This is a genomic window from Streptomyces sp. NPDC017993, assembly GCF_044328065.1.
Classification (GTDB): Bacteria; Actinomycetota; Actinomycetes; order Streptomycetales; family Streptomycetaceae; genus Streptomyces.
In genome coordinates, this window is sequence record NZ_JBIRGO010000012.1 from 114890 (window position 1) to 171092 (window position 56203).

Consider the following 56203-nt stretch of genomic DNA (forward strand, 5'->3'; position numbering starts at 1 on the left):
GATTTCGACGATGTCAATAGTCAGGACGGCCGTGCCTATCGCGTATTTATTACTCCGCAATTTGATGGATGGCGCCTAATTTACGGCGACGAGTACATCAATGATCACTGGTCGGAAGCTGTTCGTAAGTTGAGTGCGCGATGTGGAGAAGCGCACTTCTACATGGTGGACGATTTTGACGGTGCGAACGTGTGGTGGGTCGCACAGCAGGGCGAGGATCGGCGAGGTTTTCGAACGTATGGTGAACCTGAGTGGGTCGGTGCGCCGATGCCTTTTGAGCGCACGTTGATGGTGGATGAGGAAGACCCGCTCTACGACCCTGATGAGCACGGTGACTATGCCGAGGGCGTTACTGATCCTGAAAACGTTGCCTCCTGGATCTCCATTCCACCCACAACGATCAGTATCGCCGAAAAAGTTGGCCACGGCTGGATTGCAGTTTCGCATCGCGAGGTTCCGCATGAACGCTTCAAGGGTGCAATTCGAATTTGATCGACCGGAAACTTGATTAGCCGCCCCTCTGGAGTAGCAACGAAACACGGCTTAGTTCACTTCGAGAGGGGCAGAGTGCTAACTGACCAGCTGTGGATAGACCTTTTGCCAAGTCCCTTCCAAGGCTTCGACATGCCGGTCCATCTCGCGCACGATGGCTCGCTCCTTCTCTGTACGCTCTTCTTCTTTCAGCTTCTTGTAGTCACTGTCGATCACCTTTTTGAGCTTTTCGCGGGCTCCACTCTTATCCGACTCGGCCAGCTCCGTCAGGTGCTTTTTGGTCCAACCTGAATCAGGCCCGTATCGCTCGGTAACACGTCGAGTTACCTCCGCCCTCACCTGTTCGTCCGAGAGTGTGGAAATCTCCTTGATTTCTCCTCGCTTGAGGACGTCGAGGGCCTTGCGGGCATTCACTCCCTCGGGATCGGTCCGGTAAGTGGTGCTGTAGAAGATAGGGATACCCGAAAGATGCTTCCTGAGTTGGTCTGAACATTTGGCGTGGCCTTGGCCCTTGCCGCACGGTTCGCGCTCCGTGTACAGACCCTTAGCGGTGTATGGCTTGCCGCCTTCGGGGAGCCCTTCGTTGCTTCGCTTGAGCCATTCGATCAGGTGCTTTTCGGAGTGGCGGCCGGATACATATTTCTCCCCTGTGGGAACCGATGAATCGACCACATACGTCATTTCCCCGTTGGGCCCTTCGACTTCCAATACGGCATAGTTTCTATCCGTGAAGTCTGGGCTGTGCTTCCAGATGTCGTTCGTCTGGGCATCGTCGGCTTCCGGGATGTCAGACAGGTACTTTTCCCCGGACGCCTGGTGTCCCTTTACGCCAAGTGACCCATCCGCGTTCTTTGCGGCACTATCCCTGGTGCCCGGAGTTGGGGCCGGCTTACCTTCTCCAAGGTAGGGCTTCGGCACCTTCCTTGGATTGTTTCCGACTCCGTGCTGTTCGTGAAAGGCGAGGCTCAGTCGTGCCAGCGAGGAAATTACTGCCATCTGTTCCCCGTGCTCCATGCTACTAAAGCCGGGTAGGTGACGGATCAGATCTTGCTTTTCGAATCTGAGCGGGCCTCGGTCGGCATCGCTCTCGGGCGGCCTGGCGTCACCTGCTGCAGTACGAAGTGCACGCCCCAGACTTCCATCGTCGGCCCAACTGTTGAGGTGGTCGTGGACGTTGTCCAGGCGCACCCGGTGTACGGCCTGCTGTGCGCGAAGCGCCTGTTGCAGGGCGTCTGGTTCTAGTCCGTACTCCTTTGACGTGTCACCTTCACGCGCGAAGACGGACTTTTCGCCCGCCTCTTGCGAAGAGGTATCGCTTTCGCCGCGATCGTGAGGGTGGCTGTACTGCGGTGTGGCGCCACTTTCGGAGTTTGACGGTGGATTTGTGCCCGTGGAATCTAGCTTCGGGTGTTTGCTGTCGGGCTCGCTGTCGGGGTTCTCGTCCGGATGTTCGTGCTTCTTCCCCGCGCCGGCAGGTTCGGCGGCCGCGCGGCGATCGTCGCGAGCCTGTTGATCGTGGGGTGGTGCTCCCTCGCCCAGGGGGCGGCGGTCGGAGTCGAGGGGGATGGCGTGGACGCCGTTGTCGCCGTTGTGGAGGGGCTGGTCGCTGCGTTGGCCGGTCTGGGAGTCGACGTAGGTGATTTTGCCGTTGTGGTTGACGGCGTTCCAGGCGTGGGCGCGGCCGTTGTTGTCCTGGGTGATGATGACGGCCTGTGAGCCGTGGCCGGAGTCGCGGAGGGTGTTTTCGAGGCGGTTGAAGGCGTCGGGGCCGTTGCCGTAGTCGTTGAAGCGGGCGCCGAGGGTGTTTTCGATGCGGTCGCGGCCGTTGTTCTCGCCGCGGTCGGAGGGGGTGCCGTCGGGGTTGGTGTCGGGGGTGCGTTGGGCGGCGGCGGTGGGGTTGCCGGAGTAGGTGTCGGCGGTGGCGAGGGCGGCGTCGACGCAGTTGTTGTTGCGGCCGGGGGCGTCGGGGCCGGGGTCGTTGATGGCGTTGAGCCAGTTGCCGTCGTCGGGGTCCGGGTGACGCTGCGGTTCGCCGTTCTCGTCCTTGGGGATCGAGTCCGCGACCTGCTGCTGGTGCTCGTCGGTGGGGCCGTCCAGACCGCCCGGGCGTTCCCGGTTGCGGGTTTCGGAGGCGGGGGTGGCGTCGGACGAGCCGGTGTTCTGGTTGTTCCTGTCGTCTGCGTCGGTGGGGGTGGTTTCGCTCGTGCTGTCGGACTCGTCCTTGCGCTGCGCCGGGTTGTCGGTACCCGGCTGAGAGGTCTGGTCGGTGTTGTCCGGGCGTCCGGGGGCGTTGCTTTCGCGGTGATCGGCGGAAGCGTTCGGATCGTTGGGTGCCTGGGAATGCGACGGTTCCTGGGCAGGCTGACGTGAATCCGTGGCGGTGCCCGGTGTCGTGTTGCGTGCGTTGGACTCAGGGCGGGCGGCCGGGCGTTGGGCGTTGGGGCGCTGGGCGTCCGGGGTTGGCGAGCTGCCGGCGGCTGTGGTGGGTGCGGCTGCCGGGTGTTGGGGGTTTTGCGAGAGGTTCGGGTAGTGCGGGGCCTGGGGGTGAGGCTGCTGCTGCGGCGCAGGCTGGGGTTGTTGCTGGTACGGGTTGTAGGCCTGGGGCTGCTGCTGTTGGGGCTGGGCGTACGGGCCCGGCTGCTGTTGGTGAGGCTGTTGGTACGGCCCAGGCTGCTGCGGTTGTGACTGCTGCTGGGCGTAGGGGCTTTGCTGTTGCTGTTGCGGCTGGGTGTACGGGTTCGGCTGCTGTTGGTAGGGGCCGGGCTGCTGCGGCTGGTTGTACGGGCCCGGCTGTTGGGGCTGCGCGTACGGGTTGGGCTGTTGCTGCTGCGGCGCCGGCTGTTGGTGTGGCTGCTGGGTGTACGGGCCCGGCTGCTGCTGGGGGTGTTGCGTGTACGGGTTCTGCTGGTGTTGCTGGTAGGGCCCGGGCTGTTGCTGCGGCTGCTGGGTGTACGGGTTCTGCTGCTCCGGGTTTTGTGCCTGCGCTTGTTGTGCCTGCTGTTGTGCCTGGGCTTGCGCCTGGGCCTGCGCCTGTTGCTGCGCTTGGGCGTGCTGCTGGGCCTGGGCCTGCGCCTGTTGCTGTGCCTGTGCCTGTGCCTGAGCTTGTTGCTGGGCTTGCGCCTGCTGGTTCTGTTGCTGGTTGTTCTGGGCCTGCTGGTTGTTCTGGGTCTGTTGCTGTGGGTTTTGGTTCTGGGCTGCGGCGGGGTCGAACGGCTGGCGGTTGGCGTCCAGGACGAGGTGCCAGACGTTCTTGGCGCTGGTGTTGATGGGCTGGTCGCTGACCTTGCCGGTCTGGCTGTCTACCCAGACGATCTTGCCGTTGTGGTTGACGGCGTTGAAGACGTGGGCGCCGCCGGAGCTGCCGTCGGGCTTGTCGGGCCAGGTGACCAGTACCGCGGCCGCTGCGCCGGGGCCTGCCTTGCGGAGGTCGTCGGCTATGCGGTCGTAGCCGTCCTTGGAGTTCGGCCCGGAGTTACGGAAGTTGGTGCCCGCCCACTGCTCGATGTTGGCGGTGCCGTGCTGTTCGCCGGACGCACGGTCGATGCCGCCCTTGCCGTCCGGGTCGTAGGTGCGTGGCGAGGACACCTGCGGGTTGCCGTACCAGGACTCGATGAAGGAGCGGGTGCAGTCGGCGCAGTTGTTGGAACGGCCGAGGACGGTGTGGCCGCCGTCGTTCTGGAGCTGGGCCCAGGGCTGGAACGGGTCGTTGAACGCCCGCGGGGTGCCGTCCGGGTTCCGCGGGAAGGTGTTCAGCAGCGCCTGCTGGTCGTGCGGGAACGGCGAGTAGAGGCCACCCGGCTGGACGTTGAGGCCGATCCGCACGTTGGTGTGGCTGCGGAGATTCGAGGGCTGCGGGACCGGTGCCTGGTGCTGCGTTTGCTGCTGCTGGTGCGGGACGGGCTGGGTCTGGTTGGGGTCCTGGTGATGCGGAGCCGGCTGCTGGTGGGGTGCCGGCTGTTGGTGCGGTGCAGGTTGCTGCTGGGGCTGTTGCTGTGGCTGCTGTTGCTGGGGGGTCTGCTGCTGGGTGGGGGTGTGGCTCTGGGGCGTGGTTTGCGACTGGTTTTGGGGCTGCGGGTGTTGCGGTGTCGGCTGCTGGTGCTGCGGCTGCTGGTTCTGGTGCGGGATGTTCGGGTTCGGTGCGCTCGGGGTTTGAGCGCCCGGGCGTGCGGGGGCCTGGGCACCGGGCTGCGACGGGGCCTGGTCAGGGGCGGCGTCGGGCTGTGTCCGGTCCGGGCGGGCGGGGGACGGCTGAGCGGGCGGACGCTCTCCGTCGGGACGAGTCGGATCAGGGCGGGTCCCGTCCGGGCGGGTGGCGTCGGGGCGGACCGCATCCGGGTGGGTGGTGTCCGGACGGGCCGCATCCGGGCGGGTTCCGTCAGGTCGGGCAGCGTCCGGGCGGTCCGCATCCGGGCGGGTGCCGTCGGGGCGGGTGGGATCCGGCTGGGTGTTGTCCGGACGGGTGTTATCTGGAGCTGTGTTGTCGGGGCGCGGTGTTGGGGCGTCCTGACGGGGCTGTTGCTGGTTGTCCGGGCGAGAGGCGTCCGGGCGGGTGCCGTCGGGGTGGGAATCGGTGTCGCGGGCGGGGCCGTCGAGACGCGGGTTGTGCGGGGGGCGTTCGGGGCTCGGCTGCTGGGTGTGGTCCTGGACGGTCTGGGTGCCGTCGGGGCGGCGGTTGTTGCCGGGGGGTGTGGTGGGGGTGTCGCGGCGCGGGCCGTCCAGGCGCGGGTTGTAGGGGCGGGACGTTTCTTCCTGGCGGGGGCCGTCGAGGCGACGGTTGTAGGCGGGGGCCTCGGGGCGGGGCTGCTGGGTGGCGTCGTGGATGGCCTGGGAGCCGTCGGGGCGGCGGTTGGTGCCCGCAGAAGCGTTTCCGTTGCCGTTGGCCGGGGCCCCGCCGCGGGGCGGGGTGCCGGCGCGAGGGGCGCTGGTGCCGGCGCCGCCCTGGTGCGGGATGCCGCCCATCATCGGGCCGGTGGCCTGGGGGTTGTTGGACTGCTGCGCCTGCTGGGGGGTGGGGCCGGAAGGCGCGCTCGTGCTGGGGTCGGTGGTGTGCTGGGTGGGTGGGGGGAGGGTTGCGGTGCCTGCGGACTGGGTGGTGACGGTGTCGTCTTCGGGGGTGTCCACCGTGGGCATGGGGTCGCCGGGGGCCGGGTCGCGCTGCTGGATGGGCGGGCCGGACGGCGGGGAGTGCTGGGCGGGGGCGCCCTGAGGTGGCGTGCCGGCGTGTGGCATCGAGGCGCGCCCGCTGCCGCTGGTGGAGTTGTCGCCGTTGTTGTTGGCGTTGCCGCTGCTGTCGTGGGAACTGTCGCCGTTGGAGGGCGGTTTGCCGGCTACGGGGCCCGGGTCCGAGTCCGGGGTCGGCGTGGGTGCCGGTGCCGGCTGGGGCGCGTCGGGGCGTGAAGAACCACCCTCGTGGGGTGTGGAGTCCGGCGTGGGCTGGGTGCCGACGGGGTCCGGCGCGGGGGCGGGGCGGGCGGCGTCGGGGGTGTTGTCGGGGGCGGGCTGGGTGGTGACCGCGTCCGTGTCCGGGCGATCCGGGCGCACGAAGTCAGGGGTGTTGTCCCGGGCGGGCTGTGTGCTGACCGGGTCGGGGTCCGGGCGGGCCGAGTCAGGGGTGTTGTCCGGCGCCGGCTGGGTGCTGATGGCGTCCGCGTCGGGGCGGGTGGCGTCCGCGGTGTTGTCCGGGGTGGGCCGGGTGCTGACCGAGTCCGCGTCCGAGCGGGAGGCGTCGGGGGTGGTGCCCGTGTCGGGAGTGGGACCGGAGTCGGGGGTGGGGGAGGTCCCGTAGGGACTGTCGTTGCCGCCTCGGAAGCCCTCGTCGAAGGGGGAGCGCTGCTCCGGGGGCGGTAGGGGCTGGGCGTCGGGGACGCTGCGGGCGGGGTCGGCGCCGTTGGACGTACCGTCCGAGGGGCTGTTGGTGGGGCTGTTGGAGGAGGACGGGTTGGTGCCCGTGCCGCCGGAGTCCGCACCGCTGGTGCCGGGGCCACCCGACGCGCCCGCGTTGTCCGAAGCCCGGGGGGTGTGACTCGTGGAACCGCCGCCGTCCGAGCCGCTGCGGTTGCCGCCGCCCGCGCCACTGCCGCTGGAGTCGGTGGAGCCGTCGCCAGAGCCAGAGTTGGAGCCGGCACCGGTGCCGGAACCGGAGCCGCCGTCGGAGCTGCTGCCCGAGCCGGAACCACTACCGGACGCGCCGCCATCGGACCCGCTACCGGAGCCCGACCCACTGCCGGAACCCGACCCGCTTCGCGAGCCCGACCCACTGTCCGAGCCCGACCCGCCGCCGGAGTCGCCCGCTCCGCTGCCGTCGCTGCCTCCGTCGCTGCCGTGGCCGGCTGCGCTGTCGAGGCCCTGGCGGGCTCGATGCCCCGCGCGGCCGCCCGCGCCGTCACGAAGCCCCTCGCCCAGGCTCTCGCCCATGTTGTCGAAGGCGTCCTTGGCGGCCTTCTGGCCTTCCTTGGCGGTGCGGCCGAGGTCGTAGCCCTTCTGGGCGCCGAAGTTCTGGTTGACGGTCTGGGCTATGAGGTCGGAGACCATCGCCTCCAGCGCGGAGATCACCGGCTCCTTGGCGGCCTCCATGATCGCCTGGAGGATCTGCTGGGCCACTTCCTTCAGGATGCGGCGGACCACTTCACGCGTGGCCAACGTCGCGGCCGCGGCGCCGATTTCAGACAGGCCCAGGGTGAAGGGAGCCGCGGCCTGCGCGGCGATGATCTCGGCGGCGAGGATGGCCAGCTGGACGATCACGGCGGTCTTCATGCCGATGACCAGCATGGCGGCGGCCTCCAGCGTGAAGGCGATGACCTCGGCCGCCTCGGCGGCGTCGTTGAGGTAGCCGGAGCCGGCGGAGAACTTCTCCCAGGCCTTGCTGAAGCCCTCGATGGAGTCGCCGGAGTTCTCGCCGAGCACATTGCTCGCGTACGTGTTGCCCCGGGCCTGATGGCCCTGGACCTCCGCTGCGAACGTGCGCCATACCTGGGCGCACTCGATCAGCTTGTCCTCGTCTGCATGCGGCCAGTTGAAGCCGAGCATGTCCAGGACCCACTCAAGAGGATCCGGCAGCATCAGAGACAAGGTGGAGCTCCCCCGTGAAATGAAATGCGTGGTGGCGTGCTGCAGAACGGGCCGTGCGGAAAGGGGCCCGCGTCAAGAGGTTGGGACCGGTCGGCGGTCCAGGGGCCGGGCAGCCCGGTGGGTCAGGACGACGGGCCGGTGAGGCGGGCCTCGGTGTAGGTGCCCTTCCCGGGGTCCTTCGTCGGGTCCTGCCACGCCTGCTGATTGGCGACATGCTGCTTCATCAGCGAGTCGTTGAAGTCCTCGTTCTCCGCGTGGTGCTTGGACATCGAGGTCAGCGCCTTGCCGATTTCCAGGAGCTTCGAGGAAAGGTGGCCCATCGACTCGTACATGCCGTCACGGACGCCCTCGTAGACGACGCCGAACTTCTCGCCGATCTCGTCATCCCCCCACGGAGGAGCATCGGCCTTGCTGGCGAACGTCGTCAGACCGCTCACGAACTGCTCACCGAAGGACTTCTTCTCCTCCGGCGGGCCGTCTCCCCCCTGGCTGGGCGGGCCCGCCCCCAACGCGTGCAGGCCGTCCATCAGCCGTGCCACCGAGGAATAGAAGTCGTCACCGAGATTGACGAAGTTCGTGCCCTCGGCCTTGAGGCCCTCCACGTTGGTCTGGAACCCACCAGCGCCCGCCACAACGTCCCCCGTGTTCGTAATGGTTACCCAATGAGATATTCAAGCCAAAGCTTAACCAACCGCGCTGACAGCTCGACAGGCCCGGCCGGGCAAGCAACCAGGCGCGTTCAGGAGCCGCTTGGGCGGTAGGAGCTGTGGTAGAGCTCCACCGCCGCCTCCGGGGGGAAGTTGGGGAGGGGGGTCACGTCGCCGTTGGCCTTGTTGATGACGATGTTGCTGCCCCCGGGGGCCGTGGGAGGGGCCGTGGGGTCCTCGGGGGCCGGCCAGCCCGCATGGATCAGGTAACCGATGTCGAATTCATGGACGTACAGCGCGGACGGCCCGCCCGGTGAGCCGACCTCCGGGTAGTGTTGCCGACCGATCTCCAGGGCCTCGGCCTCGCTCGTCGGTACGGGCCGCGGTCCGGCGTCCGCCGCCTCGGGCGGGAGCGGGGGAGGCGTCGGAGGCAGGCCGGGAGTGCTGCCCGTGTGGTCGGATTCGGTCATTTTCCGGTCTCCCTGGCGGTTGGTTCGGTCGGTGGCGTTCAACCTAACTCACGCCATGGCGGCCTCATGGGTTCGTGTGAGGCACCGACGGGCGGCCGGCCGCTGCATCGTTCCGGCCAACGCGCCACCAGGCCACCGGGCCACGGTCATCAGCCCCACCAGCCGACGGCGACCGTCCCACCGTCCGCCGCGCGCAGGGGCAGCCGCTCAGCCGAACAGCACCCGCGCCAGCCAGAATTCCAGCAGTTCCGCATCGCCTGCGAAAGCGAAAATCGTGTCGTCGGCGGGGCGGCGGCCGTAGATGAGCAGCAGCAGGCCCGTCAGGGGTGCGCGGACCGAGACCGCGGCCGGTTCCTCCGCACGACGCCAGGCCAGGGCATTGCCGGTGAGGTCGACGAGCCAGTCGGCGGCGGCCTCCGCCACCAGGTGTCTGTGGTGTGGCGGCGCAGGGTGCGGCCGGGGCCGAGGAGTTCGCGCCGGTCGGGGTGGTGGTCGAACATCTCGGGGAGTGAGCCCGGTTCCCCTCACTCGTCGAGGGCGTCGAGGGCGACCCGCTGGTCGACGGTGAGGACACTGCCGAGAGTCAGAGTCGCGTCGGCCCGGTGAATGACCGTCTCGTGGGCCATGCGCCGGGCGAAGAAGGCAGGGGATCCGTGGGGGAGGGGGCCAGATCTCGGCGTCGGGGCCCGCGGCGCGGAGGGTATCGGCGAGCAGTTGGGCGCACTCGGTGAGTCAGGCGGCGAGTGCGGCCGGAGCCTTCGTGCTCTCGTCGAGGCAGGAGCTCAGCAGCCCGGCCTGAGCGGCGGCTTCGGGGTAGTGCCCCTCGTCATGCATGGCGGCTTCCACGACCTCACGGTAGGGGGCGCCACTGACAATCAGCGGCTTCCGCATGCGGGTGCCGGGCGGGAGTGGGGCGGCAGATGGCCGTGTTCGTCTTTCAACGGATCGCGTGGGCGACGGCCGCGCCGTGCCGGGTCCGCAGAAGGCGCTGCGTGTGGTGGGCGGTCCGTGACAGCGCCGGGGGCGTCCGGCCGGTTTCGTGTGCGGCGTGGCCGCATTTCGGTGTCCGTGTCAACGTCGCCCCACGGTCGCGTCAAGGTTCGCGGGGGCCGCGTCAGCGCCGTGCAAATGCCCCCTGCCGTCCGGCGCCGCCGCTCTAGCTTCGGTGTATGGGACGGCGACGTGGCCTGGGGCCCGACTTCACGAGAGACGACGGGGACGACAGCGACGACAGGGACAACATCAGCACTGCGGGAGGGGTGGGTGGGACGGATGGCAGGGGGCGGACGGTGCTCGGAAGGGCCGCTGTGGGGCGGGCGGCGGCGAGGGGCGGGCGGCGGAGTGTTCGGTCGGCGATCCCGCCACCGCCGCTGCGGCGTGGTGAAGCGGGCGGCCGGGACCGGGCCTGGCTGTCCGAACTGCGCAGCGCACTCCGGTGCGCGGCCGGACTGCTCACTCTCATGCTGCTGGTCGACCTGGCCAACGGGACCCTCGGGCACTGGCGCGCGCTGTGCTGGACGGCCGTCGCGCTGGCGCTGTTCGCGGTCCTCTGCCCGCCACGGGTGACTGCCGGCGAGCACTGGCTGGCCTCCCGCGGACTGGTGCGTACGTGCACGATCCGCACCGATCTGCTCGTCCTCGTCCGCCGCAGTGACGGAACGGCCCCGCGGCTGGTGCTGTGTGACGCCCTGGGTGGCCGGGTGGAGCTGGACCCCAGGGTGCTCACCACGAACCCGCTGTTGTGGCACCGCCTTGAGCAGGGCGTGCGCCGCTCCCGCGAGCGTGGGCTGCTGCGCTGTGGCGCGGCGCCGCTGCGGGAGCTGGCGGACCGGATCGATCACGATGGTGCGCGGGCGGTGTTCGAGGCGTCGGGGCTGGGATGAGGGCAGCCGCGATGAGCTTCGTCGGCGATCGGGGACCCACCAGTGACCGGAGGGCCCTTGCTGCCCTTGGGTACGGTGCGCAGGCGCCTGCCGTCAGGGCTTCGTCGGCGGGGTGAAGTCGTAGCGGACGCCGCTGAGTTCGACGGAGGCTGCCCAGAGGCGCTCGGAGGTGGTGTCCTTCTTGGTCCACGGGGCGCGGAAGGACGGGGCCGGGGCGCCGCGCAGGCCGCTGCGGGGGCCGATGAAGGAGTCCGGCCTCATGTGCGGGGCGGTGGCCGCGCAGAGCGTGCCCAGGGCGCCGCCTTCCGGGGACTGGGCGATGATGCGGTTGCCCATTTCGGCGAATCGCTCGGCGGACCTGCGGCCTTCCATCCGGGCGCCCGTGGTCTGGAGGTTGGTGGAGGCGTAACCGGGGTGCGCGGCGGCCGCGACGACCTGCGAGCCGGCCGATGCCAGACGCCGGGACAGCTCGTGGACGAAGAGGAGGTTGGCGCTCTTCGACCGGCCGTAGGCGATCCAGCGGCGGTAGGAACGCTCGCTGTTGAGGTCGTCGAGATCGACGTCGGCGATGGCGTGCAGCATGCTGGAGACGGTGACGACGCGCGCCCCAGGGGTGGCGAGGAGTTTGGGCAGCAGGAGCCCGGTCAACGCGAAGTGGCCGAGGTGGTTGGTGCCGAACTGCATCTCGAAGCCGTCGGTGGTGGTGCGGTACGGCAGGGCCATGACGCCGGCGTTGTTGATGAGCAGGTCCAGCCGGTCACCGTCGAAGTCGCCGAGCGTGGCGGCGAAGTCCCGCACCGACGACAGGTCGGCCAGATCCAGCTGCCGGAACTCCGCTTCGGCGGTGGGGACTTCGGAGCGAAGCCGCTCCAGCGCGGCGACACCCCGCGCCTCGTTGCGGCAGGCCATCAGGACGCGGGCGCCGCGCCGCGCCAGCTCCCGCGCGGTGACGTAGCCGATGCCGCTGTTGGCGCCCGTGATGACCGCCGAGCGGCCGGTCTGGTCGGGGATGTGGCTGGTGTTCCACCGGGTCACGCCTGCACTCCTCCGTAGGGGGCACCCAGCGTAGCTCTGGGGCCGGTGGGGTCGCTCTCGGGGAGTCGGGTCTGCGTCAGTGGTCGGAGTGCCGGGGCGCTGGGGGCGTTTCCCGCTCGGCGAGGCGCTTGATGGCCGAGAGGCGGGTGTCCCAGTCGGCGGCGACGCGGTCCATCCAGCGGGCGGTGATACCGAGGAGGTCGGGGCGCACCCGGTAGCGCGCCTCGCGGCCCTCGCGGTGGCCGGCGACCAGGCCGGCCCGGTCGAGGACCCCCAGGTGTTTGACGATGGCCTGGCGGCTGACCGGCAGTTCCGCCGCCAGGACCGTGGCGGTCGCCTCGCCGTGCGCGGCGAGGGCGTCGAGTATCCGGCGGCGGGTCGGGTCCGCCAGGGCGGACAGCACCTCCGCCACGGTGTCGCTGCTGCCGGCGCCATCTGCGGTGCCGGCGCCACCACCAGTGTCGGTGCCCGCGACGGCCTCCGCGCCTCCGGTCGCGCGCCTGCCCCCGTGTCCGTCCGTGGTCATGCCGCGAGCCGCTCCGCGTACCGGCGAATGTTCTCGACCTGGCCGGACCAGCCCTCGGAGTGGCTCTCGTACGAGCCGCCCGGCTTGTCCTCGGGCAGGGTGAGGTCCGCGAAGCCGGTCTCCACCACCCGCAGCCGGGTGCCGTCGCCCTCCGGGGTGAGGGTGAACTCCACCAGGGTGGAGTTGCCCTCGGTCGCGACCTCTCCGGGGAACGCGCTGGCCCACCGGTAGGAGAAGCGGTGGGGTGGTTCGACCCGGACGATGGTGGTCGGGAACTGGCCGTATGCGCCGTGGTCGAGCTGCATGATGCCGCCGGGGCGGAGGTCGACCGGGGTCGGTGTGCCTTGCCCGAACCAGGATCCGACGTGCTCCGGCTCGGTGAGCACCGCCCAGACACGCTCCACGGGCGCGGCGATGCTGACCTCGCGTGCGATGCGGTTCCCGGCGCGCTCCGCGTCCGCCCCGCCGGACCCCCTGCCGCTCTCGCCTCCGCCTGCGTTGCCCCCGTCGCCGGTGTGGCCGTCGGTGTTGTCGCTGGTGTCGCGGGTGTGGCCGCGGTCGCTGTCGATGTTCATGGCGTGGAACCTCCCACCGTTTCGCATTGCCTAACGTGCTACTCGATGGTTGCACGTCGCGGTGGGAGGTGCAACCCGTGGGTTGCGCCTGAGTGGGGTGGGCGGGTGAGCGGGCGCCCTGGGGCGCGCCCGAGCCGTCAGCTGCCGATCGCGCCGCTCCGGGTGCGTACGCGGTAGGTGGGGACCGACATCGCCGCGTCATCCAGGCATTCGCCGGTCGCGAGGTCGAAGCGCTGCTTGAGCAGCGGCGACGCCACGAACGGACGGCCGTCGGTGGAGCCCGTCAGGCCGCGGGAGAGCACGTACGCGCCGGTGAACGGGTCACGGTTGCCGATCGCGTACGCCTGGCCGGCGCGGTCCACGAACAGCGCGGCCTGACCGCCGTCGGGGAGCAGGGCGGCGACCCCGCGCCCCGCGATGAGGTCGTCGAGCGAGCAGACCGCGAACCAGCCGTCCTCGCAGAGGATCTCGACGGTGGTGGTGGCGGGCGCGAGGGGCGCGGTGGTCAGCGTGGAGCTCGGAGCGGTGGTCATCAGACGGAGGTCCCTTCCAGAGTGCGTATGGGCAGGGTCGGGCCGGCCAGCAGCGTCAGGTCCGGCTTGACCTGGTCGCGCTCGGGCACGAACTGGACCGACGGGTCCGGCGCGTCCGGCGCGTTGACGAAGGAGACGAAGCGGGCCAGCCGCTCCGGGTCCGCGAGGGTCTCGGCCCACTCGTCGCGGTAGTGCGAGACATGCGCGGCCATCAGGGCTTCCAGCTCGTCGCACAGGCCGAGCGAGTCGTGGACGACGACGTCCCGTACGTGGTCGAGGCCGCCCTCGATCCGCTCCAGCCACGCCGAGGTGCGCTCCAGCCGGTCGGCGGTGCGGATGTAGAACATCAGGAACCGGTCGATGAGGCGGACCAGTTCGGCGTCCGAGAGGTCCTGGGCGAGGAGGTCGGCGTGGCGCGGATCGGCGCCGCCGTTGCCACCCACGTAGAGGTTCCAGCCGTTGGAGGTGGCGATGATGCCGAAGTCCTTGCCTCGCGCCTCCGCACACTCGCGGGCGCAGCCGGACACCGCGGACTTGAGCTTGTGCGGTGAGCGCAGGCCGCGGTAGCGCAGTTCCAGGTCGATGGCCATCCGGACGGAGTCCTGGACGCCGTAGCGGCACCAGGTCTGTCCGACGCAGGACTTCACGGTGCGCAGGGCCTTGCCGTACGCGTGCCCCGACTCGAAGCCGGCGTCCACCAGCCGGGCCCACACCTGCGGGAGCTGGTCGACGCGGGCGCCGAACAGGTCGATCCGCTGGCCGCCGGTGATCTTGGTGTAGAGGCCGAAGTCGCGGGCCACCTCGCCGATGACGATCAGCTTCTCCGGGGTGATCTCACCGCCGGGGATGCGCGGCACGATCGAGTACGAGCCGTTGCGCTGGAGATTGGCGAGGAAGTGGTCGTTGGTGTCCTGAAGGGCGGCCTGCTCGCCTTCGAGGACGTAGCCGTCGGCGCCGACGGACGGGGCGAGGGAGGCGATGATCGAGCCGACGGTCGGCTTGCAGACCTCGCAGCCGTCACCGTCCCTGGCCTCCGGGCGGCCGTGCGAGTCCAGCAGCTCCGCGAAGGTCGTCACGCGCAGGGTGCGGACGATCTCGTAGAGCTCGGCGCGGGTGTGCGGGAAGCAGCCGCACAGGCCGGAGTCGATGGTGGCGCCGTTCGCGGCCAGTTCGTCGTTGACGACGGCGGTGAGCGTCTTGATGCAGCTGCCGCAGCCGGTGCCGGCCTTGGTGCACTTCTTGACCTCGGGGAGGGTGGTGCAGGAGTGCTCGGTGACGGCGGCCCGGACGGTCCCCTTGGTGACGTTGTGACAGTTGCACAGCACGGCGCTGTCGGGGAGTGCGGACGGCCCGAGCGCGGCGCCGCCGCCGTCGGCCGCGAAGCCTGCGGGGAGCACCAACTGCTCAGGGGCCAGCGGGGGAACGGAGCCGGTCAGCGGGCGGAGCATGCCGTATGCCTCGGCGTCGCCGACCAGGACGCCGCCCAGCAGCTCGCCCTCGGAGCCGATCACCAGCTTCTTGTAGACGCCGCTGCGGGAGTCGGAGTAGACGACGTCGAGGCAGCCGTCGGTGGTGCCGTGCGCGTCGCCGAAGGACGCCACGTCCACGCCGAGCAGCTTGAGCTTGGTGGACAGGTCGGCGCCGGTGAAGGCGGACTCCCCGCCGTCGGCCGCGTCGCCGGCCGGTGCCGTGCTGCGGGCGATGTTCTCGGCGGCGGTGCGGGCCATGTCGTAGCCCGGCGCGACCAGGCCGTACACCCGGCCGTCACTGGCCAGCGCGCATTCGCCGATCGCGTAGACGGCGGGGTCGCTGGTGCGGCACTGCTCGTCGATGCTGATGCCGCCGCGCTCGCCGACCGTCAGGCCGCAGTCCCGGGCGAGCTGGTCGCGGGGGCGGACGCCGGCGGAGAAGATGACCAGATCGGTGTCGATGCTCGATCCGTCGGAGAGCGCCATGGCGGTGACGGTGCCGCCGTCGTCCGCGACGATCTCCTTGCCGCCGACGCCGGTGTGCACCTCCAGGCCCATCTCCTCGACGGTGCGACGCAGCGCGCTGCCGCCGCCCTCGTCGACCTGGAGGGCCATCAGCCGCGGGTTGAACTCCACGATGTGGGTGTGCACTCCGAGGCCCTTGAGCGCACCGGCCGCCTCCAGGCCGAGCAGTCCGCCGCCGACGACGACGCCCGCGCGGGCGTTCTTGGCGTACTCCTCGATGGCGAGCAGGTCCTCGATCGTGCGGTACACGAAGCAGCCCGTGCTGTCCTTGCCCGGGACCGGCGGGACGAACGGGTAGGAGCCGGTGGCCAGTACCAGCGCGTCGTAGCGGACGGTCAGGCCCGAGCGGGCGGTGACCGTGCGGGTCTCGCGGTCGACTGTGGTGGCCGGGTCACCGAGGTGCAGCTCGATGCCGTGCCGGTCCATGAAGTCGGCCTCGACCAGGCTCAGATCCTCCGGCGTACGGCCGGCGAAGTACGAGGTCAGCTGTACGCGGTCGTACGCGGCGCGGGGCTCCTCGCAGAGCACGACCACCCGGGACCGCTCGGTGACGCCGCGGTCGGCGAGCTCCTCCAGGAAGCGCTGGCCGACCATGCCGTGGCCGACGACCACAAGGGTGGGGCGCGCGGAGTCCGGTACCGGTGCGGTGCCCGAGGCGGACGGGCCCGGAGTTGCGGCGCTGTTCGGGTGCGGGGTGGCGGCTGCGGCCATGATCAGAAGCCTCCATCGGTGGTGAGCAGGTGGAGCAGCGGGGCTGCGGGGAGCGGCTCGTCGCCCTCCCAGGTGCGGGCGAGCGCGCCGACGGTGCCGAGATCGCCGAGGAGGATGCCGCCGACCAGCCGGTCCCCGCGCACCACGACCTTGCGGTAGGAGGTCCGGGTGGCGTCGGAGAGCCGGACGACGTCGTCGCCGGGTCGGGGAGTGGTCTCGCCGAAGGCGGCGAGATCGAACGGGACCGAGCGGCCGGTGACCGGGTCGGTGACGGGCGCCAGGCCCGCGGTCTGCGAGGCGAGGGTCAGGCGGGTCAGGGCACGGGTGCCCGTGTACGGGGCGGCGCCGGGCGCGGTGTCCGCGAGGTCCGCCGGGCGTTCGGTCAGCACCCGCGAGAGCACGTCGGCCTGTTCCTGGGCGGCGCCCGCCAGACCGTAGACCGTGCCGTCGTGCTCGGCGCAGTCGCCGATGGCGAAGATGTCCGGGTCGCTGGTGCGCAGTGAGTCGTCCACGCGGATGCCGCGGCCGACGTCCAGGCCGGCGGCACGGGCGAGGCCGGTGCGCGGGCGCACGCCACAGGCGAGGACGACCAGTTCGGCGTCGAGGCGGAAGCCGTCGGCCAGCTCGACGGCCTGCACCGCCCGGGTGGCGGGATTGCCGGGCGACTGCTGCCCGGCCGGTTTGCGCAGCCAGGTCTCGACGCCGCGGACCCGGCACTCGGTGTGCACCTCGATGCCGAGCGCTCCCAGATGCTCGGCGAGCAGCGCCGCGGCGTCCGCGTCGAGGTGGCGCTCCATGAGGTGCTCGCCCTGGTGGGCGAGCACCACCTGGGCGCCGCGCCCGGCCAGCGCGCGGGCCGCCGAGACGCCCAACAGGCCGCCGCCGATCACGACGGCGGGGGTGCCCGGCCGCACCGCGGTGGCCAGGGCCTGGCAGTCGTCCATGGTGCGGAAGGGGTGCACGCCGTCCGGGAGGTCTCCCCGGCCGTCCGTGAAGAGGCCGCGCAGCGGCGGCAGCACGGGGTTGGCGCCGGTGGCCAGCACCAGCACGTCGTAGGGCACGTCCTGGCCGTCGTCGCACAGCACCCGCCGCGCGCTCCGGTCGATCCGCACGACCCGTACGCCGCTCAGGCGGCGCACCGCGTCACCGGGCTCCGGCAGCGCGATGACCTCCGGGGAGTACCGGCCGGCGAGCACCTCGGCGAGCAGCACCCGGTTGTAGGGCGGGTGCTGCTCCTCGCCGATGAGAGTGACGGTGAGAGCGGGGGTGGCGGCGGACGCGTTGCCGAGGGCGGCTGCCGGGGCGCTGCCCGCGGCGGTCAGCTGGCGGGCGAGCCGGGCGCCGGCCATCCCGCCGCCGATCACCACCACACGCTTTGTCGAGGTCATGTGGTCAGCGTGCGGCCCGGCTGTTACCCGCTCGCATCCTCACTGTTTCCCGTGCGGAACGCTGCCCTCAGCGGGGTGTCGGGCCTCGTGTGAGGGCGCGAGGGCCGCCGGACCGCCGTCACCGTGCCACACGCGGTTACCCGGAGTGACGAACGTGCCCTTCTGGACACGCCCGCGAGTGCGGCCGTCCGGTCACGCCGGGTGCCCGGCCGCGCCTCCCGTCGCCCGCCCTGCCGCTGATCGGCCGCGGTCACCCGGTCACCCGGTCGCCGACGCCGGGCACAGGCGGCGCGGCTTCGTGTCCTCGCGCAGTCGGGCGTCGACGCAGCCGCCGGGCAGCCCCTTGTGCGCTGTGCTGCCGAAGTTGGCGGTCACGGTAAGAGTGCCGTCGCCGAAGACCGTGCGCTGCACGGTGCGGTCACCGGTCAGCCACCGGAAGGATGTCATCCGCTCGGTGCCCGCGGCGCGGTGCAGAGGGGAGAAGTACTTCTGCAGCGCGGCGAGCTCGGGTCCGTTCCGCTTCAGCGTCGGCCCGTCGAGTACGTAGTTGAGCGGGGTGTTGTAGAGCATCGCGAGGAGCGCGCGGGTGGTCTTCTGCTCCGGCAGCTTGTCGTAGGACAGCTCCCAGCGTTCGGCGTTGACCAGGGAGTCGTGCAGCGCGGTCTCGTAGAGGGGGACGCGGTACTTCGGGTCGTACATCGCGGTGGCCAGGTCGGCGGGCAGCCGCACCGGCCTGAAGAAGATCTTGGGCGCGTTCTGCGGGTAGTAGCCGCCCCAGTTCTCCTTGTCGCGCTCCAGTTTCCACAGGCCGTCGGCCACCGGGGTGCCCGCTCCGTGGTCGAAGGCCAGCACCTTGTTGGCCCAGGGCTGGGCGGTCTCCGAGCCGAGGACGAGGTGCCGCGCCAGCCGCCGCATCCGGGCCAGCCGGCTCTTGCGGTCGCCCGCCTTGGTCATCTCGTGGCCGGGCGCGTGGTCGCGGAACAGCTCACCGGTCGCGTCGACGTCGAGGAAGTAGCTGTCCGCTCCGTTGGCGACCATGGAGCGGGTGCGGTCGGCGAGATAGTGCGTACGGGGTTCGGCCTTCTCGAAGGCGCGCGAGCTGAGATAGCAGCCCCGGCCGTGGAACCCGCTTTCCGCGCTGCCGTCCGCCTTTCGTATACAGAAGTCCGGGTAGACCCGGCCGGGCCAGGCCGATGTCGGGCTGTCGGCGGTCTTCGGGTCCTGCCCGTTGGCGAACGAGTCGTACGGCCCGACGAGATAGCCGGCCTTCTTGGCGGCGCGCACGGCCTCGGCGTTCATCGGGCCGGGGCCCGCGTCGTAGCCGAGCCACATGCGGTCCAGGCCCAGTTGCCGCATGCGGCGCACACCGGAGGCGGTGCGGGCCTCGCCCCAGACATAGGCGTGGAAGGCGCCGAGCAGCTTGCCGTTGGCCGGATTCTTCTCGATCTTCTCGCGCAGACTGCCGAGTTGGCCGTGCTCGGCGAGGTAGGAACGGTAGTCGCCGGCCGGCGCGACCGGATTGCCGTCGGTGAGGGCGAAGGTGACGTCGTAGTCCCGGGTGTCCTCGCCCGCGTCGAAGGCATGGGCGGCGGTGGTGCGCAGCCGGCCGCCGGTGGAGGTGAAGCGGAGCGAGGTGCCCAGGTCGGTGGGGGTGAGATAGCTGACGCCGTACCGGCTGCCGGACTCGCCGCCGGCGCCCGGACGCGGCGATCCGCCGGCAGCGTCCCGTCCGCCTGAGCTGCCCGGGGTTCCCGGCCCGCGCATGCTGTAGCCCCAGAGCGGCAGGGTCAGCTCGGCGCCCACGTCGACGGTGCTGCCCGCCAGGCCGCCCTTCGCCGAGTTCCAGAAGGCGTCCCGTACGGGGATGTCCAGGCCCTCGCCGCGCGGGAGCTGGACGGCGGAGGCGGCCGGGTCGGTGCCGGTGACGGGCCAGTTCACGGAGCCGTCGCGGTCCGACCGCAGTCCGATCCGCAGCCGGCCGTGCTCCGAACGGGCCGTCACCGTCAATCCCTTGGCGGGGTAGCGCCAGCGCGCCCCGTCGGCGGTGCGGGTCACGGGTCCCGGTGCGCCGAGTTCTCCGGTGGCGGGATCCGAAAGGACCAGCTTCTGTCCGTCGCCGGTCCGCGCGGTCACTCCGAGGGAAACGGTGTCGACGACGGCCGTGCCACCGGTGACCGGGAGTTCGAGCCGGCTGCCGTGCAGGGTGCCCGCCGAGGCGCTGTCGCATCCGGTGACGCACGCGGCGGTGGCGGTCAGGGCGAGGGAGGCGGCGAGCACCCGTGCGGCGCGGCGGCGCGCGGTGCGGGTGCGGGGACTCGCATGCGGGAGTTGTACGCGGGCGGGGGATACGGGGGATGAGGGGGCGCTGTCTCGGGCGGCCGTCGAGGCGGTGCCCGGGGCGGCGCCGGGCGCGGTGCCCGGGGCGGACTCGGGGAAGGCGTCGGACGGGGACTGGGATTCCATGGTGATGTGAATAGTCAGCGGGCTTAAGAACCTTCTAAGAACGGCCCCCGGGGAGGGAGTTGGCGGGCCCCGCGCTCGGCCCGCAAGCGCACTCCCTCCCCCCGTCTCCGCTTCTACGCGGTGTCCCTCTTCTACGCGGCGCCCACCGGAGCCTGTGCCAGCCGCCGGGCGGCCAGTTCCGCGTAGACCGCGGCGCCGTCGGCCAGCACCGCGTCGTCGAACTCGGCGAGCGGGGAGTGGTTGTTGGGGCTGCGCTCGGGGTCGGCGCCGGCCGGCGGGGCGCCCAGCGTCAGCATCGCGCCCGGCACCTCGGCCAGCACCCGGGAGAAGTCCTCCGAGCCGTGCAGCGGCTGCGGCAGCGTCGCGAAACGCTCCTCGCCCAGCGCCTCGCGCACCACGTCCGTCACGAAGCCCGCCTCGGCGTGGTCGTTGACCGTCACCGGGTACAGCTCGGCGAAGTCCGCGTCCACGCTCACCCCGAACGCCGCCGCGACGCCCCGGCAGACCTCCACTGTGCCGTCCTTGACCCGTGCCTGCGCCTCGTCCGAGAAACTGCGCACCGTCGCCTCGAAGACCGCGGTCTCCGGAATGACGTTCTGCTGCGTGCCCGCGTGGAAGGTGCCCACCGACAGGATCACCGGGTCGAAGACATCGAACGTGCGGGTGATCCACGTCTGCAGCGCCCCGACCATCGCGCAGGCGGCCTGGATCGGGTCCTTGGCGCGGTGCGGCATCGAGCCGTGCCCGCCCTCCCCGTGAACGGTCACCCGCAGCACATTGGACGCGGCCAGCGCCGGGCCGCCGCGGGTCCCGAACACGCCGCTCGGCAAGCCCGCGGACATCACATGGATCGCGTACGCCGCGTCCGGCCGCTGCCCGGACGCGTCGAGCAGGCCCTCCGCCAGCATGTGCCGCGCTCCGTCGAAGCCCTCCTCGCCGGGCTGGAACATGAACAGCACATCGCCGGCCAGCCGGTCGCGGTGCGCGCAGAGCAGTTTGGCGGCGCCGGAGAGCATCGTGGTGTGCAGGTCGTGTCCGCAGGCGTGCATCCGGCCGGTGTCGGCCGCGTAGTCGAGCCCGGTGCGCTCGGCGACCGGCAGGGCGTCCATGTCGCCGCGCAGCAGCACCGTCGGGCCCGGCTGCCCGCCGCGCAGCACCGCCGTCACCGAACTCAGCCCGTCGCCGGTCCGCACCTCCAGGGGCAGTCCGTCCAGCTCCGCCAGGACCGCCTCCTGGGTACGGGGCAGGTCGAGTCCGACCTCGGGGATGCGGTGCAGCGAGCGGCGCAGCCGTACGAGGTCGTCGGACAGGGCGCGGGCGTCGTCGCGCAGGTTCATGCGGGCTCCTTTGTGTGGGGGAAGGGGAAAGGGTGAGGGGGGTTGGGGAGCTGAGGACGCGGACCGGGGGCGGCCGGGGCGTCCGGCCGCCCGGCCCCGGTGGCGAACGGCCCGGTCAGACCGGGCCGTTCCGGCGGTCCGGAAGGCGGATCAGAAACGTTCCGAGGAAGGAGAGGGCCGCGGCCCCGGCCGCCCACCAGGGCACCAGGGCCAGATGCCCGGCCTTGCCGAGCGTCTGGGCCAGCAGCGGGAACGTACCGCCGAAGAGGCCGGTGGCGACGGTGAACGGCACGCCCATCGCGACCACCCGCACCGCCACCGGGAACAGCTGGGCGAAGAGCACGTTCGCCAGCCCGATGGGCGCCGCGATCAGCATCAGGTACACGAGGGTGACCGCCCACATCGGCAGCGCCCGGTGCGACAGTGCCGTCATCAGCGGCACCGTCGCCAGCGCCAGCAGCCCCACCCCGGCCCGCAGGGTGCGCAGCGCGCCCAGCCGGTCCGCGAGCCGCCCGACCCCGATCATCGCGGCGATCAGCGCGAGCAGCGGCAGCAGCATCGTGGCCGACGATTCGGTGTCCGACGCGACGCCCAACTGCGCGGCGTACTGCGGGAGATAGGTGGTGCCGAAGTAGTAGCCGATGGTCCCGCCGACCGAGATCAGGAACACCGCGGCGATGTTGCGGGCACTGGCGCGGTACAGCGCACGGCGTCCGGCGGACGTGCTGCCCGGCCCGCTCGCGGCCTGCTCGGTGAACTCTTCGCTCTCCTCGGCGCTGCGCCGGATCCACAGCGCGAGCAGCCCGAGAGCCGCCGCCAGCAGGAAGCCGATCCGCCAGCCGCCGCCGGTCACGCCGTCCCTGCCGAGGGTGGCCAGCAGCAGGGTCAGCACCCCGAAGGACAGGATGTTGCCGATGACGACACCGGAGTAGGAGATGGCGCTGTAGAGGAAGCGCAGGCCGCGCGGCGCGGTCTCGGTGACGTACGCGGCGGCGCTGGGGTTCTCGCCGCCCATCGACAGGCCCTGCACCAGCCGCAGCACCACCAGCAGGACCGGTGCGGCGGTGCCGATCGCCGCCGCGGTCGGCAGCACCGCGATCAGGACACTCGCCGCCGAGATGATCGCCATGCTCAGCGTCAGCCCGAAGCGCCGGCCGCGCGAGTCGCTGATCCGCCCCATGACGTACGAGCCGAAGGGCCGTACGACGAAGCCGACCGCGAAGCCGAGGTACGCGCCGATCAGCGCGGTCACCGGGTCGTCGCCGGGGAACAGCTGGGCGGCGAAGAACGGCGCCAGCACCGCGTAGATAGTCCAGTCGAAGGACTCGACGACACCGCCGACGGTGGCCGCGAGCAGTGCCTTCCGGCCCGCCGTACCGTTCCGCCCCGCCGCGCCCTGGACCGCGCCCGGGGACGGGGCGTCCTTGACCGTTCCTGTGCCTGTGCTCGCGCCGCGGGCGTCGTCCGCCGCGCTGTCGGAGACCGCTGAAGTCATCGCCAACCTCTTCCCGATGGGGCCCGGGGGAGTCCCCGGTTTTTTCCGGCGGTGCCTGGATGGGAGGCCATGCTGCTCAGCACCGCTATCGAGGAGAACGGAATAGGCTTGGAGTGCAGGAAACACTCAGCAGGACGGATGTCATGCAGGAAACCGGTGTCATCGGCGGCCTCGACGCGCAGCTGGTGCACGCCCTGCAGATCACGCCGCGCGCGTCCTGGCAGACCGTCGCGCCGGTCCTCGGCATCGATCCGGTCACCGCCGCCCGCCGCTGGAACCGGCTGGAGAGCGCTGGGCTCGCCTGGGTCACCGGCTATCCGGGGCGCCGTCTCATCGAGCGGATCTGCACCGCCTTCGTCGAGATCGACTGCCGTGCCGGCAGCGTCGAGGACGTCGCCGACACCCTCGTCGGACTGCCGCAGGTCGCCACCATCGAGCACATGGCGGGCGGCCGGGACCTGCTGACCACCGTCTTCGTGCCCGGCCTCGGCGCGCTGTCCGACCTGTTGCTGCGCCGGATCGCGGCGCTGCCCGGGGTCACCGCCACCCGCGCCTCCATCGGCACCCGCCTCTACGGCGAGGGCAGCCGCTGGCGCCTGCGCGCGCTGAGCACGGCGCAGAGCGAGCGGCTGCGCCTCAGCTCGCCGCCGCCGCGCAGCGGCTCCACGGGGCTCGACGGGCCCGACCGCGCGCTGCTGCCCGAACTGTCCCGCGACGGACGGGGGAGCGCGGTCGAGCTGGGCCGGGCGGTGGGGCTCAGCGCCCCCACGGTCCGCCGACGCGTCGGCAGGCTGATCGCCGACCACGATCTGGCGCTGCGCTGCGAGGTGGCGCGGGAGCTGACCGAATGGCCGGTGTCGGCGACGCTCTGGGCGGTCGTACCGGCGGACCGGCTGACGGAGGCCGTACGCGTTCTGCTCACGCTTCCCGAGGTGCGGCTGTGCGCGTCGGTGACCGGCCCGCACAACCTGTTGTTCACGGTGTGGCTGCACACCATCCAGGACGTGCAGCGGCTGGAGACCCAACTCGGCGAGCGGCTGCCGCATCTCCAGCTCAGGGACCGGGCGATCGTGCTGCGGCAGACCAAGCTGATGGGGCGGGTGCTGGACGCGCGGGGCCGGGCGGCGGGCGTTGTCCCGGTGGACCCCTGGGCGGGGTGACGGCACGGCGGGGGGAGCGTCCCGCCTGCCCCGGCGTCCCCGGCGGCCGTCCTTCGTCCCACCGCTGCCGGCCGGTCCTGATGTGGCGTGCCGCCCCCCGAGGCTCCCGTTTCGCGGCCCTGCCTTAACCCGCGATCAGCCGTCCCTCAAGGGCGCCTTAAGGAACGAGAATTCCCCGCTGACCTGCTGTTTCGGTGCCGCGCACGGCCGTAGCTTCGACCCGTGACCCTCCAGGCCGACACCTCCCACGCCCCCGCCGCGGAATCCCTCGCCGCCGACCCGTTCACCCCGCCCCCTGCCCGCGCCGACCCGCTCCCCACGCACCCGCTGTACTCGCGGATCAGCCCGCAGGCGGTGCCGCCCCGGCCGACGCGTGCGCCGCGCACCCCTCCGGTGCCGGCGCCCCCGCTGCGCACCTCGCCCGGTGCGCTGCGGGCGGGGCTGGCCGGCGGGGCGGTGTCGGTCGTCGGCCTCTGGCTGGTGCAGGCCGAGCCCTCGGTCCGCCTGGACGCGCTCTTCGCGACCCTGGCGCACCTCAGCGGCCTGCTCGCGGGCTACGGCGTCCTGGTCATGCTGCTGCTGATGGCCCGGGTGCCGGCCATCGAGCACGGCGTCGGCGCCGACCGGCTGGCGCGCCGGCACGCCCTCGGCGGCCGCTACGTCCTGACCTGCTGCTTCGCCCACGCCGCCCTCGCGCTGTGCGGTCACGCCGCGCACACCGGCACCGATCTGCTCAGCGCCGCCGTCGACCTGCTGGGCTACCCGGGCCTGGCCGCGGCCGCCGCCGGTACCGCGCTGCTGGTCTGCGTCGGCCTCTCCTCGGCGCGGGCGGTCCGCCGGCGGGTACGGCACGAGACCTGGCGCGCGGTCCACCTGCTGACCTACGCGGGCGCCGGGCTCGCCTTCGCCCACCAGCTCGCCGGCCCCGACCTGGCCGGCGGCCCGCTCGCGGCATGGCTGTGGACGATGCTGCACACCACCGTCGGCGTCCTGCTCGTCTGGTACCGCCTGGTGGTGCCGGTACGCCAGGCGCTGCGGCACAGCCTCCGGATCACCGAGGTCCGCACCGAGGGACCGGATGTGGTCTCGGTGGTGATGCAGGGCATCGGGCTGGACGCGCTGCGGGCCGAGCCGGGGCAGTTCTTCCGCTGGCGCTTCCTCGGGCGGCGCCTGTGGCGCACCGCGCTGCCCTTCTCGCTCTCCGCGCCGGTACGCGACGACACCCTGCGGATCACCGTCAAGGCGTGCGGTGACCACACCCGCCGGATACGCCGGCTGCGGCCCGGCGTACGGGTCCTGGCCACCGGGCCGTTCGGCGCGCTGACCGCGCACCGGCGCACCCGCCGCAAGGTGCTGCTGCTCGCGGGCGGCGTCGGTATCACGCCGCTGCGCGCCCTCTTCGAGACCCTGCCCGGCGAGCCCGGGGACCTCACGCTCCTCTACCGGGCGGGCAACGCCGCCCAGTTGGTGCTGCGGGACGAGCTGGAGGCCATCGCGGACTCCCGCGGCGCGGCGCTGCACTATCTCCTCGGGCCGTCCGACGGGCCGTTCGACCCACTTGCCCCGCGTGCCCTGCGCAACCTCGTGCCGGACCTGGACGAGCACGACGTCTATCTGTGCGGCCCACCCGGTATGCACACGGCCGCGGTGATCGCTCTGGAGCGCGCCGGCATCCCGGCGCGCCGTATTCACTCCGAGCAATTCGCCTTCTGAAGCGGCTCGTTGTCCCCGAGGGGGCCCCGTTCACCCGGCCCCGTCCACGCCCCGCCCCCACTCCCGCGAGGACCACCGTCCATGGCCAGACACCGCAAACCGCACGTCATCCCGGCGGCCACCCTCCAGGCACGCCGCCGGCTCGCGGCGTGCCTGGTGGGGGCGAGCGCGCTGACCGCCACTCTGCTGACCCTGACCGTCACCCCGGGCTCCCCACCCGCCCCCGACCGTGCCCCGGCGGCGCCCGCAGCCCCCGAACCGCAGGCCGCCCCGTAGCACGGGCACCCCCCGGCTGCCGCTACTGCACCCCCGCGTCGAGCCGCGCCAAGTCCTCCTCCGTGAGCGCGAGATGTGCCGCGTCCAGGTTCTCGTCCAGGTGGGCGGGCGCCCCCGTGCCCGGCGTCGGAAGCAGGACCGGGGAGCGGTGCAGCAGCCAGGCCAGGGCGATCTGGCCGGTGGTGGCGCCGTGCCGGGCGGCGACCGCCGCGAGTGCTTCGCCCGCGTCGCCGGTCAGCCTGCCGTTGCCCAGCGGGAACCAGGGCAGGAAGGCCGTGCCGCGCTTCTCGCACAGCTCCAGCAGGTCCTCCGCACCGCGGTCCAGCAGGTTGTAGCGGTTCTGTACGGACGCGATGGGCGCGATCTCCTGCGCCCGCGTCAGCTCCTCGACGCCGATGCTGTCCAGCCCGATGTGCCGGATCTTTCCGGCCTGTTGCAGTTCCGTCAGCGCGCCCAGCTGCTCGGCCATCGGGACCTCGGGGTCCAGCCGGTGCAGCTGGTAGAGGTCGATCGTCCCGACGCGCAACCGCCGCAGACTCGCCTCGCACATGGCGCGCAGCTGCTCGGGCCGCCCCGCGATGTGCCAGACGTCCGGGCCGGTACGGACCACCCCGCCCTTCGTCGCGATCACCAGCCCTTGCGGATACGGGTGCAACGCGCGCGCCACCAGCTCCTCGGCCACGTCGGGGCCGTAGTTGTCGGCGGTGTCGATCAGCGTGACGCCCCGTTCGACGGCCCGGCGCAGCAGCGCGACCGGCCGATCCGGATCGTCGTGCCGCGGCCCCCAGTACCCGGCGCCGACCAGCCCACCCGTTCCCAGGCCCAGCCGGCGGACCGGCAGGTCGCCGCCCAGCGGAAAAGTCATCTCGCCATCCATGAATGCGGAGCTTAGGGCGCGGGCGTCTTCGTAAGATCGGTCAGTGCCCCCTGACATAGACCTGTTCACGCTGACCCTGCTCTGCCTGGCCGCCCTCGCGGCCGGCTGGATCGATGCCGTGGTGGGCGGTGGTGGCCTGCTGCTGCTTCCCGCCCTCCTGGTCGGCCTCCCGCACACGCCCGCCGCCTATGTTCTGGGCACCAACAAGTCCACCGCGATCGTCGGCACCGCCGCGGCCGCCGTCACCTACGTACGCAAAGCCCCGATCGATGTGCGGACCGCGGTGCGCATCGGACTCGCGGCGGCCGCCGGATCCCTCGCCGGGGCGTTCTTCGCCGCCGGTCTCAACAGCGCGGTACTGCGCCCGCTGATCATGGCCGTGCTGCTCGCGGTGCTGGCCTTCGTCCTCTGCCGCCCCGCCTTCGGGACCGCCCCGGCGCCGTCCGGCCCGGTCGGCCGGCGCCGGATGGTGGCGGCGATCCTCGTCGCGGGCCTGGGAATCGGCTTCTACGACGGCCTCATCGGGCCCGGTACCGGCGCCTTTCTCATTATCGCGCTCGCCGCCATCCTGCACATGGACCTGGTCGCCTCCTCGGCCACCGCCAAGGTCGTCAACGTCTGCACCAACATCGGCGCGCTGACGATGTTCGCCGTCCAGGGCACCGTCCTGTGGCAACTCGGTGCGCTGCTGGCCCTGTTCAACCTCGTCGGCGGCATGGTCGGGGCCAGGATGGCCCTCAAGCGTGGCGCCGGATTCGTCCGGGGGGTGCTGGTGGTCGTGGTCGTCGCCCTGCTGTGCAAGCTGGCCTACGACCAGTGGCTGGCAGTCTGACGCCAACTCCTGCTATTTGTAGGCCAGTTGCCCTCAGGCTGCCTTTGGGCCAGCGCCCCACCGTCCACCCGAGCTTGGTGACGGCCGCCTTCGTCGTCTTCTTGAACGCGCTCACCGGTGCCTGCGTGAGGTCGCCCATCTCGGCCCAGTGCACCACCGTCACCCGCGCCCCGCTGCGGCCCACGGCGAAGAGGTGCACGCCCGGCTCGGAGTCCGGTACCGAGGTGTGCACCCCGTAGACATGCGCGCCGTCCCCCACGGCGACCGTGCCGTAGTCGTCCCAGGACGCGGTGCCGCCGGGGGTGTCCCGCAGCCAGTCGGCGGCGCAGCCGGCGATGGTGCCCTCCCAGGAGGCGGCGAGCCGTCGAGCCTGCTCCGCGCTCCCGGTCACGACGCTGACCTGTGCGGCGTGGGTGTCGTAGTCGGTGTGGAAGAAGCGGTGGTAGGTGCCTTCGCCGCCGGGCAGTGCGCCGCCGTCCAGGCAGAACGGCTCCGGATCCGGCAGCCCCGGGGTGACCGGGCCCGCGAACCAGGCCGAGGAGGCGTGCGGCGGCAGCTCGGCCGGCTTGAGGAACGGCGGCTGGACCCGAAGGGTGCGGAGGGCGGCGTCACCGCTGCCCGCCGTCCCGTGGGCGGCGGCCGGGGCGCCGACGGCGACCGTCAGTCCCGCGACGGCGGTGGCCGCCACCACCGCGCCGACGACCGTACGGCCGGGATATGTGCGCTTGGCCATGGCCAGATCCTCCCCCTGAGATGTGCACCCGCGGGAGGTGCACAAGGACGCTCCTGAGCGCGCTCCCGCCGACGTGCGAGAAGGCGTCGTCTCGGCAGGTCTGACCGCCGAACCCTGGAAAGGGTTGCGCGGGAGGCGGCGGTACGGGGGCAGCGGCAGGGGAGAGGTGAGGAACGAGGGCGGGCGCTCAGCCGCGGGCCGCGGCCTCCGTCCCGGCGCGCTCCTCTTCCGACACCTCGGTGACGGCCGTCAGCAGCACCGCCGAGTCCTCGATGGCCTTCAGCCCGTGCCGCTCGCGTGGGAGAGCCATGACCTGACCGGCGGTCAGCTCCTGCTCCTCGCGTGTCTCGGTCAGCCGGACCCGGCCGAACAGCACCTGGAGACTCGCCGACGGCGGCGTGTTGTGCTCGTCGAGCGCCGTGCCCGCGGTCAGCGCGATGACCGTCTGCCGCAGCGGACCGTCGTGCACGAAGAGGTAGGCGCTGCGTCCGTGCGGGTCGCTCCTGGCGCCGTCGAGCTGCCGGCGGGCGAGGGCGTTGAGGTCGTCCATGGTGCGGGCCTTTCGGGTGCGGACCGACGGCGGGAATCCCTCTTCCATCCTTGCCGGTGCGGGGGCGCGCGCAACCGGGGCGGCCGGATCCGGGCCGTCGCGGGCCACCCGCCATCCGAAGCCGTGGACCCGCGCGCCGCACGTCCACCGAGCACGGCGCGGGCGTCGGGGTGCTCACCCGCGGGGCGCGGTCCCGTCACCACGGAGATGATCACCGTCGACCGTACGATGCGATGATCCGACTGCCGTCTCCGTCCCCGTCCCCGAAGGTGCGCAATCGTGGCCGATCCGAGCGTCCTGAACGATCCGTCCGAACCGTCTGATCCGTCCGGGCTCGCCGAACCGGCCGAGTCGTCGGACGTACCCGGGCAGCCGATCCGCTTTCTGACCGTCATGACGACCATCGACAGCGAGCAGAAGGCCGAGCGGCTGGCGCGCGGCGCGATCGAGGGCGGGCTCGCGGCCTGCGCGCAGATCAGCGCACCGGTGACCTCGGTCTTCCGCTGGGAGAACGCCGTGGAGACCACGCAGGAGTGGCAGGTGCTGTTCAAGACGGCGGCCCCGCGCTACGAGGCACTTCAGGCGTACCTCCTCGCGGCGCACGACTACGACACACCGGAGATCATCGCGACCCCGGTCACCCGAGGCGGCGCGGAGTACCTGGCCTGGGTCGCGAAGGAGACGAGCTGACGTGCGGCACCGACCTGAGCGGCAGGAGCGCGCCGACGTGCGGACGCGCCCCGAGCCGAGCCGGCACTGGACGCGGGCGACGGCTGCGGTCTGCGGCGCGGCACTGTGTCTCGCCGCCGCCTCCGTGAGCCACGCGGCCGAGGGCGCCGCCGGCGCCAAGGACCCGACCGGCATCACGCACCCCGCCGACTTCGCCGCCTACGCCGACCGCGTGACCTCCCCGCACACGACCGCCACCGGCCCCGGCGCTTCCGGAGCGCCCTCCGGCCCGGGGGCACCCACCGCGGCCGCAGCCCCCACCACTCCCGCCACCTGGACCAGCCGTGACGCCGCGGCCTACTGGACCGAGGAACGGATGGCCGCCGCGCTCCCGCCCCCGGGCGAGACCGCACCCGCCGAACGCTCGTCTGCCTCCGCGTCCGCCTCCGCCTCCGCCTCCGCCTCCGCGTCCGCCTCCGCGTCCGATTCCGCCTCGGCGTCCGCCGGCCCGGCGGACGCCGCCGCCCCGGTCTCCGGCACGCACTTCGACGGTGTCCCCTCCGTCGGCGTGCTGTTCTCCGTCGACAAGGACGCACGGGCACACCACTGCACCGCCTCCGTGGTGCGCTCTCCGCGCCGCAACCTGATCCTCACCGCCGGGCATTGCGAAGCGGGCACGCGCGCCGCCTTCGTCCCCCGCTACCGGTCGGGCGCGGCCACCCAGCCGTACGGGGTCTGGGCGATCGGCAAGACCTACGTGCTGCCCGGACACGGCACCACCGGTGCGGCGGCCGATCTCGACTTCGCCTTCGCCACCGTCGCCCCCGACGCCCGGGGCCGCACCCTCGAAGAGGTCACCGGCGCCAACGTCCTGGCCCCCACGCCCGGTTACACCACCAAGGTCACCGTCATCGGGTACCCGAGCGCCCGCCATGACCCGCAGGACCGTGCCGTACGCTGCGACACCGTCACCACCCGGCTGGCCGGCACCCGCCAACTGCGGATGGAGTGCGGCGGCTTCTACGGCGGCACCTCGGGCGGCCCCTGGCTGACCCACTTCGACGAGCAGAGCGGGACCGGCACCGTCGTCGGTCTCATCGGCGGCCTCAACGGTGGGGGGCCCAGCGGCCCGGAGAGCGACCGGGTCTCCTACAGCCCGTATTTCGGGCCTGAGGTGTTCGCCCTCTACGCACGCGCGCTGCGGGAATGACGGCGCCCGGCCGGCATGCGCGTCCGGCTCAGGGGCTCTGGCGGAGGGGCCGGCGCAGCGCCTCCGCCAGTCCCTTCTCCTGCGGCCCGAGGAAGTGCGGATCGGGCCGCAGCAGCGCGTCCGCCGCGGCTTTCCCCGCCGCGAAGAGTTCCCGCACACCGCCGTACGCCCAGGTGACGTCGTGCCGAGCGGCCACCCCGACCCCGTACGACTCGACACCGGCCGCCTCGCACAGGGCCAGCGCGCGCCGGATGTGGAAGCCCTGGCTGACCAGCACCGCACGGTCCACCCCGAAGATCCGGTGCGCGCGGCTGCAGGAGTCCCAGGTGTCGAAGCCCGCGTAGTCACTGACGATCTTCGCGGCCGGGACGCCGTGGCGCAGCAGATACCCGCGCATCGCGTCCGGTTCGTCGTAGTCGTGCCGGCTGTTGTCGCCGGTGACGAGGATCGCGCGGACCGTGCCCCGGTCGTACAGTTCGGCGGCCGCGTCCAGCCGGTGGGCGAGATACGGCGACGGCTCGCCGTTCCACAGGCCGGCGCCGAAGACCACGGCCACCGGCGCGGACGGCACGTCGGCGACGCTGCGGACACGCGGCCCGGCCGTCGCGTTCATCCAGGTCGCGGGAGCCAGCGCGAGCACCGTCAGCAACACGGCCACCTGGTACGTGCGGCGCCATCCCCGCCGTGTCCGCGGCAACCGTGGGCGCCTCACCGGCCGCAGCCTTCGCATCCGTGCTCCTTCTCCCCGCCCGCGCCGCCCGCCACGGCCGGGGCCGTGCGGCGGCACTCGCGATCGTGTTCGATCCCGCAAGCTGCGACGCCCTCCGGCCTGGCATGGTTGCAGTGGGCCCCAAACCGGCGCCCGCGCGCGCCGCCGCACCGTCCCGGAGAGGATTCCGCAGCAATGACCACCCAGCCCGAGCGTCTGCCGTTCTTCGTCTACGGGACGCTGCGTCCCGGCGGGACCCACCACGCCTGGGCCCTGCGCGGCAGGACCGAGGCCGAGGAACCGGCCCGGATCGTCGGCGCGCTGCTCTACGAAGGCCCCGGATACCCGTACGCGGTCGCCGGCCCGGCCGACGCGGTGGTGCACGGCGCGCTCATCACGCCCCGCGACGCCGACTACGACGACGTGCTCACGACGCTGGACCGGCTGGAAGGCCACACCCCCGGCGCCTCCGGGAACCTCTACGAACGGGTGGTGGCCGAGGCCGTCGGCCCGGCCGGCGGGACCGTGCGTGCCTGGGTGTATCTGGCGGCCGAGCCGCTGGCAGCCCGGCTGCGGGCCACCGGCACGCCGATCGGGAGCGGCGACTGGCGGGCCACGGCGGCGGCCGAACGGACCGGTTGAGCACAGCGGCCGGGCGTCGCCGTCACCGCGGCCCGCCTGCCGGTTAACCTGGACGACTCCTCCCGCGCCGAGCGGCCTTCCGTTGGCGACGACCACTCCCGCGCCGAGGGCCCTTTCCGAACCGCAGAACAGGTGTGACCCGCGTGCCTTCCTCCCCGTCAGCCGCATCCGCTCCCCAGCCCCCGCTGCCCAAGGCGGAGCTGCATCTCCACATCGAGGGCACGCTGGAGCCGGAGCTGGCGTTCGCCCTCGCCGAGCGCAACGGCGTCACCCTGCCGTACGCCTCCGTGGACGAGCTGCGCCGCGCCTACTCCTTCGCCGACCTGCAGTCGTTCCTGAACCTCTACTACGCGCTGATGGCCGTCCTGCGCACCGAGGACGACTTCGCCGATCTCGCGGACGCCTACCTCGCGCGCGCCAAGGAGCAGGGCGTCCGGCACGCCGAGATCTTCTTCGACCCGCAGGCGCACACCGCGCGCGGAGTCCCGATCGGCACGGTCATCCGCGGCCTGGCCCGCGCCCTGGACGGCGCCGAGCAGAGGTACGGCATCAGCACCCGCCTGATCATGTGCTTCCTGCGTGACGAGAGCGCCGAATCGGCCCTGACGACGTTCGAGGCGGCCCGCCCGCATCTGGACCGCATCACGGCCGTGGGCCTGGACTCGGCGGAGGTCGGGCACCCGCCGTCGAAGTTCAAGGAGGTCTACGCACTGGCGCGGGAGGCCGGCTTGAAGTGTGTGGCGCACGCGGGTGAGGAGGGCCCCGCCGCGTACGTGTGGGAAGCCCTGGACGTGCTCGGCGTGGACCGGATCGACCACGGCGTGCGCGCGATGGAGGACGAGCGGCTGGTGGCCCGCCTGGTGGCCGATCAGATTCCGCTCACCGTCTGCCCGCTGTCGAACGTCCGGCTGAGGGTCATCGACGACCTCGCCGACCACCCGCTGCCCGCGATGCTGGACGCGGGACTGCTGGTGACCGTCAACTCCGACGACCCGGCCTACTTCGGCGGCTACGCGGACGACAACTTCACCGCCGTACGCGACGCCCTGGGCCTGGACGCGGAGACGCTGCGCACCCTCGCCCGCAACTCCTTCCGAGCTGCGTTCCTCGACGAGGCGACTCGTGCGAAGTACCTGAAGGAAGTGGACGCCCACCGGGCGTGAGGCGCGGCGCCGGGCGGGCCGGGGCGGGGATGCCTTTGCCCCGGCCCGCCCCTGCGCGGTCACTTCGTCAGCGCGGCGGCGACGAGGACGAGCACCAGGTCGGCCACCATGCACCACTTGCCCCGCGTGACCAGTTCACGGCGGTCGTTGCGCCACCCGAGGAACATCAGCGCCAGACCGCCGTTCGCGCCGAGGAAGTGGGGCACCGATATCCAGAAGCTGACCCCCAGGGCGAACGACGCGTAGAGCATGGCCCACGAGCTCAGCACGAAGACGGCCAGCAAGCCGTAGAGCTGGTTGCTGAGTTGACGCACGCGCCGCTCGTCCGGTGTCGGCGGGTCGAGGTCGGGGAACTCGGGATTCAGGTCCATACCGCGACGCTATCCCGGCCCCTCACGCCCCCTCAGGCACCTCCGCCCCCACCGACTCAACCGCCCCGCCCGCCCCGGCCGCTTCCAGGCGTACCGCGCACACCTTGAACTCCGGCATCCGGGACGTCGGGTCGAGCGCCGGGTTGGTGAGGTTGTTGGCCCGTCCTTCGCCCGGCCAGTGGAACGGCATGAAGACCGTGTCCGGCCGGATCGCGCCGCTCACCCGTGCGGGGGCGACCGCCCGGCCGCGCCGGGAGACCACCGCGACCGGTTCGCCGTCCGCGACCCCGAGGCGTTCGGCGAGCCGCGGATGCAGCTGGACGAACGGGCCGGGCTCGGCGGCGTTCAGCTCGGCGACCCGGCGGGTCTGCGCCCCGGACTGGTACTGGGCCAGCACCCGGCCCGTCGTCAGCACCACCGGATAGGCGTCGTCGGTCTCCTCGTCCGCCGGCCGGTACGTGACGGGGACGAACCGGGCCCGGCCGTCCGGCGTCGCGAAGCGGTCCAGGAACAGGCGGGGCGTGCCGGGGTGACCCGCGGGGGAGTCGTCCTCGGGCAGCTGCGGGCACGGCCAGAAAACGCCGTCCTCCTGCGCGATCCGCCGGTAGGTGATGCCGGAGTAGTCCGCGGGACCGCCCGCCGACGCCCGCCGCAGCTCGTCGAAGACCTCCTCGGGCCCGGTCGGGAAGCCCTTCTCCCAACCCAGCCGCGCCGCAAGACCGTTGAGCACCTCCAGGTCCGTGCGCACACCCGGCGGCGGGTCCAGCGCCCGGCGGCGCAGCAGGACCCGGCCCTCCAGGTTCGTCGTGGTCCCGGTCTCCTCCGCCCACTGGGCGACCGGCAGCACCACATCGGCGAGCGCGGCGGTCTCCGACAGCACCACATCCGCGACCGCCAGGAAGTTCAACGACCGGATGCGCTCCTCCACATGGGCGGCGCGCGGCGCCGAGACGACCGGGTTGGAGCCCATCAGCAGCAGTGCCCGGACGTCGCGGCCCAGCGCGTCCAGCAGCTCGTAGGCGCTGCGCCCGGGGCCCGGCAGCGCGTCCGGGTCGACGCCCCACACCTCCGCGACATGCCGGCGGGCCGCCGGATCGTCGAGCTTGCGGTAGCCGGGCAGCTGGTCGGCCTTCTGGCCGTGCTCGCGGCCGCCCTGGCCGTTGCCCTGCCCGGTCAGGCAGCCGTAGCCGGACAGCTCGCGGCCCGCCCGGCCGGTCGCCAGGCACAGGTTGATCCACGCCCCCACGGTGTCCGTGCCCTTGGCCTGCTGCTCGGGGCCGCGCGCCGTCAGCACCATCGAGGAGGCGGCGTCGCAGAACAGCTCCACCGCCTCGCGGAGCTGCGGCACCGGCACCCCCGTGATGCGTTCGACCATTTCCGGCCAGTGCGCCATCGCCGCCGACCGCGCTTCCTCCCAGCCGCTGGTGCGCGCCGCGATGAACTCCTCGTCGGTGCGGCCCTGCGCGACGACCAGGTGCAGCAGCCCGAGCGCCAGCGCCAGGTCGGTGCCGGGCCGCGGCGCGAGATGCAGATCCGCCTGCTCCGCGGTGCGGGTCCGGCGCGGGTCGACGACGATCAGCTTGCCGCCGTTCTCCCGCAGCTCGGTGAGGTAGCGCAGGGCGGGCGGCATGGTCTCGGCCAGGTTGGAGCCGACCAGGATGACGCAGCCGGTGCGGGCCACGTCCGCCAGCGGGAACGGCAGACCGCGGTCCAGTCCGAACGCCCTGCCGTGCGCCGCCGCCGCCGACGACATGCAGAAGCGGCCGTTGTAGTCGATCTGCGACGTGCCGAGCGCGACCCGGGCGAATTTGCCCAGGGTGTAGGCCTTCTCGTTGGTGAGCCCGCCACCGCCGAAGACACCCACCGCGTCCCGGCCGTATGCCGCACCGGTCTGCCGCAGGCCCGCGGCGACGCGGTCCAGCGCCGCGTCCCAGCCGGCCGGTTCCAGCGCCCCGGTATCGGCGTTCCGCACCAGCGGCGTGGTCAGCCGCGCTCCCGGCGTGAGCAGCTCGGCGGCGGTCCTGCCCTTGCCGCACAGGGCGCCGCGGTTCACCGGGAAACCGGGCCGCTCGACGACCTCGACGCCCGGCCCGTCGGCTGCCGGGGCCCCGTCCCGGGCCCCGGCAGCCGCCCCCGCACCGGGCCCGACGGACCGCAGGCCCATGCCGCATTGCAGGGCGCAGTAGGGGCAGTGGGTGTCGACCGTCGCGGCGTTCATGCGTGCCAGCGTGGTACGGGGGTGTTACACGCAGGAATCACGAGGGTTTCGGCCACGGGGCGGGTAGCTCCCAGCGGGCGGGCCGCCGGCGGAGGTCGGACGGCACACGGAATTCGTCGGCCGGAAACGGTCCCGCAACGCACCGCTGCCACGCTCTGGCCATGACGGCGTCGAGAGCGCACCAGCCCACCCAGGCCCCGATCGACCTCGCACCGAGCGACGACCTCGCACCGCGGACCGAACCGGCACCGAGCGAGCGCCGCGCAGCACACCGGGGCCGGGCCGTCCCGGACGACCGCCCGGCCCCCGACGACCATCACCACGATTTTGACCACCTCGACGGCGCCGTTCCCCTGGGCACGGCCGACCTCGCCACCGAGATCACGGCCCGGCTGAGCGACCAGCTCAGCAAGGTCCGGCTGCACGGCTACCGGCGCCCCGCAGGGCAGCGGCCCGACAGGCGGCAGGCCGCCGCCGTCCGGCACCCCGCCCTGGAGCACCGTATGACCACCGCCCCGCGCCCGCACCCCGCTCCGACGCTGGTCGCCGTCGCCCACGGCAGCCGGGACCCGCGGGCCGTAGGCACCATCCGCGCCCTGCTGGAGCGGGTCCGTGCGCTCCGCCCCGGCCTGCCCGTGCGCCTGGGCCACATCGAGCTGAGCAGGCCGCTGCTCGCCGACACCCTCGCCGAACTGCGCGGCGAGGCCGTCCTCGTACCGCTGCTCTTCGGCCGGGGGTACCACGTCACGCACGACCTGCCCGCCGCGTTGGCGGACGCGCCCCACCTCGGCGGCCGGATCGCCGCGCCCCTGGGTCCGCACCCGCTCCTGGTCGAGGCGCTGCACGGCCGGCTGGTGGAGGCCGGGTTCGCCCACGAGACCGGCGGCGGTCCCGGTGACCCGGCTGATCTGCATGCCCTGCGTGCCCCGGATGCCCGCGACGCGCTCGACGCCGTCGAGGGCATCGGCTGCGAGGTGGTGGCAGCCGGTCCCCGCGCCGGGAACCCGCGGCCGCGGAATCGTTCGGGCATCGGCCGCACCGCCGTGGTCCTGGCCTCCGCCGGCTCCCGGGCGCCGCGGTCCGCCGAGGACACCGCCCGCATCGCGCAGCTGCTCTCGGCCCGCCTCGGCGGCGTCCCGGTGCTGCCCGCGTACGCCTCCGCCGCCACCCCCACCGTCGCCGACGCCGTGCGGGTGCTGACCGCCCGCGGCCACGACCGGATCGCCGTCGCCGCCTGCTTCACCGCCCCCGGACGCTTCGCCACCCAGTGCGCCGCCGACGCCCCCAACCTCGCCGCCGCACCCCTCGGCGACCACCCGGCCCTGGCCCGTCTCGTACTGCACCGCTACGACCAGGCGCTCTTTGCGCGTACCGCATCCGACCCGGAAGGCGCCAGGGCGGCTACCGTCGCTGTATGACGGGTACACCACCGACCACCGGCAGGGACACAGGCGACCACGGCCCCGGCCACGCCTTCGGCCAGAGTTCCGAGGAACCCGCACGCGTCCCGGCCACCCCGGACACGCCCGGCTACACCGCGGCCGACGCCGAACGCTGGGTCTCCGAACCGGACAAGCGCCCCGGGCGCACCGCCTTCCAGCGCGACCGCGCCCGGGTCCTGCACTCCGCCGCGCTGCGCCGCCTCGCGGGCAAGACCCAGGTCGTCACCCCCGGTTCGCAGACCCATCTCTGGGACGCCAGCCCCCGCACCCGCCTGACGCACTCCCTGGAGTGCGCGCAGGTCGGACGGGAACTGGGCGCCGCGCTCGGCTGCGACCCGGACCTGGTCGAGACCGCCTGCCTGGCCCACGACCTCGGCCACCCGCCCTTCGGGCACAACGGCGAGCAGACACTCAACGAAGTGGCCCTGCCCTGCGGCGGGTTCGAGGGCAACGCCCAGTCACTGCGGCTGCTGGCACGGCTGGAGCCCAAGCGGTTCATCCCCGCACCGGACGGCTCGACGGTCAGCGTCGGCCTCAACCTCACCCGCGCCGCCCTCGACGCGGCCACCAAGTACCCCTGGCCACGCGGCGGGCACCCCAGCGACCCCAGCTCCCCGAAGTTCGGCGTCTACGACGACGACCTGCCGGTCTTCGCGTGGTTCCGGCAGGGCGCGCCCACCGCCGTGCGGAGCTTCGAGGCGCAGGTCATGGACTGGTCCGACGACGTGGCGTATTCGGTGCACGACGTCGAGGACGGACTGCACGCCGGACACCTCGACCCCAACCTCCTGCTCGCCGACGCCGAACGGGCCGAGATCTTCGCCGTCGCCGGTGAACGCTACGCACCCGGCGCCGAACCCGAGCAGCTGGCCGAGGCCCTGGACCGCCTTCTGGAGCAGGAGTGGTGGCCGCACGGCTACGACGGCTCTGCGCTCGCGCAGGCCCGCCTCAAGGACGCCACCAGCCAGCTGATCGGCCGCTTCTGCCAGGCCGCGGAGACCGCGACGCGGGCCGCGTGGGGTCACCTCCCGGGCCGTCCCGGCTCCGGGGGCGGCGGCGGCCCGCTCACGCGGTACGCGGCGGAGCTGGTGGTTCCGGCCGAAACACGTCTGGAATGCGCCGTCTTGAAAGCCGTCGCCGACCGCTACGTCATGCAGCGGCCCGACCAGGAAGCGCTGCGCGCCGACCAGCGCGTGGTGATCGCCGAACTGGCCGAGGCGCTGCTGGCCCGCGCCCCCGACGGCCTTGACCCGCAGTTCCGTTCGCTGTTCGAAGCGGCCGAGGACGACACCGCCCGGATGCGTGCCGTCATCGATCAGATCGCCGCCCTGACGGACGCCTCGGCGCGCTCTCTGCACGCCCGTCTCACCCGTCCCCCCGGTCACGTGCGAGGCAACCGAGGGTGACCCTGGAGGGGTAGCCCCCCTTCCCCCCTCACGCTCCGTGCGGGACGCTCGAACTCGACGGTATCGAACGGAGCATCACCCAACGACACCGACGGGGGGGCATGATCGACGGGGGCACGACCCGGGCGTTCACGGACGCGGAAGCGTACGTACGGCACCGCAACGAGGAGGAAGCAAGTGGTCGACGCACACCAGACGTTCGTCATCGTCGGAGGTGGACTGGCCGGCGCCAAGGCCGCCGAGACCCTCCGCTCGGAGGGATTCACCGGCCGGGTGATCCTCATCTGTGACGAGCGCGACCACCCGTACGAGCGCCCACCGCTCTCCAAGGGGTACCTGCTCGGCAAGGACGAGCGCGACAGCGTCTTCGTCCACGAACCCGCCTGGTACGCCAAGGCCCACATCGAACTGCACCTCGGCCAGCCCGCCGTCCACCTCGATCCGGAAGCGAAGACCGTACGCCTCGGCGACGGCACCCTGATCGCCTACGACAAGCTGCTGCTGGCCACCGGCGCCGAGCCGCGCCGCCTGGACATCCCCGGCACCGGCCTGGCCGGCGTCCACCACCTGCGCCGCCTCGCGCACGCCGAACGGCTGCGCGGCGTGCTGGCCTCGCTCGGCCGCGACAACGGCCACCTCGTCATCGCCGGCGCCGGCTGGATCGGCCTGGAGGTCGCCGCCGCGGCCCGCTCCTACGGCGCCGAGGTGACCGTCGTCGAGCCCGCCGCGACACCGCTCCACCACGTCCTGGGCCCCGAACTGGGCGGCCTGTTCACCGACTTGCACGGCGAACACGGCGTCCGCTTCCACTTCGGCGCCCGCTTCACCGAGATCGTCGGACAGGACGGCATGGTGCTCGCGGTGCGCACCGACGACGGCGAGGAGCACCTCGCCCACGACGTGCTCGCCGCGATCGGCGCCGCCCCGCGCACCGCTCTCGCCGCCCAGGCCGGCCTGGCGCTCGCCGACCCGGCCGCCGGGGGAGGCGTGGCGGTGGACGCCGCGCTGCGCACCTCCGACCCGTACATCTACGCCGCCGGCGACGTCGCGGCCGCCGACCACCCGCTGCTGGACACCCGGGTGCGCGTCGAACACTGGGCCAACGCCCTCAACGGCGGGCCCGCCGCCGCGCGCGCCATGCTCGGCCAGGAAGTCAGCTACGACCGCATCCCCTACTTCTTCTCCGACCAGTACGACGTCGGCCTGGAGTACTCCGGCTACGCCCCGCCCGGCTCCTACGACCAGGTCGTCTGCCGGGGTGACGTCGGCAAGCGGGAGTTCATCGCCTTCTGGCTCGCCGAAGGCCGGCTGCTCGCAGGCATGAACGTCAACGTCTGGGACGTCGCCGGGCCCATCCAGCAACTCATCCGTTCCGGGCAGCCGTTGGACGCCGACGCCCTGGCCGATCCGCAGGTTCCGCTGGATTCGCTGCTCCCGTAGCGTGGCGGTATGCCCAGTAGCCCCACAGGTTCCACCGGCCCCGCAGAGCCCGCCGGCCCTGGCGGTGCCGCCGCGCCCGTCCCGACCGTCACGTTCGACGACGTCCGGGACGCGGCGAAACGGCTGGCGGGCGTGGTCCACCGCACGCCCGTCCTGCGCTCGCGCACCCTCGACGCGCTGGTCGGCGCCGAGGTCTTCCTCAAGTGCGAGAACTTCCAGCGCGTCGGCGCGTTCAAGTTCCGCGGCGCCTACCACGCCGTCTCGCGGCTGACCCCCGAGCAGCGGGCACGCGGCGTCGTCGCGTATTCCTCCGGCAACCACGCGCAGGCCATCGCGCTGGCCGCCCGGGAGCTGGGCACCACCGCCGTCATCGTGATGCCGGAGGACTCCCCGCAGTCCAAGCTCGACGCCACCGCCGGCTACGGCGCCGAGATCGTCACCTACGACCGCTACACAGGCGACCGCGCCGCCATCGGCGGACGGCTGGCCGAGGAGCGCGGTCTCGCCCTGATCCCGCCCTACGACCACCCGCACGTCATCGCAGGTCAGGGCACCGCGGCCATGGAGCTGATCGAGGAGACAGGACCGCTCGACGCGCTGCTGGTGCCGGTCGGCGGCGGCGGGCTGATGGCGGGCGCGGCCGTCGCGGCGACCGCCATGGCCCCCGGCATCCGCATGATCGGCGTGGAGCCGGAGGCCGGCGACGACACCCGGCGTTCGCTCGCCGCCGGGCACCGCGTCACCATCCCGGTCCCGCACACCATCGCCGACGGCCAGGCCGTCGACGCGCCCGGAGAGCTGACCTTCTCGATCAACCGCGAGCTCCTGGACTCCGTGGTCCTGGTCGGCGACGACGAGATCCGCACCGCCATGAAGCTGGCCTTCGAGCGACTGAAGATCGTCACCGAGCCCAGCGGCGCCACCGGGATCGCCGCCCTCCTGGCCGGGCGCGTCGACCCTCCCCCAGGGCCTGGACGGCCTGGGCGGTCCCCTCATCCGCCCCGGATCGGCGTGATCATCTCCGGTGGCAACATCGGACTCGCCCGCTTTCTGGAGCTGATGGGCTGACCCCCGACCGGCGCTGACCGGCGCTGACCGGCGCCGACCGGCGCGGGCGGCACGGGGGAGTGGAGGCGCGGCAGGGAGTGTCCGAGCCCGGCCGTAGAATTCACGCGTGGCAGGCAGGATCAACGATGACGACGTGAAGGCGGTCCGGGACGCGGTCCCGATCGACGCCGTCGTGTCCGAGTACCTCCAGCTCCGCAACGCCGGCGGCGGCAACCTCAAGGGCCTGTGCCCGTTCCACGACGAGAAGTCCCCGTCCTTCCACGTCAGCACCGCCAAGGGGCTCTACCACTGCTTCGGCTGCCAGGAGGGCGGCGACACCGTCGACTTCGTCATGAAGATCGACCACCTCTCCTTCGCCGAGACCATCGAGCGCCTCGCCTCGCAGGCCGGCATCACCCTGCGCTACGAAGAGGGCGGCTACACCCCAGGCCGCCAGCAGGGCGAGCGCACCCGCCTGGTCGAGGCCCATAAGGTCGCCGCGCTGTTCTACGTCGAGCAGCTCGACAGCCCCGAGGCCGAGATCGGCCGCAAGTTCCTCGCCGCGCGCGGCTTCGAGCAGACCGCCGCCCAGCACTTCGGCGTCGGCTACAGCCCGGCCGGCTGGGACCACCTCACCCGCTTCCTGCGCGGCCGTGGCTTCAGCGACAAGGAGCTGGTCCTGGCGGGCCTCTCCCAGGAGGGCCGCCGCGGCCCCATCGACCGCTTCCGCGGCCGCCTGATGTGGCCGATCCGCGATATCTCCGGCGAGGTCGTCGGCTTCGGCGCCCGCAAGCTCCGCGACGACGACAACGGCCCCAAATATCTGAACACCCCCGAAACCCCCATCTACCGCAAGTCCCAGGTCCTGTACGGCATCGACCTCGCCAAGAAGGAGATCGCCAAGACCAGCCGCGCGGTCGTCGTCGAGGGCTACACCGACGTCATGGCATGCCACCTGGCCGGTGTGACCACCGCCATCGCCACCTGCGGCACCTCCTTCGGCGAGGGCCACATCAAGATCCTCCGCCGGCTGCTGATGGACAACTCCGGCTCCGAGGTGGTCTTCACCTTCGACGGCGACGCCGCCGGCCAGAAGGCCGCCCTGCGTGCCTTCGAGGACGACCAGAAATTCGCCGCGGAAACCTCCATCGCGATCACCCCGGGCGGCATGGACCCCTGCGACCTGCGGCTCGCCAAGGGCGATCAGGCGGTCGCCGACCTCGTGGAGTCCCGCACCCCGCTCTTCGAATTCGCGCTGCGCCATGTCGTCTCCCGGCACAACCTCGGCACCACGGTCGGCCGCGCCGCCGCCCTCGACGAGGCGGCGCCCATCGTCGCGAACATCAAGAACAGCTCGATCCAGCACGAATCAGCGGTCTCGCTGGCCGGCATGCTCGGCATCCTGGACACCCAGTTCGTCGTCCGCCGGGTCAGCCAGCTCGCCCGCTGGGCCCGCGAGCGCGGTCGGGACGGCGGCCCGGAGCAGGGCGGCCGGCAGCGCCGCGGCGCCCCCGCCCCCGTCCAGGAGCGCCCCGCCCCGGGGCCGAGCGGCCCGGCCCTCAACCTCCGCAGCCCCGCCCACCGCGTGGAGCGCGAACTCCTCAAGCTCGCCCTGCAACGCCCCGACCTGGTCTCCCCGGCCTTCGACGCCTACGGCGTCGACGAGTTCACCGCCCCGCCCTACGCCACGGTCCGCCAGTGCGTCGAGGACGCGGGCGGCGCCACGGCCGGCGTCGCCGACAGCGAGTACGTCGCCCGGGTACGCGACGCCGCCCCCGACGACACGGTCCGCGCCATGGTCACCGAACTCACCGTCGAACCGCTGCGCACCCGCCGCGACCCCGACACCGCCTACGCCGGCGAACAGTTGGCCGCGGTCCGCATCGCCGCCGTCCACGCGCGCATCGCCGACCTGGAGGGCGCCGCCCGCCGCAGCGAGGCCCAGGGCGACCACGCGGGCTCGGCAGCGGTGCTCCAAGAGCTCTGGGTCCTCCAGCAGTACGGCAAGTCCCTCCGCGAACGCGGCGCGGCAGCACTGTAGGGCCCGCCTGCCCCCTCCCCCCGGCGACTGCACCGGGAGCGGGCGGTCCGGGCCCGCGCCGGTCACGAAGCACGCACGCCCCCCGGCGCCAAGCGCTGACGCACCTTCCGGAAAGCGTGCCGACCCGGGGCGTCAGCACGCACCTGATCAGCAGACGGGCCGCCCGCTGACGATGAACCGCTCCAACCCCCGGACCGCGAACCACCCCCGCTGTACGGCGCGCCGCGCCCGCCCGTAGCCGTCCGGTCACGCACCGGACTCAAAAAGTGGCCGCACGCCCCTCGTGGCGGGCATGTGTCGTACCCCACACTGAGGAGCGGTGCCTGAGTCCTCGGAGCGCGGCGGGTCCGGTCGCACGGACCGTGAATCCCCCGCGGAACCGCTCGTGACGTCCGGGACGGACGGCGGCTCGGCCGCAGCCGTCCCGGACTCTTCTGCCGCCCCAGCCGCGATCACCCTGGAGGTCGCCCCCGTGCAGACCCAGACCCTCCCCGACGCGCCGATCGACGATGCAACCGCCCTCCGTGAGGAGGGTCCTCCCGGGCCGGCCGACCGTGACTCCCGCACGTCGGAGCCGCCGGCCGAGCAGGTCACGGTCCCGCAGCAGGGCGAGGCGCCCGCCGCCGAGACGCTCACCGAGAAGGTCGCCGAGGAAGCTGCCGAGGAGCCTGCGCCGGAGCGGCCGCCCCGCCCCGAGACAGCGGGCCCGTCCTCCGACCTGTTCCGCCAGTACCTCCGCGAGATCGGCCGGATCCCGCTGCTCACCGCGGCCGAGGAGGTCGAGCTGGCACGCCGCGTCGAGGCGGGCCTCTTCGCCGAGGAGAAGCTCACCAACACCCCCGACCTGGACTCCCAACTCGCCGTCGATCTCGACAGGTTGGTGGTCCTGGGCCGGATGGCCAAACGCCGCCTCATCGAGGCGAACCTGCGCCTGGTGGTCTCCGTCGCCAAGCGGTACGTCGGCCGCGGACTGACCATGCTCGACCTCGTCCAGGAGGGCAACCTCGGCCTGATCCGCGCCGTCGAGAAGTTCGACTACGCCCGCGGCTACAAGTTCTCCACCTACGCCACCTGGTGGATCCGCCAGGCGATGTCCCGCGCGCTCGCCGACCAGGCCCGCACCATCCGTGTCCCGGTCCATGTCGTCGAGCTGATCAACCGCGTGGTGCGCGTCCAGCGCCGGATGCTCCAGGAACGGGGATACGAGCCGACCCCCCAGGAGGTCGCGGCCCACCTCGACCTGACCGGCGAACGCGTCAGCGAGGTCCTGCGGCTCGCCCAGGAACCGGTGTCGCTGCACGCCCCGGTCGGCGAGGAGGACGACGTCGCGCTGGGCGACCTCATCGAGGACGGCGACGCCGCCTCGCCCGTCGAATCAGCCGCCTTCCTGCTGCTCCGCGAACACCTCGACGCCGTCCTGTCCACCCTCGGTGAACGCGAACGCAAGGTCATCCAGCTCCGCTACGGCCTGGCCGACGGCCGGCCCCGCACCCTCGAAGAGATCGGCCGGATCTTCGGCGTCACCCGCGAACGCATACGGCAGATCGAATCCAAGACCCTCAACAAGCTCCGCGACCACGCCTTCGCCGACCAGCTGCGCGGCTACCTCGACTGACGCGGTCACCAGGGGCGCCACCCGGCCGGCTCAGCCCTCCCGCTGGAACGCCCCCGGATGGATCTCGTCGCGCACCGCCATGTACTGCTGGCGCACGGCCTGCCCGACCGGCAGCTCCTCACCCGGCGCGAACACCTGGCTCGCGGCCGCCGGCCACTCGGGCGGATCCACCCACGGCGACCCGCCTTCCGGCCGGACGCCCGCGCCCGCCGCGGGGGTGAGGGTGCCGTGCGCCACGCCCAGCGCCCAGGCCGCCTGCCGGGCCGCGCCCAGCGCCGCGTACTCCGCGGGCTGCGGCACCACGACCGGCACTCCGAACAGCGCGGGCGCAGCAGCCTGCACCGCGCCCAGCTCCGCCGCCGCGCCCAGCAGGAACACCCGGCGCACCTCGACGCCGCGCCCGCGCAGCACGTCCAGCGCGTCCGCGAGCCCGCAGAGCATGCCCTCGACGGCGGCCCGCGCCAGGTGCTCTGGCTTCATGCTCTCCCGCCGCATCCCGTGCAACGATCCCGCGGTGTGCGGCAGGTTCGGAGTGCGCTCACCCTCCAGATACGGCAGCAGAACCATGCCGTACGCGCCGGGCGACGACTCCATCGCCAGCGCGGACAGGCCCTCCAGATCCGTGCCGAGCATCTCCGCCGCGCCCCGCAGCACCCGCACCGCGTTGGTGGTGTGCACCACCGGCAGATGGCGGCCGGTGGCGTCCGCGAAGGAGGTGATCGTGCCGCTCGGGTCGGCCAGCGCCTCATGGTGGATGCCGAACACCGACCCCGAGGCGCCCAGCGACACCACGGCGTCACCCGCCCCGACGCCCAGCCCGAAGGCGGCGGCCATCGTCTCGCCCGTACCGGCGGAGATCAGCAGCCCCTCCGGGGTGAACCCGGCGGTCCCGGAGGGTCCCAGCACCTCCGGCAGTCGCACCTGGTGCCCCAGCGCCAGCTCGATCAGATCCGGCCGGTAGGACTCGGTCGCCGCCGACCAGAAGCCGGTCGCCGAGGCGCCGCCGCGATCCGTCGTCCGCCGCGCGGGCCGCCCCAGCAGCTGCCAGGCCAGCCAGTCGTGCGGCTGCATGACCTCCACGATCCGGGCCGCGTTCGCCGGCTCGGTACGCGCCAGCCAGCGCAGTTTCGTCACCGGGTGGGCCGCCTGCGGCACGGCACCGACGGACTGCGCCCACGCGGTGCGCCCGCCCAGCGAGTCGATCAGGTCCGCGGCCGCGCTCTGCCCGCGCTTGTCATTGCCGACCAGCGCGGGCCGTACGAGATTGCCGTCGGCGTCCAGCGGCACCAGGCCGTGCTGCTGCGCGGAGACGCCGATCGCCTGCACCCCTTCGAGCAGCCCGTTGCCCGCGGCCTCGCCGAGTGACATCAGCCATGCCTGCGGATCGATCTCGGGCCCCTTGTCGGCGGGGTGCGGCGCGTACCCCTGCCTGATGACGGAACCCGTGTCCGCATCGCAGACGACGATCCGTGTGCTCTCGGACGAGCTGTCCAACCCGGCGACTATCCCCATGGCCCCAGATGATGCCCCATGGGACGCATAAGGAGAGAGTCAGGGTTTGCCCGGCCGCGGCGCACCCGGGCCGCTCGGGTGAGGCCGGTCATGTGTTGCTCGTGCCCCAGTCGTCCTCCGCCGCCCCGCGGTGGTCGCGCAGCGAGCGGATGCGGGTGCTGAAGGAGTCGGGCAGCCGGTCCTCGACCTTGTCGAATGCCTTCGTGGCGGCTTCGCGGCCGGTCAGCGCGGCCGATTCGGCGGTATTGCGGACAGCGGGATTCTGCGCGAAGCGCTGGGCGCACTTGCGCAGCTGCTCGTACCGCTCCCGGCCGGCCCGCGTGCCGAGCACGTACCCGATGGCCAGTCCCGTGATGAACGTGAGCCGGTAGCGCATCGCTCCACCCTTTCCGTCGTCGGTCTCGCTCGTGTGTGCCACTCATGCCACGCACGAGACGCTTTGATGCCGCTCGATCCCGTGAGATGCCGGTAACGGAGCGGATCGGCAGGCTGTGCCGCGCGCCTACCCTCCAGGACTGGAGATCACCCGAGGCGATACCGATTGGCGGAGCACCCCCCTGCTTGCGCTAATGTATGTGTCGCAGCGAGCGCGCGCCGTCCGGAAGACCGGGCAGGGGTGCATTCGAGGCACACAGAGCATTCCCCTGTAGCTCAATTGGCAGAGCAGCCGGCTGTTAACCGGCAGGTTACTGGTTCGAGTCCAGTCGGGGGAGCTCGGTCCCCTGTAGCTCAATTGGCAGAGCATTCGGCTGTTAACCGGAGGGTTACTGGTTCGAGTCCAGTCGGGGGAGCAGAAGGAACGAGGACCCCGGAAGGGGTCCTTTTTCTTGTGCCGTGGAACCGAACCACCCATGATCCAAGTCCTCTTGGGCGTGCATGGTCGCGCGACGACGGTCCTCACGGGCAACAGATCGTATGAGCGGCTATGCTGCGGCAGACGGCGCGCACAAATGTGCGCGACGCGCCGCGAGGGGGCGGTAGCTCAGCCGGTTAGAGCAGCGGACTCATAATCCGTCGGCCGTGGGTTCGAGTCCCACCCGCCCCACCGCAGCCTGGTAGCGCAGCAGCGATCTGACCAGGTGAGAGGCAGTATCGAGGGTCGCCGTGAGGATGCCGGCGGCCCTCGGTGCATGTCCGGACGGCGATCGAGTCAGCCGGATGGCGGTCCTTGAGGCGCGGTGGCGGGCCCGGGGGATCCGCAGTCGAGGCCCCGGCCGCCGGGGCCGTGAATCGCGCGGCAGTTCGGAAGTCGGCCGGCGAAGGGCACGTTCCGATGCCTTCGGCACGTGCCCGGAGCGCCTGCGCGCGGGCGAACGCGACCACGAACGGAGGGGCGGGGCACCGCCCGAGGAAGCGGGGGCGTTCGGCCGGTGTGCTGTGCGAGTTGAGTGGGACGTCCCGCCCCCATCGCCTTCAGGGGAGGCGCATACAGTTCGCGCCGGGCCCCGGCCCTCCCCAACCCCGAACCAAGGAGCCCGCCATGAGCTGGTGGCAATGGAGCCTCGGTGTGCCGGCTCTGCTGATTCTCGGCTGGTGCGCCGTGGCCGCCCTCGTCAGGGCGGGCAGCCAGACCTTCCGTGGCCTCTACGAGACCTTCCGCAGGATCCGCGAGCTCTTCCGCTGACCTACGGCATCAACAGAGAGGTATCCGTCACGTGCTGGCATTCCTGGGACTCTTCCTCCTCGGTCTGGGAGCGCTGAGCGTCTTCCAGGTCCTGCGTGCGCGCAAGCGCATCCACGCGATGGTGACGACCGAGACCATGGCGTCCCACGAGCTGCGGGAGCTGCATCAGGTGGCGCTCGGTGCGGTCGGCGCCGGTGCTTTCCGGCAGCGGATCGAGGCGGCCGGAACGGCCCGTCCGCACCCCAGCGGTCCGCTGACGTCGCAGCTGGGCCGGACGGAGTGCGTCTGGTTCCGTACCAGGATCACGCGCAAGTACGAGACGCGGACCGGCTCCGGCAACGGGGGGAACCTGGCGCGCAAGAGTCAGATGGTGTCCGATTTCCTCAGCGCGTCACCGTTCCTCGTCGAGGACGGGTCGGGTGCCACCGTGGTGGTCCCCGAGAAGGGCATCGTGGACCACGCGCCCAAGACCGTCGACCACTTCGAGCCTTACCGGCCGGGTGACAACAAGCCGCTCGGGTTCCTCGACATCCCCGGTGTGACCCGCCACGAGCGCACCCTCGGCCACCAGCAGGAGGAGTGGGTCCTCCGAGCCGGCGCCCAGTTCTACGTACGGGGTGAGGCACGGGACGACGAGCGGGGGGAGCTGACCATAGGGGCTCCGTCGGACGGCAGCCCGTTCCTCATGACCGGCCTGTCCGAGCAGGACCTCATCGCCGTCGAGCGGAACAAGACGAAGATCTTCGGGGTCATGGCCTGGGGCGGTCTGGTGCTCGGCCCGCTCGCCCTCGGTGGTCACTGGCTCCTGCAGGGATGACCGGCGTCCGGCCGTCGACGCGCGGCCGCGGGGCGGCACCCGGGGGTCAGGACGGTGCGGTGTCCCCGCCGGCGAGGACGCTCGGCTGACCTGCGAAGGTGCGCTCCGGCCGGAAGCGGGCCTCCAGTCCGTCGGCGAGGGCGTTGAGCGCGGCGGCGCCGTCGCCGTGGAAGGACGACCCGTGCATGACGGCGAGCGTCCGCGGAGCCAGTTCGGCCAGGGAGCGCATCGTTTCCGCCGCCGCCGTCAGGCAGGAGATCTGACGGAACATCCCCTCGGCGTCCAGGGATGCCTCGACCAGGTCGTTCTCCGTGACCGCGGGGCCGTTGCCGACATGGGTGAAGAGGTCGCCGCACAGGAGCGTGCCCGTCGTCTCCTCGTACAGCACCCGTGCCTCCCAATTGTGCGGAACATGCGGGGTGTTGAGGTGGCGGACGCGGCGTCTGCGCAGCTGCTTGCCGCCCAGGTCGAGCGTCTCCTCGTGGGCCAGTGCCCGCGGCGGGCGGTCGGCCAGGTCGTTGAGGGACACCAGGCAGCCCAGCAGCCCATGGGCCACCTCGGCCTGCGGGGCGGCGGCCAGGAACTGGTTCATGGCGCCGCACTCGTCCGCCTCGACGTGCCCGAAGGTCACCCAGCGCAGTTCTTCCAGCGGTACGACGCGGCCGACGGCTTCCGAGACGAGGGGGAAGAGCGTGCGCATGCCCGTATGGAAGAGGAGCGGTTCCTCCGCGTCGACCAGGAACTGGTTGAAGGTGAAGCCCGCGGGGGCTGCCACCTCGGGGATGAAGGTGGATATCCGGTAGATGCCGTCGGCGATCTCGTCCACGGAGGTTTCCATGGAGCAGCACGTCCTTCCGGTGGAGCGCGAGCGGCGCAAGCGTCGATGGGTGTCCGCAAGTCGCCCTCGCGTTGGCCGCCCCCCTGCTCACCGTAGGTCGGGCGGCCGTCGCTTTCCTGATGAGGCGGACCCGGTCGAATCAGGCCCGCGGTGGCCGTTCTTGAGGTGGCGGGGGCCGTTCGTGAGGCCGGGGGGACGGGCACGCGCAGTGGTGCCCGTTGTGCCGCCGGTGACCTTCTGACCGGCAGGTTTCGGACCTTCGAGGTTTCTGCCCGGCGGGGTGGCCCCCTGCCTTCGTGCGGCGCACCATGGAAGTACCAGGGGGAACGGTTGGAGGCACCCCATGCTGGAACTCAAAACCCTCGACAAGCCGGATGAACGGCGGGACTTCCCCAAGGGCCACCTGGAGGCCCTCCACCTCACAGGACTCGACTTCGCCGTGGCGACCTTCGAGCCCGGGTGGCGCTGGTCGGAATCGGTGGGACCGCTGGCGGGAACGGAGAGCTGCCAGGTCCACCACAACGGCTGCATCGTGCAAGGGCGTATGCACATCAAGATGGACGACGGCGAGGAGTCCGAAGCGGGGCCCGGCGACGTGTTCGTGTGCACCCCGGGACACGACGCCTGGGTGGTCGGAGACGAGCAGGTCATCGTGTACGACTTCGCCGGTCAGATGGCTACGGACTACGGTCGGCCGGAGGGCGAGTCCTAGAGGCCGGCCGTAGCCGTCCGCCCTGGACCGTCAGATCCTGACGTCATCGGGGCGGTCGGCGACGAGTTCGTCCCCCGTGGGCGAGTGGCCCAGTCGTGTGACCCCAGTCGTGTGACCCGTTTCCCGGTCCGGTGGACCGGGCTGTGCGGGCGGCTCAACAGGGGCGAGGGGTCGCGGGGGAAGGACCGAGAAGTGAGGGGCCGCGGGGGAGAGGCGCTGGTGCGCCGATCCCGTGTGTGAAATGTCGCAGGGTGAGGCGCGTGCGCGCTCCAGGGGAGTGCGTGCGCGCCTTTGTGGTGCGTGCGCGCGGGGGACGTCAGGGTGCGCCGAGGCGCCTGCGTCAGGGGCGGCGATCCGCCGGTTTTGGGGTGGCCGCCGCGCCTGTGTACGGTCTGCCGTCCGGCGATTTCGGGGTCCTCGTCGATCGAGTTCGGGGACCGGCGTTCGGCCGGCCGCAGGGCCGTCGCACGCAAGCCGGGTGACCTGCGTTCCGCTGTTCCGGTGGTCCGTCCCGGGCAGGTGAATTCCGACAGGGATTCGTATGTCTAGGACGGCGTTCGGTGGGCAGGGGAGCGGGACGGTGCGGCAAGCGGAATAGGTCTCGGGGTACCCCCGTTACCGCAGCTGGGCACCATTTTGGATATTCACGACAGACCGGAAGCAGGGAAGCACGCATGAGCACCGTAGAGCTCACCAAGGAAAACTTCGACGAGATCGTCTCCGGCAGCGATTTCGTACTGATCGACTTCTGGGCCGAGTGGTGTGGCCCGTGCAAGCAGTTCAGCCCGGTCTTCGAGCGGTCGTCCGACAAGCACGACGACCTGATCTTCGCGAAGGTCGACACCGAGGCGCAGCCCGAGCTGGCCTCCGCCTTCCAGATCCAGTCCATCCCGACCCTGATGATCGTCCGCGACAACATCGCGGTGTTCGCCCAGCCCGGGGCGCTCCCGGAGGAGGCCCTGGAGGACGTCATCGGCCAGGCCCGCGGCCTGGACATGGACGAGGTCCGTGCGTCGGTCGAGCAGCAGGGTGAGGGCCAGGGACAGCAGGCGCAGGGCGAGTGAGTCAGCTCCTGCTGATCCGGCACGGCGAGACCGAGTGGAGTCGGGACGGCGCGCACACCAGCTGGACGGATCTGCCGCTCACCGCCAACGGTGAGGAGCAGGCCCGCGCGCTGCGCCCGCTGCTGGCCGGCCGGAAGATCGGCCAGGTCTGGGCGAGCCCCATGGCGCGGGCGCGGCGCACCGCCGAGCTGGCCGGTCTCGCGGAGCCGCAGATCGATGCGGACCTGCGGGAATGGGACTACGGCGGCTACGAGGGGATCTCCACCGCCGAGATCCACCGCAGCCGTCCCGACTGGTATCTGTTCACCGACGGCGTCGCCGCCGGCCCTGACGAGCACCCGGGTGAGTCGCCCGAGCAGGTCGGGGCGCGCGCCGATCGGGTGCTGGCGCGGATCGCGTCGTCGCTGGAGTCCGATGAGGGTGATGTGGCGCTGGTGGCGCACGCTCACTTTCTGCGTGTGCTGACCGCCCGCAGGCTCGGGCTGCCGCCCGCGGCGGGTGGGATGTTCACGTTCGGGACCGGGGCGGTCGGAGTCCTCGGCACCGAGCACGGCCGCCCTGCGGTGGTCGCCTGGAACGCCCGGAGTCTGTGAGGACGCAGGACGCACGGCGACGCTGGGCTGAACCGCGATGGGCGGCATGAGGATCTTCGGGATCTTCCCTGGAGCGTGTCGGTAGAGAGACGGGTGGGCCCCGTCGATCCCACGGGCCGGAGCGTCGGCGGGATCGACGGGGCCATGGTGCGGTGGGGGCTTTGCGTGCGCGGGCTCTGGCTCTGCGGCCGTGGCTATGGCACACCGGGGCATGCTTGGCTCGGCGGCTCGGCGGCTCGGCGGCTCGGCGGCTCGGCGGCTCGGCGGCTCGGTGGCCCCAGGCTCTGGCGGCTCCAGGGGACGGCGGCTCTACCGGGCCATCGGGTCGAGATGCAGCGGCTGCACCTTGCCCTCGATCATGGCGCCGAGCCCGAACACGGCGCACGTCCCGGGGCGGTCGGCGATGTGCACCGGCATGGTGGTGGCCTGGTGGATCATCGGCTGCAGGCCGGGGATCAGGGCACTGCCGCCCGCGAGCATGATGCCGCGCTCCCCGAGGTCGGCCACCAGGTCCGGCGGGCAGCGGCGGAGTACCGCCCCGATGCCGTCGAGGATCGAGGTCAGCGGGGTCGCGATGGCGTCCCGCACCTGCTCGGTGTCGACAATTACCGACCGGGCCTGGCCGCTGGTGACATCCCGGCCGTGGACCTCGGTCGTACCGAGGGGCAGGTCGCCGCTGCTGGAGAGCATCAGGTGCAGGGGACGTACGCCCTGGGGGCTCGGCAGCATCAGCTCGTGGTGCAGGCGCAGGTGCTGGACCACCGCGTCGTCGATGGCGTTGCCTCCGACGGGGACGGTTTCCGCCGAGACGATCGAACCGAGGGAGAGCACCGCGACCTGCGTGGTCCCGGCGCCGCACACCACGATCATGGTCGCCTCGGGCTGCTCCACCGGGAGCCCGCAGCCGACGGCCGCCGCGACCAGGGTGTCGACCAGCTCCACGCGGCGGGCGCCCAGTCCGGTGAGTGTCTCCACGGCCGCCCGCTGGGAGAGGGGCTCGCTGCCGTACGGGAGGCAGACCGCGGCCCGCATCGAGGGCCGCCGACGCCAGTTCTTGCGCAGCTTTCCGCCGACCAGATGGCGTAGCAGCCGCTGAGCCATGTCGATGTCCACAACGGTCCCGCCGGAGACCGGGCGCACCACGCGGATGTAGTCGGGGGTCCGGCCGTCCATCACCTCGGCCTGAGCGCCGACAGCGAGCATCGCGCCGGTACGGATATTGACCGCCGCGACGGTCGGCTGATCGACCAGGAGCCCCTGGTTCTTGACATACACCCTGGTCCGGGCCGCGCCGAGGTCGACTGCGACCGAGCAGCGCCGCAATTGGGCGAGGCTGATGGTCATGGATGATTCCTCCCCGGTAGGTCGGTATGGATGATGCGCCCGCACATGACGACTCATGCCCACCCTGCGCGTGCGGGCCGTCAGCTGCCTGTTGAGGAGGGCCGCTCGGGGTACCCGACCGGGCGTCGTGCGGCAGAGCCGAAAGGGTGTCGGCCGGCCGGGCGCGAGGGCGAGGATGGGCGGATGACTGCCCACGAGCGTGCTCACTCCTTCAACACGGCCGCCGCGCAGTACGCAGCCAACCGCCCTTCTTACCCGCCCGCCGTGCTGGACGCCATCGAGGAGTTGGCGGGACGCCCCCTCGCGTGCACCCGTGTGGCCGACATCGGGGCCGGCACCGGCATCGCCACCGCCCTCTTGCGGGAGCGCGGCGCCCGCGTCGTCGCGATCGAGCCCGGTGACGGCATGGTGGCCGAGTTCCGCCGCGCGCTTCCCGAGGTGCCGATCGTCCGGGGCGACGGCAACGCCCTGCCGCTCGCAGATGCCTCCCACGACCTGCTCACATACGCGCAGTCCTGGCACTGGACGGACACCGCACGCTCGGTCCCCGAGGCGCTGCGCGTGCTGCGTCCGGGCGGTTCGCTCGCGGTCTGGTGGAACACCGATGCCTTCGATGTGCCCTGGATCGCCGCTCAGCACGAGCGCATCGCCCGTCACTGCGGAGTGCGGCCGGCCTCAGAGGCAAGGCCCGACGACCTGCGCGCGGCGCGGCTCTCGGGCCTCTCGGGTCTGCCCCTCGCGCGCCGTCAGGTGCGCTGGAGCCGCGTCGTCTCTCTCGACACGCATCTCGCCAACATCGGCAGCCACTCGGCCTTTCTCGTACTCGGCGAGGCCGGGGCGCGCGCCTCCCTCGCAGAGGAGCGCACCCGTCTGCGGGAGATCTTCCCGGACGAGAGGGTGGAGGAGTGCTATCTGGTGGATCTGCTGGTGGTGGCCCGTCCCTGACGGTGCGTTTCTGAGGCCCGCCCTGATGGTCTGTCGCTGACGGCCTGTAGGTGACGGCTCGTCTCTGGCGGGGCGTCCCATACCCGGAGGGGGGCTCAGTCCACTCGCCTCTGGAAGAGACCCCAGGTGAATTCGGCGATCACCCCGTGCGGTTCGGCCGTTTCGGTGCCGGTGCCGGTGCCGGAGTTGGGGTCGGGGACCGTGCAGGCCAGGCGCCAACGGGTGGGGGCGCTGCCCTCCATCGGGCGGGCCGGCGGAAACGCGCGGGCGACCTCGTCGACAGTGCAGGACCAAGGGGTGAGGTCCGCGGCTGTCCGGAGGTCCGGGGCGGCGGCCCCGGGTGCGCGGACGAGCCAGGCGTTCCAGACGGTGCCCCGGCCGGCCGTGAGCACCTCGAACCGCAGATCCGGCCAGAGCGGAACGGGCCAGGTCAGCGCCTTGCAGGTCAGATCGCCGAGGCGCCGGGTGGTGACGCTCTCGGGGGTGCCGAGCAGCGCGCGGTAGGGCTGTACGCCGCCCGCCCGCGGCGCGTGCATCCGCGCCTGCCAGCGGCGGTTGGCCTCGCGCAGGTCCGCGCGGGACACGTCGAGCTCCCGCAACGCGTCCTCGACGAGGCCGGCCTGATGGTCTGCCATCCGGCGCAGCAGCACGAGCTGGAAGGCGACCGGCCCCGGCAGGCCGGAGGGGCCGTCGGAGCCGGGCGGCGGGTCGTTGTCAGTGGTGCGGTTCATGAGGGACATGGTCGTGGACGGTGCGGGTTTCGGGGGATCCGGGGTGGGCGCCGTCGGGGAGGAAAAGCACCGAATTGACGTAGCGGCGATGCGGGGCGAGCGAGCGGCGGAGGAGGCCGTGCTCGGCGACGTGGGAGGTGCGGGACTGATGAGCGGGCAGATCGAAGTCGGCCAGCGGTAGCCAGCGGTCGTGCGGCAGGACCCAGCCGCGATAGCCGTGGCCGGCCATCCAGTCCAGGACGGGTGTGAGTGGCTGGATCCGGGTCTCCAACTCGATGAACAGCGCCGGGCGTTCGCGTGCGACGGTGCGTGCGGCGCCGCGCAGCACGCCCAGCTCCCCGCCGTCCACGTCGATCTTGATGAGGGTGACGGACACCAGGTCCAGCGCGTCGAGGGGAAGGCAGGGCACGTCCAGGGCGGAGCCGTGCAGTTCGCGGCGTACGAGAGAGGAGACCCCGCGGTCGCCCCGGCCGTCAGGGGGCAGCCAGAGGGTGGCGCAGCCGGCGTGGTCGGTGGCCGCGGCGGGGACGACATCGACATGCGCCGGGGTGACGGAGGCGAGCAGACGGGCCAGGTGGGGCACGGGCTCGATGGTGACCACCCGCGCAGCGCGACGGGCCAGGCGCCGGGTCCACGGCCCGTACCACCCGCCGACGTCCACGGCCGTGCCGCCCGGCGGGCAGAAGTCGGCCAGGCGACGCAGCTCCGGTTCGAACCGCGGATAGAGCCCGGCCGCCAGGGCCGACACCATCCGGGCCGGCAGCAGGGGGCCGACCCGCGAGGCGAGCGTCACGACCGCGGCTCCTGCTCGGCGGGGCGGGCGGCGTCCGGGCGGGCGGCGTCCGGCGTCGGTCGTCCGGCGTCCGGCTGAGGCGGCCGGGCGCGCGCCGGGGCGGTTGCCGTGGCGCCGGGGCCGGTCTGGCCGGTGGGGACGGGGGCCTCCTCGCCATCAGCTGGGGCCGGGCAGGCATCGGAGGACGAGTCGGGGGGCAGGGCGCCGGCCCCCGTGAGGTGGCGCAGGATGCGTTCGTGCTCGGCATCGGTGACCTGCACGCCGGAGGAGGGGAGCAGCTGGGGGATGCCGTCGAGGATCGGATAGCGGCGGCGCAGCCGGGGGTTGTAGAGCACCTCATCGGGGGCGAGCAGGGACAGCGGTCCCTTGTCGAGCGGGCAGGCGAGGATTTTCAGCAGCGGGTCGTCGGGCTTCATGGCTCAGCTCCTCTGTGTCAGCGGCGGGGAGGGGAAGCGGTGGCAGACGGGGAGGGGGGAGAGGGCGGGGACGGCTACGGGTA

General features: G+C 72.2%; 48 protein-coding genes, 3 tRNA genes and 1 pseudogene (2 of these 52 cut by a window edge). 25 read left to right on the forward strand and 27 right to left on the reverse strand.

Going from position 1 to position 56203, the window contains the following annotated elements:
* A protein-coding gene (locus tag ACH4FH_RS22850; RefSeq protein ID WP_398557717.1) for a hypothetical protein crosses the window boundary here: on the forward strand, nt 1–492 show its end. Its footprint begins 492 nt before the window's first position; only the last 492 of its 984 coding nucleotides appear in the window; its start codon lies beyond the left edge, outside the window; it ends in the stop codon at nt 490–492.
* 78 nt (nt 493–570) lie between these two features.
* Here ACH4FH_RS22850 and ACH4FH_RS22855 read toward each other — a convergent pair whose 3' ends face one another.
* The 4 genes from ACH4FH_RS22855 to ACH4FH_RS22870 all read right to left on the reverse strand — a co-directional run bounded on the left by ACH4FH_RS22855 (nt 571) and on the right by ACH4FH_RS22870 (nt 9100).
* On the reverse strand, nt 571–7551 hold the full coding sequence (locus tag ACH4FH_RS22855) for a toxin glutamine deamidase domain-containing protein (protein WP_398557718.1): 6981 nt from the start codon (nt 7549–7551) through the stop codon (nt 571–573).
* A gap of 131 nt (nt 7552–7682) precedes the next feature.
* Nucleotides 7683–8192 carry a hypothetical protein gene (locus ACH4FH_RS22860; RefSeq protein ID WP_398557719.1) on the reverse strand — a complete coding sequence of 170 codons (510 nt, stop codon included), beginning with the start codon at nt 8190–8192 and terminating at the stop codon, nt 7683–7685.
* Between the two features lie 107 nt (nt 8193–8299).
* Nucleotides 8300–8677 (reverse strand): hypothetical protein, encoded by a 378-nt coding sequence (locus ACH4FH_RS22865; protein WP_398557720.1) that lies wholly within the window; start codon nt 8675–8677, stop codon nt 8300–8302.
* 207 nt (nt 8678–8884) lie between these two features.
* A complete protein-coding gene (locus ACH4FH_RS22870; RefSeq protein WP_398557721.1) occupies nt 8885–9100 on the reverse strand; it encodes a hypothetical protein in 216 nt (71 codons plus the stop codon).
* Between the two features lie 1037 nt (nt 9101–10137).
* Between ACH4FH_RS22870 and ACH4FH_RS22875 the strand changes: the two genes are divergently transcribed.
* A complete protein-coding gene (locus ACH4FH_RS22875) occupies nt 10138–10560 on the forward strand; it encodes a hypothetical protein (protein ID WP_398557722.1) in 423 nt (140 codons plus the stop codon).
* A 93-nt stretch (nt 10561–10653) separates the two neighbouring features.
* Here the strand turns inward: ACH4FH_RS22875 and ACH4FH_RS22880 are convergent, their stop codons facing one another.
* The 9 genes from ACH4FH_RS22880 to ACH4FH_RS22920 form a co-directional block, all read right to left on the reverse strand.
* The gene (locus ACH4FH_RS22880) at nt 10654–11595 is read right to left on the reverse strand and encodes an oxidoreductase (RefSeq protein WP_398557723.1); all 942 of its coding nucleotides are present in this window, start codon (nt 11593–11595) and stop codon (nt 10654–10656) included.
* Between the two features lie 76 nt (nt 11596–11671).
* Nucleotides 11672–12007 (reverse strand): ArsR/SmtB family transcription factor, encoded by a 336-nt coding sequence (locus ACH4FH_RS22885; RefSeq protein WP_398557851.1) that lies wholly within the window; start codon nt 12005–12007, stop codon nt 11672–11674.
* Nucleotides 12008–12117: 110 nt separating this feature from the next.
* Nucleotides 12118–12696 carry an SRPBCC family protein gene (locus ACH4FH_RS22890; protein ID WP_398557724.1) on the reverse strand — a complete coding sequence of 193 codons (579 nt, stop codon included), beginning with the start codon at nt 12694–12696 and terminating at the stop codon, nt 12118–12120.
* Nucleotides 12697–12833: 137 nt separating this feature from the next.
* Nucleotides 12834–13229: a nitrite reductase small subunit NirD gene (gene nirD / locus ACH4FH_RS22895; RefSeq protein ID WP_398557725.1), complete on the reverse strand. Its 396-nt coding sequence runs from the start codon at nt 13227–13229 to the stop codon at nt 12834–12836.
* A complete protein-coding gene (gene nirB, locus ACH4FH_RS22900) occupies nt 13229–15934 on the reverse strand; it encodes a nitrite reductase large subunit NirB (protein ID WP_398557726.1) in 2706 nt (901 codons plus the stop codon). Before nirB ends, nirD begins: the two co-directional genes overlap by 1 nt.
* A gap of 2 nt (nt 15935–15936) precedes the next feature.
* Entirely contained in the window at nt 15937–17322 is a 1386-nt protein-coding gene (locus tag ACH4FH_RS22905) for an NAD(P)/FAD-dependent oxidoreductase (protein ID WP_398557727.1), read from the reverse strand.
* A gap of 258 nt (nt 17323–17580) precedes the next feature.
* A complete protein-coding gene (locus tag ACH4FH_RS22910; RefSeq protein WP_398557728.1) occupies nt 17581–19785 on the reverse strand; it encodes a glycoside hydrolase in 2205 nt (734 codons plus the stop codon).
* Between the two features lie 131 nt (nt 19786–19916).
* Nucleotides 19917–21122: a M20 family metallopeptidase gene (locus ACH4FH_RS22915; RefSeq protein WP_398557729.1), complete on the reverse strand. Its 1206-nt coding sequence runs from the start codon at nt 21120–21122 to the stop codon at nt 19917–19919.
* 115 nt (nt 21123–21237) lie between these two features.
* Complete coding sequence (locus ACH4FH_RS22920; RefSeq protein WP_398557730.1) at nt 21238–22617, reverse strand: MFS transporter; 1380 nt, start codon at nt 22615–22617, stop codon at nt 21238–21240.
* A gap of 143 nt (nt 22618–22760) precedes the next feature.
* Here ACH4FH_RS22920 and ACH4FH_RS22925 point away from each other — a divergent pair, with 143 nt between their 5' ends.
* The 3 genes from ACH4FH_RS22925 (at nt 22761) to ACH4FH_RS22935 (ending at nt 25766) form a co-directional block, all read left to right on the forward strand.
* Nucleotides 22761–23777 (forward strand): Lrp/AsnC family transcriptional regulator, encoded by a 1017-nt coding sequence (locus ACH4FH_RS22925; protein ID WP_398557731.1) that lies wholly within the window; start codon nt 22761–22763, stop codon nt 23775–23777.
* Between the two features lie 393 nt (nt 23778–24170).
* Nucleotides 24171–25490 (forward strand): ferric reductase-like transmembrane domain-containing protein, encoded by a 1320-nt coding sequence (locus tag ACH4FH_RS22930; protein WP_398557852.1) that lies wholly within the window; start codon nt 24171–24173, stop codon nt 25488–25490.
* Between the two features lie 81 nt (nt 25491–25571).
* Nucleotides 25572–25766 (forward strand): hypothetical protein, encoded by a 195-nt coding sequence (locus tag ACH4FH_RS22935; protein ID WP_398557732.1) that lies wholly within the window; start codon nt 25572–25574, stop codon nt 25764–25766.
* A 22-nt stretch (nt 25767–25788) separates the two neighbouring features.
* Here the strand turns inward: ACH4FH_RS22935 and ACH4FH_RS22940 are convergent, their stop codons facing one another.
* The gene (locus ACH4FH_RS22940) at nt 25789–26631 is read right to left on the reverse strand and encodes an aldo/keto reductase (RefSeq protein ID WP_398557733.1); all 843 of its coding nucleotides are present in this window, start codon (nt 26629–26631) and stop codon (nt 25789–25791) included.
* Between the two features lie 55 nt (nt 26632–26686).
* On the opposite strand from ACH4FH_RS22940, the gene ACH4FH_RS22945 reads away from it, so the two are divergent.
* Nucleotides 26687–27475, forward strand: coding sequence for a sulfite exporter TauE/SafE family protein (locus tag ACH4FH_RS22945; protein ID WP_398557734.1), 789 nt, complete (start codon nt 26687–26689; stop codon nt 27473–27475).
* Here the strand turns inward: ACH4FH_RS22945 and ACH4FH_RS22950 are convergent.
* Both ACH4FH_RS22950 and ACH4FH_RS22955 read right to left on the reverse strand, forming a co-directional pair.
* Nucleotides 27381–28208, reverse strand: coding sequence for a hypothetical protein (locus tag ACH4FH_RS22950; RefSeq protein ID WP_398557735.1), 828 nt, complete (start codon nt 28206–28208; stop codon nt 27381–27383). The genes ACH4FH_RS22945 and ACH4FH_RS22950 overlap by 95 nt on opposite strands.
* 187 nt (nt 28209–28395) lie before the next feature.
* Nucleotides 28396–28758 (reverse strand): cupin, encoded by a 363-nt coding sequence (locus ACH4FH_RS22955; RefSeq protein ID WP_398557736.1) that lies wholly within the window; start codon nt 28756–28758, stop codon nt 28396–28398.
* Nucleotides 28759–29037: 279 nt separating this feature from the next.
* Between ACH4FH_RS22955 and cutA the strand changes: the two genes are divergently transcribed.
* Entirely contained in the window at nt 29038–29448 is a 411-nt protein-coding gene (gene cutA, locus ACH4FH_RS22960; RefSeq protein ID WP_398557737.1) for a divalent-cation tolerance protein CutA, read from the forward strand.
* Nucleotide 29449: 1 nt separating this feature from the next.
* A complete protein-coding gene (locus ACH4FH_RS22965; RefSeq protein ID WP_398557738.1) occupies nt 29450–30637 on the forward strand; it encodes a trypsin-like serine peptidase in 1188 nt (395 codons plus the stop codon).
* A 28-nt stretch (nt 30638–30665) separates the two neighbouring features.
* On the opposite strand, the gene ACH4FH_RS22970 is transcribed toward ACH4FH_RS22965, so the two are convergent.
* Nucleotides 30666–31367, reverse strand: coding sequence for a vancomycin high temperature exclusion protein (locus ACH4FH_RS22970; protein WP_398557739.1), 702 nt, complete (start codon nt 31365–31367; stop codon nt 30666–30668).
* Nucleotides 31368–31541: 174 nt separating this feature from the next.
* Between ACH4FH_RS22970 and ACH4FH_RS22975 the strand changes: the two genes are divergently transcribed.
* Nucleotides 31542–31988 carry a gamma-glutamylcyclotransferase family protein gene (locus ACH4FH_RS22975; RefSeq protein WP_398557740.1) on the forward strand — a complete coding sequence of 149 codons (447 nt, stop codon included), beginning with the start codon at nt 31542–31544 and terminating at the stop codon, nt 31986–31988.
* Nucleotides 31989–32122: 134 nt separating this feature from the next.
* Nucleotides 32123–33151, forward strand: coding sequence for an adenosine deaminase (locus ACH4FH_RS22980; protein ID WP_398557741.1), 1029 nt, complete (start codon nt 32123–32125; stop codon nt 33149–33151).
* 59 nt (nt 33152–33210) lie between these two features.
* Here the strand turns inward: ACH4FH_RS22980 and ACH4FH_RS22985 are convergent, their stop codons facing one another.
* Nucleotides 33211–33522, reverse strand: coding sequence for a hypothetical protein (locus tag ACH4FH_RS22985; RefSeq protein WP_398557742.1), 312 nt, complete (start codon nt 33520–33522; stop codon nt 33211–33213).
* Nucleotides 33523–33544: 22 nt separating this feature from the next.
* Nucleotides 33545–35740: a molybdopterin oxidoreductase family protein gene (locus ACH4FH_RS22990; protein ID WP_398557743.1), complete on the reverse strand. Its 2196-nt coding sequence runs from the start codon at nt 35738–35740 to the stop codon at nt 33545–33547.
* A gap of 503 nt (nt 35741–36243) precedes the next feature.
* Here ACH4FH_RS22990 and ACH4FH_RS22995 point away from each other — a divergent pair.
* The 6 genes from ACH4FH_RS22995 (at nt 36244) to ACH4FH_RS23020 (ending at nt 44731) form a co-directional block, all read left to right on the forward strand.
* Nucleotides 36244–37158 (forward strand): sirohydrochlorin chelatase, encoded by a 915-nt coding sequence (locus ACH4FH_RS22995; protein ID WP_398557853.1) that lies wholly within the window; start codon nt 36244–36246, stop codon nt 37156–37158.
* Nucleotides 37155–38588: a deoxyguanosinetriphosphate triphosphohydrolase gene (locus tag ACH4FH_RS23000; RefSeq protein WP_398557744.1), complete on the forward strand. Its 1434-nt coding sequence runs from the start codon at nt 37155–37157 to the stop codon at nt 38586–38588. Before ACH4FH_RS22995 ends, ACH4FH_RS23000 begins: the two co-directional genes overlap by 4 nt.
* Nucleotides 38589–38765: 177 nt before the next feature.
* Entirely contained in the window at nt 38766–40028 is a 1263-nt protein-coding gene (locus ACH4FH_RS23005; protein WP_398557745.1) for an NAD(P)/FAD-dependent oxidoreductase, read from the forward strand.
* Nucleotides 40029–40037: 9 nt separating this feature from the next.
* Nucleotides 40038–41096, forward strand: a complete 1059-nt coding sequence (locus ACH4FH_RS23010; RefSeq protein WP_398557746.1) for a threo-3-hydroxy-L-aspartate ammonia-lyase — start codon at nt 40038–40040, stop codon at nt 41094–41096.
* Nucleotides 41097–41202: 106 nt separating this feature from the next.
* Nucleotides 41203–43116, forward strand: a complete 1914-nt coding sequence (gene dnaG, locus ACH4FH_RS23015) for a DNA primase (protein ID WP_398557747.1) — start codon at nt 41203–41205, stop codon at nt 43114–43116.
* Between the two features lie 319 nt (nt 43117–43435).
* On the forward strand, nt 43436–44731 hold the full coding sequence (locus ACH4FH_RS23020; protein WP_398557748.1) for an RNA polymerase sigma factor: 1296 nt from the start codon (nt 43436–43438) through the stop codon (nt 44729–44731).
* 30 nt (nt 44732–44761) lie between these two features.
* Here ACH4FH_RS23020 and ACH4FH_RS23025 read toward each other — a convergent pair whose 3' ends face one another.
* Nucleotides 44762–46243: an FGGY family carbohydrate kinase gene (locus ACH4FH_RS23025; RefSeq protein WP_398557749.1), complete on the reverse strand. Its 1482-nt coding sequence runs from the start codon at nt 46241–46243 to the stop codon at nt 44762–44764.
* A gap of 88 nt (nt 46244–46331) precedes the next feature.
* The gene (locus ACH4FH_RS23030; protein WP_393891963.1) at nt 46332–46619 is read right to left on the reverse strand and encodes a YtxH domain-containing protein; all 288 of its coding nucleotides are present in this window, start codon (nt 46617–46619) and stop codon (nt 46332–46334) included.
* A gap of 264 nt (nt 46620–46883) precedes the next feature.
* Between ACH4FH_RS23030 and ACH4FH_RS23035 the strand changes: the two genes are divergently transcribed.
* The 5 genes from ACH4FH_RS23035 to ACH4FH_RS23055 all read left to right on the forward strand — a co-directional run bounded on the left by ACH4FH_RS23035 (nt 46884) and on the right by ACH4FH_RS23055 (nt 48684).
* Nucleotides 46884–46956 (forward strand) — tRNA-Asn (locus ACH4FH_RS23035).
* A gap of 5 nt (nt 46957–46961) precedes the next feature.
* A tRNA-Asn gene (locus tag ACH4FH_RS23040) sits at nt 46962–47034 on the forward strand.
* 180 nt (nt 47035–47214) lie between these two features.
* Nucleotides 47215–47288 (forward strand) — tRNA-Ile (locus ACH4FH_RS23045).
* 435 nt (nt 47289–47723) lie between these two features.
* Nucleotides 47724–47867 carry a hypothetical protein gene (locus ACH4FH_RS23050; protein ID WP_398557750.1) on the forward strand — a complete coding sequence of 48 codons (144 nt, stop codon included), beginning with the start codon at nt 47724–47726 and terminating at the stop codon, nt 47865–47867.
* A 31-nt stretch (nt 47868–47898) separates the two neighbouring features.
* A complete protein-coding gene (locus tag ACH4FH_RS23055; protein WP_398557751.1) occupies nt 47899–48684 on the forward strand; it encodes a GIDE domain-containing protein in 786 nt (261 codons plus the stop codon).
* A 46-nt stretch (nt 48685–48730) separates the two neighbouring features.
* On the opposite strand, the gene ACH4FH_RS23060 is transcribed toward ACH4FH_RS23055, so the two are convergent.
* Entirely contained in the window at nt 48731–49522 is a 792-nt protein-coding gene (locus ACH4FH_RS23060) for an MBL fold metallo-hydrolase (protein ID WP_398557752.1), read from the reverse strand.
* A 343-nt stretch (nt 49523–49865) separates the two neighbouring features.
* Between ACH4FH_RS23060 and ACH4FH_RS23065 the strand changes: the two genes are divergently transcribed.
* From ACH4FH_RS23065 to ACH4FH_RS23075, 3 genes are all read left to right on the forward strand, one after another.
* Nucleotides 49866–50234 carry a cupin domain-containing protein gene (locus ACH4FH_RS23065; RefSeq protein WP_398557753.1) on the forward strand — a complete coding sequence of 123 codons (369 nt, stop codon included), beginning with the start codon at nt 49866–49868 and terminating at the stop codon, nt 50232–50234.
* A gap of 674 nt (nt 50235–50908) precedes the next feature.
* A complete protein-coding gene (gene trxA, locus ACH4FH_RS23070; RefSeq protein WP_398557754.1) occupies nt 50909–51298 on the forward strand; it encodes a thioredoxin in 390 nt (129 codons plus the stop codon).
* The gene (locus ACH4FH_RS23075; protein WP_398557755.1) at nt 51295–51891 is read left to right on the forward strand and encodes a histidine phosphatase family protein; all 597 of its coding nucleotides are present in this window, start codon (nt 51295–51297) and stop codon (nt 51889–51891) included. The genes trxA and ACH4FH_RS23075 overlap by 4 nt, the downstream gene beginning before the upstream one ends.
* 309 nt (nt 51892–52200) lie before the next feature.
* On the opposite strand, the gene ACH4FH_RS23080 is transcribed toward ACH4FH_RS23075, so the two are convergent.
* A complete protein-coding gene (locus ACH4FH_RS23080) occupies nt 52201–53235 on the reverse strand; it encodes a rod shape-determining protein (RefSeq protein WP_398557756.1) in 1035 nt (344 codons plus the stop codon).
* Nucleotides 53236–53418: 183 nt separating this feature from the next.
* Here ACH4FH_RS23080 and ACH4FH_RS23085 point away from each other — a divergent pair, with 183 nt between their 5' ends.
* Nucleotides 53419–54180 (forward strand): class I SAM-dependent methyltransferase, encoded by a 762-nt coding sequence (locus ACH4FH_RS23085; protein WP_398557757.1) that lies wholly within the window; start codon nt 53419–53421, stop codon nt 54178–54180.
* A 95-nt stretch (nt 54181–54275) separates the two neighbouring features.
* Here the strand turns inward: ACH4FH_RS23085 and ACH4FH_RS23090 are convergent, their stop codons facing one another.
* The 4 genes and pseudogenes from ACH4FH_RS23090 to ACH4FH_RS23105 form a co-directional block, all read right to left on the reverse strand.
* Nucleotides 54276–54911, reverse strand: coding sequence for a hypothetical protein (locus ACH4FH_RS23090; protein WP_398557758.1), 636 nt, complete (start codon nt 54909–54911; stop codon nt 54276–54278).
* Nucleotides 54895–55704, reverse strand: a complete 810-nt coding sequence (locus ACH4FH_RS23095; RefSeq protein ID WP_398557759.1) for an FkbM family methyltransferase — start codon at nt 55702–55704, stop codon at nt 54895–54897. The genes ACH4FH_RS23090 and ACH4FH_RS23095 overlap by 17 nt, the downstream gene beginning before the upstream one ends.
* A 215-nt stretch (nt 55705–55919) precedes the next feature.
* Nucleotides 55920–56120, reverse strand: a pseudogene (locus ACH4FH_RS23100) (Trm112 family protein); the annotation flags it as partial.
* Between the two features lie 74 nt (nt 56121–56194).
* Nucleotides 56195–56203 carry the end of a DMT family transporter gene (locus ACH4FH_RS23105; protein WP_398557760.1) on the reverse strand. The gene runs 1086 nt beyond the window's last position, so the window shows 9 of its 1095 coding nt (coding positions 1087–1095); its start codon lies off the right edge, out of view — the gene reads right to left on this strand; its stop codon occupies nt 56195–56197.

Bases quoted from the DNA above. Each gene is read 5' to 3' on its own strand.
- ACH4FH_RS22950 (WP_398557735.1), bottom strand. From the start codon at position 28,208: ATGGCCAAGCGCACATATCCCGGCCGTACGGTCGTCGGCGCGGTGGTG.
- ACH4FH_RS22910 (WP_398557728.1), bottom strand. From the start codon at position 19,785: ATGGAATCCCAGTCCCCGTCCGACGCCTTCCCCGAGTCCGCCCCGGGC.
- ACH4FH_RS22875 (WP_398557722.1), top strand. From the start codon at position 10,138: ATGCTGCTGGTCGACCTGGCCAACGGGACCCTCGGGCACTGGCGCGCG.
- ACH4FH_RS22890 (WP_398557724.1), bottom strand. From the start codon at position 12,696: ATGAACATCGACAGCGACCGCGGCCACACCCGCGACACCAGCGACAAC.
- trxA (WP_398557754.1), top strand. From the start codon at position 50,909: ATGAGCACCGTAGAGCTCACCAAGGAAAACTTCGACGAGATCGTCTCC.
- ACH4FH_RS22925 (WP_398557731.1), top strand. From the start codon at position 22,761: ATGCAGGAAACCGGTGTCATCGGCGGCCTCGACGCGCAGCTGGTGCAC.
- nirB (WP_398557726.1), bottom strand. From the start codon at position 15,934: ATGGCCGCAGCCGCCACCCCGCACCCGAACAGCGCCGCAACTCCGGGC.
- ACH4FH_RS22985 (WP_398557742.1), bottom strand. From the start codon at position 33,522: ATGGACCTGAATCCCGAGTTCCCCGACCTCGACCCGCCGACACCGGAC.
- ACH4FH_RS22915 (WP_398557729.1), bottom strand. From the start codon at position 21,122: ATGAACCTGCGCGACGACGCCCGCGCCCTGTCCGACGACCTCGTACGG.
- ACH4FH_RS22970 (WP_398557739.1), bottom strand. From the start codon at position 31,367: ATGCGAAGGCTGCGGCCGGTGAGGCGCCCACGGTTGCCGCGGACACGG.
- ACH4FH_RS23090 (WP_398557758.1), bottom strand. From the start codon at position 54,911: ATGAACCGCACCACTGACAACGACCCGCCGCCCGGCTCCGACGGCCCC.
- ACH4FH_RS23085 (WP_398557757.1), top strand. From the start codon at position 53,419: ATGACTGCCCACGAGCGTGCTCACTCCTTCAACACGGCCGCCGCGCAG.
- ACH4FH_RS22955 (WP_398557736.1), bottom strand. From the start codon at position 28,758: ATGGACGACCTCAACGCCCTCGCCCGCCGGCAGCTCGACGGCGCCAGG.
- ACH4FH_RS22855 (WP_398557718.1), bottom strand. From the start codon at position 7,551: ATGCTGCCGGATCCTCTTGAGTGGGTCCTGGACATGCTCGGCTTCAAC.
- ACH4FH_RS22975 (WP_398557740.1), top strand. From the start codon at position 31,542: ATGACCACCCAGCCCGAGCGTCTGCCGTTCTTCGTCTACGGGACGCTG.
- ACH4FH_RS22940 (WP_398557733.1), bottom strand. From the start codon at position 26,631: ATGACTTTTCCGCTGGGCGGCGACCTGCCGGTCCGCCGGCTGGGCCTG.
- ACH4FH_RS23010 (WP_398557746.1), top strand. From the start codon at position 40,038: ATGCCCAGTAGCCCCACAGGTTCCACCGGCCCCGCAGAGCCCGCCGGC.
- ACH4FH_RS23060 (WP_398557752.1), bottom strand. From the start codon at position 49,522: ATGGAAACCTCCGTGGACGAGATCGCCGACGGCATCTACCGGATATCC.
- ACH4FH_RS22905 (WP_398557727.1), bottom strand. From the start codon at position 17,322: ATGACCTCGACAAAGCGTGTGGTGGTGATCGGCGGCGGGATGGCCGGC.
- ACH4FH_RS22990 (WP_398557743.1), bottom strand. From the start codon at position 35,740: ATGAACGCCGCGACGGTCGACACCCACTGCCCCTACTGCGCCCTGCAA.
- ACH4FH_RS23065 (WP_398557753.1), top strand. From the start codon at position 49,866: ATGCTGGAACTCAAAACCCTCGACAAGCCGGATGAACGGCGGGACTTC.
- ACH4FH_RS23050 (WP_398557750.1), top strand. From the start codon at position 47,724: ATGAGCTGGTGGCAATGGAGCCTCGGTGTGCCGGCTCTGCTGATTCTC.
- ACH4FH_RS22995 (WP_398557853.1), top strand. From the start codon at position 36,244: ATGACCACCGCCCCGCGCCCGCACCCCGCTCCGACGCTGGTCGCCGTC.
- ACH4FH_RS23030 (WP_393891963.1), bottom strand. From the start codon at position 46,619: ATGCGCTACCGGCTCACGTTCATCACGGGACTGGCCATCGGGTACGTG.
- ACH4FH_RS23080 (WP_398557756.1), bottom strand. From the start codon at position 53,235: ATGACCATCAGCCTCGCCCAATTGCGGCGCTGCTCGGTCGCAGTCGAC.
- ACH4FH_RS23025 (WP_398557749.1), bottom strand. From the start codon at position 46,243: ATGGGGATAGTCGCCGGGTTGGACAGCTCGTCCGAGAGCACACGGATC.
- ACH4FH_RS22920 (WP_398557730.1), bottom strand. From the start codon at position 22,617: ATGACTTCAGCGGTCTCCGACAGCGCGGCGGACGACGCCCGCGGCGCG.
- ACH4FH_RS22865 (WP_398557720.1), bottom strand. From the start codon at position 8,677: ATGACCGAATCCGACCACACGGGCAGCACTCCCGGCCTGCCTCCGACG.
- nirD (WP_398557725.1), bottom strand. From the start codon at position 13,229: ATGACCACCGCTCCGAGCTCCACGCTGACCACCGCGCCCCTCGCGCCC.
- ACH4FH_RS22935 (WP_398557732.1), top strand. From the start codon at position 25,572: ATGGCCAGACACCGCAAACCGCACGTCATCCCGGCGGCCACCCTCCAG.
- ACH4FH_RS23000 (WP_398557744.1), top strand. From the start codon at position 37,155: ATGACGGGTACACCACCGACCACCGGCAGGGACACAGGCGACCACGGC.